At 46.4% G+C, this 44,090-nt stretch carries 33 protein-coding genes and 3 pseudogenes; 17 read left to right on the forward strand and 19 right to left on the reverse strand.

Annotation, left to right across the window (positions count from 1 at the left end; genetic code table 11):
- Nucleotides 1-79 precede the first annotated feature (79 nt).
- The 4 genes and pseudogenes from QUB61_RS19415 to QUB61_RS19430 all read right to left on the reverse strand — a co-directional run.
- A pseudogene (locus QUB61_RS19415) lies at nt 80-160 on the reverse strand (four helix bundle protein); the annotation flags it as partial.
- Between the two features lie 46 nt (nt 161-206).
- Complete coding sequence (locus tag QUB61_RS19420; RefSeq protein WP_333132738.1) at nt 207-1,241, reverse strand: RRXRR domain-containing protein; 1,035 nt, start codon at nt 1,239-1,241, stop codon at nt 207-209.
- A 211-nt stretch (nt 1,242-1,452) separates the two neighbouring features.
- Nucleotides 1,453-1,638 (reverse strand): four helix bundle protein, encoded by a 186-nt coding sequence (locus QUB61_RS19425; RefSeq protein ID WP_445300262.1) that lies wholly within the window; start codon nt 1,636-1,638, stop codon nt 1,453-1,455.
- 197 nt (nt 1,639-1,835) lie between these two features.
- Entirely contained in the window at nt 1,836-4,385 is a 2,550-nt protein-coding gene (locus QUB61_RS19430) for an ATP-binding protein (RefSeq protein WP_333132737.1), read from the reverse strand.
- A gap of 633 nt (nt 4,386-5,018) precedes the next feature.
- On the opposite strand from QUB61_RS19430, the gene QUB61_RS19435 reads away from it, so the two are divergent.
- The 5 genes from QUB61_RS19435 (at nt 5,019) to QUB61_RS19455 (ending at nt 12,950) form a co-directional block, all read left to right on the forward strand.
- A complete protein-coding gene (locus tag QUB61_RS19435) occupies nt 5,019-6,305 on the forward strand; it encodes a chemotaxis protein (protein WP_333132736.1) in 1,287 nt (428 codons plus the stop codon).
- Between the two features lie 198 nt (nt 6,306-6,503).
- Nucleotides 6,504-8,426 carry a response regulator gene (locus tag QUB61_RS19440; protein WP_333132735.1) on the forward strand — a complete coding sequence of 641 codons (1,923 nt, stop codon included), beginning with the start codon at nt 6,504-6,506 and terminating at the stop codon, nt 8,424-8,426.
- 270 nt (nt 8,427-8,696) lie between these two features.
- Nucleotides 8,697-12,137, forward strand: a complete 3,441-nt coding sequence (locus tag QUB61_RS19445; protein WP_333132734.1) for a PAS domain S-box protein — start codon at nt 8,697-8,699, stop codon at nt 12,135-12,137.
- Between the two features lie 142 nt (nt 12,138-12,279).
- Nucleotides 12,280-12,516, forward strand: coding sequence for a hypothetical protein (locus QUB61_RS19450; RefSeq protein WP_333132733.1), 237 nt, complete (start codon nt 12,280-12,282; stop codon nt 12,514-12,516).
- A gap of 47 nt (nt 12,517-12,563) precedes the next feature.
- Nucleotides 12,564-12,950: a response regulator gene (locus tag QUB61_RS19455; RefSeq protein WP_333132732.1), complete on the forward strand. Its 387-nt coding sequence runs from the start codon at nt 12,564-12,566 to the stop codon at nt 12,948-12,950.
- 736 nt (nt 12,951-13,686) lie between these two features.
- Here QUB61_RS19455 and QUB61_RS19460 read toward each other — a convergent pair.
- Entirely contained in the window at nt 13,687-13,848 is a 162-nt protein-coding gene (locus QUB61_RS19460) for a hypothetical protein (protein WP_333132731.1), read from the reverse strand.
- A 233-nt stretch (nt 13,849-14,081) separates the two neighbouring features.
- Between QUB61_RS19460 and QUB61_RS19465 the strand changes: the two genes are divergently transcribed.
- On the forward strand, nt 14,082-14,390 hold the full coding sequence (locus QUB61_RS19465; protein WP_333132730.1) for a DUF1830 domain-containing protein: 309 nt from the start codon (nt 14,082-14,084) through the stop codon (nt 14,388-14,390).
- Nucleotides 14,391-14,418: 28 nt separating this feature from the next.
- Nucleotides 14,419-14,814 (forward strand): late competence development ComFB family protein, encoded by a 396-nt coding sequence (locus tag QUB61_RS19470; protein WP_333132729.1) that lies wholly within the window; start codon nt 14,419-14,421, stop codon nt 14,812-14,814.
- 86 nt (nt 14,815-14,900) lie between these two features.
- Here the strand turns inward: QUB61_RS19470 and QUB61_RS19475 are convergent, their stop codons facing one another.
- On the reverse strand, nt 14,901-15,254 hold the full coding sequence (locus tag QUB61_RS19475) for a DUF6464 family protein (RefSeq protein WP_333132728.1): 354 nt from the start codon (nt 15,252-15,254) through the stop codon (nt 14,901-14,903).
- Between the two features lie 766 nt (nt 15,255-16,020).
- Nucleotides 16,021-16,752: a sucrose-phosphate phosphatase gene (locus QUB61_RS19480; RefSeq protein WP_333132727.1), complete on the reverse strand. Its 732-nt coding sequence runs from the start codon at nt 16,750-16,752 to the stop codon at nt 16,021-16,023.
- 171 nt (nt 16,753-16,923) lie between these two features.
- Between QUB61_RS19480 and QUB61_RS19485 the strand changes: the two genes are divergently transcribed.
- Nucleotides 16,924-19,209, forward strand: coding sequence for an iron uptake porin (locus QUB61_RS19485; protein ID WP_445300261.1), 2,286 nt, complete (start codon nt 16,924-16,926; stop codon nt 19,207-19,209).
- Between the two features lie 779 nt (nt 19,210-19,988).
- Here the strand turns inward: QUB61_RS19485 and QUB61_RS19490 are convergent.
- Together QUB61_RS19490 and QUB61_RS19495 are read right to left on the reverse strand one after the other, a co-directional pair.
- A complete protein-coding gene (locus QUB61_RS19490; protein ID WP_333132725.1) occupies nt 19,989-23,333 on the reverse strand; it encodes a PAS domain S-box protein in 3,345 nt (1,114 codons plus the stop codon).
- 410 nt (nt 23,334-23,743) lie between these two features.
- Entirely contained in the window at nt 23,744-24,403 is a 660-nt protein-coding gene (locus QUB61_RS19495; RefSeq protein ID WP_333132724.1) for an HAD family hydrolase, read from the reverse strand.
- A gap of 111 nt (nt 24,404-24,514) precedes the next feature.
- Here QUB61_RS19495 and QUB61_RS19500 point away from each other — a divergent pair, with 111 nt between their 5' ends.
- Together QUB61_RS19500 and QUB61_RS19505 are read left to right on the forward strand one after the other, a co-directional pair.
- Entirely contained in the window at nt 24,515-25,279 is a 765-nt protein-coding gene (locus tag QUB61_RS19500) for a Uma2 family endonuclease (protein WP_333132723.1), read from the forward strand.
- Nucleotides 25,280-25,568: 289 nt separating this feature from the next.
- Nucleotides 25,569-27,377 carry an aspartate kinase gene (locus tag QUB61_RS19505; RefSeq protein ID WP_333132722.1) on the forward strand — a complete coding sequence of 603 codons (1,809 nt, stop codon included), beginning with the start codon at nt 25,569-25,571 and terminating at the stop codon, nt 27,375-27,377.
- Between the two features lie 594 nt (nt 27,378-27,971).
- On the opposite strand, the gene QUB61_RS19510 is transcribed toward QUB61_RS19505, so the two are convergent.
- Together QUB61_RS19510 and dcm are read right to left on the reverse strand one after the other, a co-directional pair.
- Nucleotides 27,972-29,075, reverse strand: a complete 1,104-nt coding sequence (locus QUB61_RS19510) for a hypothetical protein (protein WP_333132721.1) — start codon at nt 29,073-29,075, stop codon at nt 27,972-27,974.
- Nucleotides 29,020-30,057 (reverse strand): DNA (cytosine-5-)-methyltransferase, encoded by a 1,038-nt coding sequence (gene dcm, locus QUB61_RS19515; RefSeq protein ID WP_333132720.1) that lies wholly within the window; start codon nt 30,055-30,057, stop codon nt 29,020-29,022. Before dcm ends, QUB61_RS19510 begins: the two co-directional genes overlap by 56 nt.
- Before the next feature lie 334 nt (nt 30,058-30,391).
- Between dcm and QUB61_RS19520 the strand changes: the two genes are divergently transcribed.
- Nucleotides 30,392-30,775, forward strand: a complete 384-nt coding sequence (locus tag QUB61_RS19520) for a DUF4346 domain-containing protein (RefSeq protein ID WP_333066492.1) — start codon at nt 30,392-30,394, stop codon at nt 30,773-30,775.
- Between the two features lie 59 nt (nt 30,776-30,834).
- Here the strand turns inward: QUB61_RS19520 and psb32 are convergent, their stop codons facing one another.
- A complete protein-coding gene (psb32, locus tag QUB61_RS19525) occupies nt 30,835-31,557 on the reverse strand; it encodes a photosystem II repair protein Psb32 (RefSeq protein WP_333132719.1) in 723 nt (240 codons plus the stop codon).
- Between the two features lie 132 nt (nt 31,558-31,689).
- On the opposite strand from psb32, the gene QUB61_RS19530 reads away from it, so the two are divergent.
- On the forward strand, nt 31,690-31,920 hold the full coding sequence (locus QUB61_RS19530) for a hypothetical protein (protein WP_333078017.1): 231 nt from the start codon (nt 31,690-31,692) through the stop codon (nt 31,918-31,920).
- A gap of 220 nt (nt 31,921-32,140) precedes the next feature.
- Here QUB61_RS19530 and QUB61_RS19535 read toward each other — a convergent pair whose 3' ends face one another.
- The 4 genes and pseudogenes from QUB61_RS19535 to QUB61_RS19550 all read right to left on the reverse strand — a co-directional run bounded on the left by QUB61_RS19535 (nt 32,141) and on the right by QUB61_RS19550 (nt 34,390).
- Complete coding sequence (locus QUB61_RS19535; RefSeq protein ID WP_333132739.1) at nt 32,141-32,686, reverse strand: NADPH-dependent FMN reductase; 546 nt, start codon at nt 32,684-32,686, stop codon at nt 32,141-32,143.
- A 307-nt stretch (nt 32,687-32,993) separates the two neighbouring features.
- Nucleotides 32,994-33,557 (reverse strand): annotated as a pseudogene (locus tag QUB61_RS19540) (RNA-guided endonuclease InsQ/TnpB family protein); the annotation flags it as partial.
- Nucleotides 33,558-33,688: 131 nt separating this feature from the next.
- The gene (locus QUB61_RS19545; protein ID WP_333132718.1) at nt 33,689-33,901 is read right to left on the reverse strand and encodes a hypothetical protein; all 213 of its coding nucleotides are present in this window, start codon (nt 33,899-33,901) and stop codon (nt 33,689-33,691) included.
- A gap of 273 nt (nt 33,902-34,174) precedes the next feature.
- A complete protein-coding gene (locus QUB61_RS19550) occupies nt 34,175-34,390 on the reverse strand; it encodes a helix-turn-helix domain-containing protein (protein WP_333132717.1) in 216 nt (71 codons plus the stop codon).
- A gap of 127 nt (nt 34,391-34,517) precedes the next feature.
- Here QUB61_RS19550 and tnpA point away from each other — a divergent pair.
- A pseudogene (tnpA, locus tag QUB61_RS19555) lies at nt 34,518-34,942 on the forward strand (IS200/IS605 family transposase).
- Between the two features lie 334 nt (nt 34,943-35,276).
- Nucleotides 35,277-37,214, forward strand: coding sequence for an ATP-dependent zinc metalloprotease FtsH (gene ftsH, locus QUB61_RS19560; protein WP_333136519.1), 1,938 nt, complete (start codon nt 35,277-35,279; stop codon nt 37,212-37,214).
- Between the two features lie 155 nt (nt 37,215-37,369).
- On the opposite strand, the gene QUB61_RS19565 is transcribed toward ftsH, so the two are convergent.
- The gene (locus tag QUB61_RS19565; RefSeq protein WP_333136521.1) at nt 37,370-37,924 is read right to left on the reverse strand and encodes a M23 family metallopeptidase; all 555 of its coding nucleotides are present in this window, start codon (nt 37,922-37,924) and stop codon (nt 37,370-37,372) included.
- 717 nt (nt 37,925-38,641) lie between these two features.
- Here QUB61_RS19565 and QUB61_RS19570 point away from each other — a divergent pair.
- Nucleotides 38,642-39,022, forward strand: coding sequence for a hypothetical protein (locus QUB61_RS19570; protein WP_333136265.1), 381 nt, complete (start codon nt 38,642-38,644; stop codon nt 39,020-39,022).
- A gap of 384 nt (nt 39,023-39,406) precedes the next feature.
- On the opposite strand, the gene QUB61_RS19575 is transcribed toward QUB61_RS19570, so the two are convergent.
- The gene (locus QUB61_RS19575; RefSeq protein ID WP_333136267.1) at nt 39,407-40,216 is read right to left on the reverse strand and encodes a phytanoyl-CoA dioxygenase family protein; all 810 of its coding nucleotides are present in this window, start codon (nt 40,214-40,216) and stop codon (nt 39,407-39,409) included.
- A 226-nt stretch (nt 40,217-40,442) separates the two neighbouring features.
- Here QUB61_RS19575 and QUB61_RS19580 point away from each other — a divergent pair, with 226 nt between their 5' ends.
- Together QUB61_RS19580 and QUB61_RS19585 are read left to right on the forward strand one after the other, a co-directional pair.
- On the forward strand, nt 40,443-41,891 hold the full coding sequence (locus tag QUB61_RS19580; protein ID WP_333136269.1) for a RecQ family ATP-dependent DNA helicase: 1,449 nt from the start codon (nt 40,443-40,445) through the stop codon (nt 41,889-41,891).
- A 179-nt stretch (nt 41,892-42,070) separates the two neighbouring features.
- Entirely contained in the window at nt 42,071-43,036 is a 966-nt protein-coding gene (locus tag QUB61_RS19585) for an RluA family pseudouridine synthase (protein ID WP_333136271.1), read from the forward strand.
- 248 nt (nt 43,037-43,284) lie between these two features.
- Here QUB61_RS19585 and QUB61_RS19590 read toward each other — a convergent pair whose 3' ends face one another.
- Nucleotides 43,285-43,959 (reverse strand): nuclease-related domain-containing protein, encoded by a 675-nt coding sequence (locus QUB61_RS19590; RefSeq protein ID WP_333136273.1) that lies wholly within the window; start codon nt 43,957-43,959, stop codon nt 43,285-43,287.
- Nucleotides 43,960-44,090: the final 131 nt, after the last annotated feature.

The raw sequence follows: 44,090 nt of genomic DNA on the forward strand, positions 1-44,090 counted from the left end.
AAAGGTTTCATCCTATTTTACCTTTTTTTGTCTACCCCCTTGACAATTTGCACTTTTTCTTAACTTGTCACAAATGAGGATAGGCTAATCTTAACCATTTTACTGTTTCGTACAAAGAGCCTCTCGCAATTTTTACAAAACGCCGATTATCTTGGTCATTAGAAAGATGGGTGAGAAACCCCGTCCTTCTAGGACGGCTTTACAATTTAATTTGCAATACGCCACGAGTTGTAGGACAAAAATTTACAATCTGCGGGCGATGCGTTTTGAGTTAGACGCTTGCCTGTTTTTAAATCGTGCAAGCTAATTGTTTTTCGGTATGGGTCTTTCTTTGTTGGCGACTCTTGCCACCCTCCAACGTAACAGAACCCATATTTAGGGTGTTTAACGATTGAACCGCGCTTAAACCCTGCACTTAAAGTTCCACCGTACCGAGAGCGGACATGACCAGTAGAATGCTGCAAGCGATGGAGTTGTCTGCGATGAAACTCAAGAGGGATTACTTCTATTAGCTTGGTGTTGTCAGGTTGAATATGCCCTCCCGTGTACCAATTAGCTAACACCCAAGAATCAACGCAATGCGCTTCAAACTTGTTTGATAGTTTCTGTTTGGACTTTTTGAGTCCTAAATTTTGACGCATTGAGTAAGTGTCGTTGCCAGATATAATCTCAAGATGGGCAATTTTTCTGACTTCGGAGTAAAACCAGTGTTTGCCCACTTCTAGGGGACTAAACGATACATTCCACTTGCGCCCGTTTTTCCTCTTTCGCGCTTTGATGTCCTCCACAACAAATGTTGATATCGGAAACATTAACGCCAACCAATTAACTATCCTTAACTTCCACTGCCATCTCGACTTAGTAGATGGGGGTATGCGATTTTTGTTAACCAACCTGTTAGCTCGGTTTTGACGGCACGGCGTGTTCCGAAATCGCCTTGCACGTCGCATATTTCGCCTTACTTCAACACGGTCTTTTACCCAATCAACGGCATGAGTTTGGATGTTTATGTAGGTATGCGATTTGGATTTAACTGTAAATCCTTCGCGCTTGCTACCTGGATCGATTCCTACCGCAATGGGCTGGCGATCGGTATTAGAAGGTTCTACGTTGAGTCGGACACAAAATACCCCTTTTTTAAAAAACGGCGTAGCCTTACCTGACTTAATCCAACGTTTGGCGCGGGCGTTGGTAGTCGGCATTAACGGTCTATTTTCACTGTTTACAACGGGTACAAACATTTACGGTAAGTCCTATTTCTAGGTATATATTTCCCTTCGCCACTGGCACATCCGAGCGGTTAAAAACTAGGGAGGCATTCTTAACGTCCGGTGGGATACCGCTCCCAGATGGCTCAGTTTGTCTTAAAGACGCAGGCTAGACACTGTTTTAGTCTTGAATTAAGAAGGTGGTGAATTTTCCTCTTTCAAGCCCCATGCCTTTAGGCTGGGGTTAGTGACTATAACGACCTCTTCCTTCAGCAAGATTAGCACAGACACTATCAGCAGACCGAACGATCTGTTTGCCCATCGTATCTTTGGTGAAGTAATCCCATTTTTTAACAATTTCCCAAATCTGATTCGCCAAACTTTCCGCCAACTTATAAACCTCTAATTCCTCAAAATCAGGTCTTCCCATAATTACCTAAAAAACTCAATTATATTAAATGCCCGATGCCCCATGCCCGATGCCCCATGCCCGATGCCCCATGCCCGATGCCCGATGCCCGATGCCCCATGCCCGATGCCCCATGCCCGATGCCCCATGCCCCATGCCCGATGCCCGATGCCCCATGCCCGATGCCCCATGCCCCATGCCCCATGCCCAATCCCCAATTACCCATTACCAATCCCGGCCATTAAAGAAATAACTTTGTCAAGCAATTGCTCAGGGTGAATCGGTTTAGCCAAACAATCGTTAGCTCCCGCCGTCACCGAAGATATCTCATCTGCGGGAATCTCCTTAGCGCTTAAAGCCAGAATTTTGATATTTTCCGTAACGGGTTTTTGACGCAGTTGGTGAATTATTTCGCAGCCATTCATACCGGGCAAACGCATATCGACAATCACAGCATTCGGCTGCAAAAGTTCAATTTGTTCCACGGCCGCCGAACCTTCAATCATCCACACCACTTGCAGTCCTGCGACTGTCAGGATCTCGCAAATCAGCATCGCAGTTTCTTCATCTTCTTCGACGAGCACGAGGCTGCCCCGCAAGGAGGAAGAATGCAGCGGTAAAGATGAATTAGATTTTTCATATGTAAATTTTGTGGATTCATCTTTGCTTTGAGTTTGGATGGGTATAAAAACGGTAAAAGTAGAGCCGACATCAACTGTAGAGTTGACTTCGATCGCGCCGCCGTGAAGCTCTACTAACTGTTTAGTTAAAGCTAATCCCAGACCGGTGCCGCCGTATTCGCGGCGGTAGGGGGAATCCAACTGCTGGAATTTTTGAAACAACAGCGATCGCTGATTTTCGGGAATTCCAATGCCGGTATCTTTGATTTGAAAAACAGCGGTGCTGCCAGCCGGTGCAGTACCGGGCTGCCGCAGGGCCGGCGTTCTATTTTTATCTTCTGTAACCCAAACTCGCAGGATGACTTGCCCGCCTTCGGGAGTAAATTTAATCGCATTTCCTAAAAGATTGAAGAGAATTTGTCTCAAGCGGCGCGGGTCAGCGGTGAAGCGATCGCACTCTTGTTTTATCCGCTGTTCTTGCAGCAGTTCCACGCCTTTAGCCAGAGCTTTTTCTTTGAGCGCGTGCAGGCTCTGAGAAGCTAATTTAGAAATTGAAAATTCACTAATTTTTAATACTGCTTTTCCCGCTTCTACTTGCGATAAATCTAAAATATCGTTAATTAATTCTAATAAGTGGTCGCCACTGTCCCGGATAGTTTGTAGGTACTGCCGCTGCTTTTGCACCGGCACTTCTTTGCTGCCCACTTTGCCGTAAGACCACCGCAGCAGGGTGTCGGAAATGCCGATGACGCAGGTGAGGGGAGTCCGCAATTCGTGGCTCATAGCTGCCAAAAATTCGCTCTTGGCGAGGCTGGCCGACTGGGCCGCGGCCAGTGCATCGCGCAGTTCTCGCGTGCGCTCTATTACGCGCTGTTCTGAGGTGCGCTTTTGCTGCTGGACTTGTGCATAAAGTTCGGCTTGATAAATGGCGATCGCCAAATGTTCTGCTATTTGCCGCAAAAATGTTTTTTTGCTTTCTTCCCACTCCCGACAAGTACACTGGTGGGCAATTAGCAGCCCCCACAATTCGTCTTGAACTACGATCGGCACTAGCAACTTCGCGCGCACCTTCGCCCGCCGCATCAACTCTAAAAAACAAGGTTGCGAAGAGTAAGTTGTTTCCACATCCGCGACGCACAAAGCCAAGCCTTTGCGATATTTCTCTCTGTCAATGACTCCATTGGTAAAACACTGCGCCCCATCACTAAAATTCAGTACAGACGAGATAGCATCGTTGGCTAAAGCTTCGTAGGTGACGCGACCTAAATACAAGTAAGACCCGAAATTTTCTTTGATTTCGCCAGACCCAGAAACCGCCGCAGGTATTTCTTTAGCTAACTCACCATTGTGCGGCGCTGGCACTTTTTCAAATTGATAGATTAACAGGCGATCGACCTCCAAAAACTCTCGCACTCGCTCCACTGCTTTTGACAAAATTACAGGCAATTCCAAACTCTGGCGGATTTGAGTTGTCACTTGATTCAAAAGTCGCTCTTGTTCGAGCTGCTGCTGCAAAGCATCTTCCACTGGCTGACAAAATGAAATGCAGGGACTGGCAAGTTGTAATTGATTGACGGCTTCGGTAATCTGGATATGTAGCGTTTCTGGAGCTATCACTTTGGGCGCGGAATTTGGCTCTATTTCTGTTTGGTAGTGTAGGGGCGGGTGACTGTTTTTTGTGGCATCTGAAGCGAGAATATCCAGCAAATTTAGGGTGAATTCGCTTTGAAAAACTGCCGAGTTTGGCTGTATATTTTTAATTGCTTGTTTGAGGGCGCGAATGTCAATTTGTCGCGAAGGTGCGGGCGTTATTTCTGCGAGTTTGTCTGCGAGGGGAGAGAGGAAATTGGCGATCGCCCCGGGATCGAAAGTCAACTGCACATTCAATTGCGAATTGAGATTTTTTTCGCTGTGTTTGCGTCCGTTTGTTGCGAACTCATCTAATAGCTTGCCCCGCAGCAGCGCGCTAAAATTATCTGATACCACTGCTGCAAACCTTTCCGACGAGTTTTCCTGATTTTGAGAATCAGCGATGGCATCGTCGGCCAGCCAAATCGCCCCGGGGAGTTCAGCCATTTGCTGTAACAACTGGTAAGCAGCCTCAAAGGTTGCTAGTGGCAAAGTCCGATTTAAGGTTTTTGGTTTCAATCTAGATATTTTCCCGGTTGTTTTAAAGAACAAAATATGAATGCCTCTGTTGTGGGGACGGCACCCGGGGCGCAGCAGGCGCGGCCGCTCCTTGAGACTTGAGAGGAAAGTAGTCACAAGGCAGGCTCAAGGAGCCGGCCAGGAGCCAGAAAGCTTATTTCTCCCTATATTTGTCATCTTTCTTCGCCGCGAGTGACCCCGCCATAGCTGTACGAGTGCGAAAGCGGTGGGAGGAAATGGGGGGCAGGGATACGGCTGAATAATCGTGAGCTTCAGGTCGTGTTTGGGTAGCGGGTTTTTTATGGAAACTCAGGAATTCCACTCGCATTGCTGGGGTCAAGTTACCACACGCCTTTGTTGTAGGTCGGTACTTTGCCAAAGACACTGCCTCCCAAATGGCTGTTTAATGCTTTCGTTACAGAGCTCTTAACTAGCTACGCATTCCGGGCGTGCGAACAACTTTTGCCCACAACTCCTGTCAGTTAAGATTTAGGCTGGTCAACTAGGACTCTTTCAAGCCCCACTAAATCGGTATTCCGATTAGTGGTGGGTTGTTGACCACTTTAAAAAATCTTATTCTAGTATAATATCAATATATAATTTGTTAACTTCTACTTAAAACTATCCGGGTAAATGAGCAATCCAACTCAACTCACCCCCGATTTGACGATCGGACATCTGCCTTGTCACCACTTTCAAGTGAGTGCTGCAACTCCAGGACAGGTAGTGGCTGAAAGATTCGAGCAAGAACCCGACCTGCCGGGAGTCATTATTACTCACGAATCACAGGTATTGGGCATGATTTCTCGCGTCAAGTTTCGAGAGCAAATGAGTCTTCCAGATCGCTTAGAAATTTACGGGCAGCACCCGATTCGAGCTTTGTTAGATTTTATTAGAATTCCGCCTTTGCTGCTTTCGGAAAACTGGAAAGTTGACGATGCGGTGCAAGCGTCTCTCAACAGGCACAAAGACTTGATTTATGAACCTATTGTTGTGGTAATGGAAAACGAGAGCCACCACCTTTTGGACGTTCAGACTCTGGTGATTGCCCAGTCGAAACTTTTAGCGCAAGCTAACAAAGTTATTCAAAAACACCGAGTAGAAAGACATAAATATCGGGCTATAATTCAACAAGAACAGGCGAAGTTTAAAGAATGTAATGAGCTTTTAAAATCCCAACAACGTCAAACAGAAAAATCGCCGACTCTTCCCAGTTTCGAGCAAGTAGCACTGGTAAAACAAGCTGAAGAAATAGCTCAAATGAATCAGCGATTTGTGAGGATTGCGAAACTGATTTCCTCGGAAGGTCGCCAAGCATTTCAAGCTACTTTTCAAGGTGCTAATTCTATTTGCAACAATACAGATAAAATTTTGGGCGTTGGCAAAGCAATAGCTAATGATTTAGAAACGGTTAACCGCACTTCCCGAACCATCCGGGAGGCGATAGAGCAAGTCAGGCACTTAGCAGTACAGGTGGCTGTAGTTACCAATCAAATGGGAAGTCAGCCCAGCGGTCTGAGCCAAGTGAGTCTGGAAATTGGCAGACTGGCGAGTAAAACTTTTGAATTGGGGAATCAAATGGAGCAAATTGCCAGCCGATTTAAACTTCGCGTTCACGAACTCACGCAGGCAGCAAGAGCGGGTGCTAATGTGGCTAAATCTGTGACCATCAAGATCGATCGCGCGGAAATGGCGCTGTTAGAGTTGGAGGAATTAATTGCGGAAAAAAATTTACCTTCACAGACGGCTATCAAAGAACCTTTGCCAGTCATAAAAAGTGTTACCGCTGATTCTTTAGTTAAAGATATAGAACACGCCGAAGTCGCGGTTTACGAGTTGGAACAGAGAGTTCAGCAACAAGATTCATCGCAATATCTGATTCAAAAAATTCAGCAGGCGCTGAAGTCCAAAAAGCCCTAAAAGCCCAGGTCAAATCCGATGAAACATTGGGAGAGGGAAAAAAAATAAAAATAAAAATTTACCATTTCAAAATTTTAAGAAAAGTATTTGTTAGACTTAGGGTGGGAAGATTTAAAATAAACTAGCATAAATGCAATTTAAATATCCCAATAATTCGATAATAAGTCACAAAAAAATCTTAAATAACAGGTTACGCTTATGAAAATTCTTCTGGTAGAAGATGACACACTTACAGTCAGTTTGCTGACCGAAGCACTGAACTCTCACAATTACAATGTGAATGCGGCAGCAGACGGTGAAACAGCCTTGCGCTTTGTGCAGACCTACGATTACGACCTGATTGTTTTGGATGTGCTGATTCCTAAACTAGACGGCATTAGTTTGTGTCGGAAATTGCGATCGTCCGGCTGCCAAATGCCGATTTTACTGCTGACAGCGCTAGATAGCAGCAACGATCGAGTCCAAGGTTTAGAAGCGGGTGCAGACGATTATGTGGTCAAACCCTTTAATCTCGAAGAATTAATCGCTCGAATTCGGGCTTTGCTGCGCCGGGGTAAGGCAACTTTGTCGAGTACAAATTTGACCTGGGAAAAACTGCAACTCAACCCGGACACTACGGAAGTAACTTATGCCGAAAAAGTGCTGCACTTGACTCCGAAAGAGTACAATTTGCTGGAACTTTTCCTGAGAAATCCCCGCCGCATTTTCAGCCGCAGCGCCATCCTCGATCGCATTTGGTCGGCCGGCGAATTTCCTCAGGAAGAAGCCGTTACCGCTCACATCAAGGGGCTGCGGCAGAAGCTGAAAGCAGCCGGGATGACTGTAGATTTAGTTGAAACCGTCTACGGACTGGGCTATCGGCTCAAAAATCTGCAAGAGGATATTGAGAGCCAAAAAGTGGCGCGGGAAACGGCAGAAACTGCTAAAAGTCAAGAGACTTTATCTGCTGAATCCAGCGGGTCGAGCCAGGAATTAAACAATGACGACCGCCGCCTCAAAGTCCTGAATCTGGTTGCCAAAATGCGGGAAAATTTAAAAGCCAATTTTATAGAAAAGGTAGCGATATTCGAGCGCGCGATCGCTCAATTGAAAAGCGGCACCTTGGAGGGCGAACTGCGCCAGGAAGCCCAGGCTCAAGCTCACAAATTAGTCGGTTCTTTGGGAACTTTAGGGCTGCCCAAAGGTTCGGAAGTTGCGCGCAAGATAGAACATTTGTTCAAGACTGAAAACATCTTGAAACCGGAGACGGCTCAGCAGATTGAGGAATTTCTGCATAACCTCAAACAGATATTCGATCGCCCGTCGCCCGAACCAGAAGGCGAGCCCGTTCCTGCGGTTTCCCAGAAGCGCCGAATGCTGATTGTTGATGATGATACTTTTGAGAGCGAGCAACTGAAAATAGTAGCATCCGCCAACGGCTTCCAGATAGAAGTCGCCAACTCTCCGCAAGCGGCAAGAAATGCGATTTCTCAACAGCCTCCCGACGCGATTTTGCTGGATTTGACATTTTCCAGAACTCAGGAAAACGGACTTTCTCTCCTAGCCGAACTCCTCCGTGAAAAACCAGAAATTCCGGTGATGATTTTTAGCGGGCACAATCAATTGAGCGATCGAATAGAAGTTGCTCGTTTGGGAGCTTCCGGCTTTTTACACAAATCTATCCCCCCAGCAGATATACTCAAAGCAGTCGCCCAAGTTCTCGACCAGGCCGGCCCTGCTGAAGCTAAAGTTATGGTGGTAGATGATGATGTGCATCTATTGGCTGCACTGCAAGTCATTCTACAACCTTGGGGATTTCAAGTAACAACCTTGGACGATCCCGAAAAGTTCTGGGAGGTACTCGAAACCACTTGTCCGGATTTGCTAATTTTAGATGTGGAGATGCCCGGTTACAGTGGTATTGAGCTGTGTTTGGCAGTGCGCAACGATTTGCGCTGGAGCAAGCTCCCCGTGCTATTTTTGACGGCTCATTCCGAGTCGGAAATAGTGCGCCAAATGTTTGTCGCAGGTGCTGACGACTACGTGAACAAGCCGATCGTGCAACCGGAATTGATTGCTCGCCTCCTAAATCGTTTGGAGCGGACTCAACTCAGGCACAGACTGGCTCAGGCACAACACTAATACCATTTTAGATTAAAAATTTAAAGAATTAAATAACTGAAGAATGGGGAATGAATGATGAAGCTCGAAACCACGAGCACGGGCCTACAGTTTAATTCTTTTTTAAAACTGGTATAACTAGGAGGAAATATGCAGCGCCTGTCCGAAACGAGTCAGGAAGCCTTAGCCAAGACTTGGGATTTTTTGATTGTGTGATTCGGCCGCGGCGGCGTTGATAGATGTTGGTCCGCTCATGAAGAACATAGACTAATTTAGAGAAGTATTAATCATATGAAAGCAAAGATATTGCCCTCAGACACAGGCACTCTCAATAACAGCGATTGCGAACTAATTTACGCTCCGGGTTCGATTCAACCTCACGGCATCCTTTTGGTGCTGGAATCTCCTGTGTTGAAAATTTTGCAAGTTAGCAACAATACTTTTGAGGCTCTCGGCATTTACCCCGAAGAACTTTTGGGCAAATTTTTACATGAATTTGTGGAGACTGAGGAAATTGAGGCTATTGAAAAAGCTTTATTTGAAAAAAGTCATCACTCTAATGGTATCAGATTATCATTCAAAAGTCAAAACCGCCAGTCTTTTTTTGAGGGGACGCTGCATCAATCTAGTTCAGCATTAATTGTTGAACTAGAGGCGGTTGTTTCCCCAAAAGCTAGCGATTGTTTCAATTTTTATCATTTAGTCCAAGAGCCGATCGACAAAATCCACAGAACACCAAACCTGCAAGTGCTGTGTCAGACAGCAGTTGAAGAAGTGCGGAGGATGATCGGTTTCGATCGAGCGATCGTCTATCAATTTGATGCCACTGGTGCGGGGGAAGTTGTCGCCGAAGACAAAGTAGAAAGTTTGGCTCCTTTATTGGGACTGCACTATCCGGCTACGGATATTCCCCCCCTGGCAAGAAACCTGTTCAAGATGAATTTAATTCGGTTTATTCCCGATATTAACGGTCAGCCTGTAGAACTAATTCCTCACTGCAATCCGTTGACCGGTCGCCCCCTGGATATGGCCTGTTCTTTGTTGAGAACAGTTTCCCCTTGCCACGTTCAATATCTCAAAAATATGAACGTTGCCGCTAGCATGACCCTGACATTAATCAAAGATAAAAAAGTCTGGGGATTGCTCGCCTGTCACCATCCAACACGAAAGTATGTCAACTACGAAACAAGAACCGCTTGCGAAATGCTAGCAAAGTTTGTGAATCTAGAACTCAGCTACAAACAAGATAGCGAAGACTGGGAATATGCAATTTATTTAAAAAATAATTGCCATAAATTTATCACAGAAATCTCTCGAAAAAACTGCTTTGTAGAAGGTTTGCTTACATTCGGAGATGAATTGCTGACCCTAGTGGGCGCTACCGGTGCAGTTGTGTGTGCCAAGGAAAATTTAACAACCATCGGCAAAACCCCGGAATGGGTAGAAATCGAAAAATTAATTGCTTGGATAAAAACTCAAATAAATAATGATGTTTTTCATACAGATTCTCTCTCAAAACTGTATCCGCCCTCCGAGAAATTTAAAGAATTTGCTAGCGGTTTGCTGGTGCTTGCCATGTCCGAGATGCAAAATTATTACATTTTGTGGTTCCGTCCCGAAGCAATTCAAACTGTCAACTGGGCCGGTCAACCAGACGGGTTAATTGAATTTAAACCGGATGACAGCCGGCCGAGGTCTCCTCGCACTTCCTTTGAGTTGTGGCAAGAAACTGTGAGGTTAAAATCTTTGCCTTGGCAGCGGTGCGAAATCGAAATAGCCCGAGAACTTCGAGTTGCTATTACTAGCATTGAGTTGCGGAAAACCAATCAGCAGCTTAGCTTAGCTTTGTCGGCTACCAAAATCGGATTTTGGGACTGGGACGTGCAGAAAAATAGCATTATTTGGTCGAGGGAACACGAAGAGTTGTATGGGTTGACCCCGGGAACTTTTGGCGGAACTTATCAAAGTTTTGCAGCTTGCGTTCACCCAGAAGATTTAAACAGTATTCAGAATGCTATAAATCAGGCGATTGCCCAGCGATCGGATTTCTGTAACGAAAACCGCGTGGTTTGGCCCGACGGCAGCATTCACTGGATTGAGGGGAAAGGTAAGTTTTTTTACAACGAAGCAGGCGATGCAGTGCGGATGGTGGGGACAGTTAGAGAAATTACCGATCGTAAAGCTAGAGAATTACAGTTGCGCCTGTTGGAATCAGCAGTCACCACCACTAACGACGCCGTGTTAATTACCGAAGCTGAACCGATTGACGAACCGGGCCCGCGAATTCTTTATGTCAACCCAGCTTTCACGCGGATGACCGGCTATACGCTAGAAGAAGTTTTAGGCAAAACGCCGCGCATCTTGCAAGGAGAAAAAACAGACCGCGCCAGTATCGAGCGAATTCGGACAGCTTTGGAAACCTGGCAGCCGGTGCGGGTTGACTCGATCAATTATCGCAAAGACGGGACAGAATTTTGGGTAGAAATGAGCATTGTGCCGATCGCTGACGAAACAGGTGGGTTTACCCATTGGGTATCAGTACACCGCGATATTAGTGACCGCAAACTTGCTGAAGCCGCCCTCCAACAGCTCAACGAACGGTTAGAAATGCGAGTTTTGCAGCGAACCCGAGAACTAGAAAGCTCTCAAGCAGAACTCCGGGAAAGCGAAGCTTTATTTCGCTCTCTGAGCGAAAGTTCGCCCGTCGGCATTTTCAAAATCGATACTGAGGGGAAATGTACCTATACAAATCCCCGCTGTCAAGCAATTGGCGGCTTCGCACCGGCAGCAGCTTTAGGAAACCGCTGGATGCGGTTTGTTCACCGCGAAGACATCAAACTAATTCTGTCTAAGTGGTCGGAATCGCAATCGCTAGATGGGGAATTTTACTGCGAATTCCGCCACATCCAGCGAGACGGAACAATCCGGTTTTGTCGGCTTAAAACAGCTCCGATTTTTTCCGACAGAGAGCAACTAATCGGTCACGTCGGCACAATCACAGATATCACAGAAAGTCGGGCAATTGAAAAAATGAAAAATGAGTTTATTTCCATTGTCAGCCACGAACTGCGAACGCCGCTTGCCTCAATTCGCGGTTCTTTAGGTTTGCTGGCGGCTGGGGTACTGAAACATCAACCGGAAACTGCCAAACAGATGTTAGAAATCGCGTCTAGCGATACCGAACGGTTAGTGCGTTTGGTCAACGATATTCTAGACTTAGAGCGGCTCGATTCGAGCCAAATTATCCTCGTCAAGCAGTGGTGCGATGCGGCTGTTTTGATGCGGAAGTCTGCGGAATCTGTGCTGTCTGTGGCTGCTGAGAATAACATTAGTTTGTCGATTTTGCCCGAAACGGCCAAAATTTGGGCTGACCCGGACAGGATCGTTCAACTGCTGGTAAATTTGTTGAGCAATGCGATTAAATTCTCGGCTGCCGAGAGTACAGTAACTGTCAGGGTGGAAGATTTGGGCTATCGGGTTTTATTTGAAGTCAAAGATCGAGGGCGGGGGATTCCTGCGGATAAACTAGAAACAATCTTTGGACGGTTTCAACAGGTGGATGCTTCTGACTCCCGCCAAAAAGGAGGTACGGGTTTGGGTTTGGCTATCTGTCGCAGCATCGTGCAGCAGCACGGCGGCAGAATTTGGGCCGAAAGTGTTGTCTCAGAAGGAAGCAGTTTCTATTTCACAGTGCCCGCACCGTTGGAAGGCGAAGGGGGAAAAAGTTTTTAGTTTTGAGATTGCTTTCATAAGAGATGGGGAAAGCTAAGGTTCCTCGCAACGCACGCGGCGAGAATGAGTTTGGCAGGGCTATCTGTCGATTTTTCTGTTCTCGGTTTAATATCAATTCCGGTTACACCGTTCGGGATAGGGAGTGGTCCGTTGGGAGTGGGGAGTCGGGGAATGTGGAATTATTTACCTTGACTTTATCGTGTCCGTGCAACCGGAAACGATAGAAGTAGGTGAGCGGCACAATATAGGAACCGCCAAGACTATTAGGACGTTCTTAATTGCTGAAACAGTTAACTTTATTGCTAATTGCTTCTTCCGTCTTGCTTCTTCCTTCTGGTATATCTGCGAAGAAACCGGGTTGATGAGGCAGCGTGCGTAAGTTTTTTTTGGGTTTACCATGATTAATCTAAAATTTGAGTTTTAATTATGTCAGCAAAGCGCATTCTGGTAATCGATGATGAAAAAAACCTCTGCAGCGTGATTCAGGCCTGTCTGGAACATTTAGGCGGCTGGACGGTACTGAGCGCGCTCAGCAGCAGCGAAGGAAGGCTTTTAGCTGAAACTCAACTCCCTGACGCTATTCTGCTAGATGTGATGATGCCGGATATGGACGGAGTTGCTTTGTTTAGTTTGCTGCAAAACAATGCGGCTACTCGGGGGATTCCGGTGATTTTCCTGACTGCTAAGGTGCAGGCGATGGATTTGAGCGAATTTGCTGATTTGGGGGTAGCGGGGGTGATTGCCAAGCCTTTCGATCCTTTGAGTTTGGCACAGCAAGTTGCGGAAATTCTGGGTTGGGAACCGTTGTCTTAAACTGGGGGAAAATGCGATCGCACATAGCAAATAGCAGATCGAACTCGGCGTTTGAAACCGCTAATAGACAAACAAAGTCTGCCCAGGCAGATAGCAGATCGAACTCGGCGGTTGAAACGGCTACTAGACAAACAAAGTCTGCCCAGCCCGACTGAAGAATCCAGGGGCATTAAAGCCGGATGAGGATCTCAAACCCGCTTTCTCGTTCCCAATCTCTTGCAAAAATCACGCAATTATGTTTTAAACCGGGTTTCTGCGTCCAGGAAAGTCCTAGTTTTTCCTGCTGTTTTCAGAATTTCCTCATTTTTTTGATTTAGGTTTGAGATGGATCGGTGATTGGTTAATTTAAACTCTGATTCCCTAGAAGTTCGAGAGACGATCTCAGGGAGTCGGGGTTTTTTGTTGCGCGCAAAGCCGATCGGCTATTACCGTATTTACAGGCAGAATAACTCCTCCAGAAGTTACACAGACTTGCCTCAAGAACTGTTTTTTTAACCCGGGATCAAAGATGCAGCGAAGTTTTTTGGTAAAAAACCCCGTTTGGGCCTGCTAATCCAAGAGTTAGGCAGACTTCCCTCAGAAACCGGGTTTTTTTAACCCGGGATCGCAGATCTAGCCAAGTTTTATGGTAAAAAACCCGGTTTTTGCCTAAGTGCTGTAATCCCAGCTTCGGCAAAAGTATATTTATCAAAAAAATGATGGTCTTCATAATTTCCTCATATTTTTTAGATAAATTTTACTCTACGCTCTGGATCAGAAGCCCGATCGCAATCTCAGCACCATTCCGCTGCCAAAAAACGAACCTGTTGTCAGGGCAGTTCGGGTCGGTGACGGTACTTTCGATTAACTGGTGCCACAGCACAACCAGCCTGAATAAGTCAGGATTGAGGTTCTGCATACCACAAAAACCGGGTTTTTTAACCTGGAAAAACGGGGTTTCTGCGCCAGTCCTCTAAGTGTTGGCATGAGAACTGAATGGTAAAAAAATTAATAACTGAGGAAGTGATTCGCGCTCTCGAATAACACCCCAAAAATAAATCTGTCGTTTTGTCAAGAGCCAAACTCGCAATTGCCACTAACAGGCAAAGCCAAGTCCCAGTAAGTTTTTGAAAGAGTGGGGAGATTTTTAAAATGTCAGATCAGCTATCTTCTAAAGATAACAACCCGATTCTGTGCTATTACGCAAATGCTACCCAGCTAGTTCAGGTGGTTCGGATTGGGAACATTCCTAATTGGTACATGGAAAGAGTGATATTTCCGGGACAGCGACTGATGTTTGAAGCACCAGCAGAAGCAGTCTTAGAAATTCACACGGGTATGGTGGCAAGTGCTATTTTATCGGACAAGATTCCCTGCTACGTGCTGCGGGTTATAGAAGAGGTAAGTTTCGAGAGCGAGCTGGTGATTCCCCAAGAACGATGTGCGGTATTAGCCGGCTAAGATTCCGCAGAAATCACACGATATCGAGATGGCAACAAAAATATTAGTTAACGAGTGTTTGGGGATGGGGAGAATGCAGAAAAATCTTGTCAATATTACCTTGGCAGTAGTTACAGAAGAAGTAGAAATTATCTTGGAGTCTTATCCGACGCATCCGTACCAACAAGCTTTTTCGCCTTCTGGCTTGCGACAGGATTTAATTGCTTACGTGCTCAGCCGAGTTCCTAATAGATATACTGCGATCGACTCCGGCGAGTCTGTGTCAAACCACACATTCCAGGTTCGCTGTTCTTCAGAGCAGTTGCTGCACATAGAAAATTTGATTCATGCTGGCATTCGCGACCTGCTGCACAGCTATCAGAAGATCGATTACGGCTTTCGGGAACAAGTTAAATCCGCTTCGAGAGTTGCTAGTTGGTTTTGATAGTTTGTCGTAAATGAGGGAGACGCCCATATCCTCGGCACTCTGGCTTGAGCGAGCGAGGTGGAATTGTGCACTGGCTCGACGGTTCAAGACTTTTGGTAATCGCAGCAGCGCGAGCACGGGCCATTGGGATTGACAGCACAGCGCAGAATTTCCGATCGAGCATTAAAGCGACAGCTAGCATCTCCGATAACCCAGATGCCGCTTACACAAGTTCTTTCCGTCGGCGTTGTGGCAGACTGCACGTACAGGGCAATTTTTTGCAGTCGGTAGCGGCCGGATTTGAGTTGATAGCGGTGGTGGCGTTCCAAAACAGCGTAGGTTTCTCCCTCTAAATCTAGATAGTTCCCCGGTTGTGGCGTCCAATCCAGCCGAATGTTGCCTAAGGATTGGCGGGGGTGAGAGAGAATCACCTCTACGGGTAAAGTATTTTGTTCCATGTGGCGGTGGGTTGGCGAGCTGAACTAAACGGGCAAATAGTAGACTAAACCTACATCTTCTTCATCTAGAAAGATAACATCTTCTAGAGAGAGTAATTTAGGTTGAGGCCCTAAGCTTAACTATTTGACACTCCCGGGCCTTAAGGCGTGGGGATTCTTAATTCATCGACAGACCTTTAAGCGCTATGTCATGAAGGCACTTCTTAAACCTTTCAACCGTACAAAATACCAATTGACGAGTTCAACTCACAGCAACCCGCCTAGGGTCTATCTCCAAAAGCGTACGCTTGATATGAACAAGCGAGTTCGGGTATGCCCTACCCTACTTAACAAATGAACCAATTTTTTTTTGCTGGTAAAAAGAATGCGTTGATTCTCTAGCTGTTTTAAGAGTATTCGCGGCTAGGTGTCCAACAATTTGTGCCTAAAAGTGTGTCTTAACTGTTTCACTTGAGGCACAGGAGTTTAACCTTGACTACGGTAGTATACTACAAATACCAGCAATTCCCTGATTTTTAGGAATAGATTTAAGAAATTAAAGCCGGCCACTGAAGAAGGGGTTTTAAACCCAATTTCCCGATAAAGCAGTACAGGCGAATGGTATCGCAACTCGCAGGTTTGAGCGATACGCGGTTGAGATTCTGAACAGATTTTAAGGGTTTGCGGGACTTGGGGTGCTTGAAGTGTGTTTGTAGTGAGCACTTCAGCCCTCTGATTTTTATGAGGACTTTAGTCCTCACTACAAACCAAACCGGATTTTCGGCAATCAAAATTCCCAAAAATATCCCATTCCTTCCATGATTCCCCAAGCGCAAGCAGAACCAGCTAAATAATGATTTTCAGTGCCGCATTGGCGATGCCATTCTAAGAGTTCTGACAGAGCATTAGCGACGATTACTCCCCGGACATCCTGTTCAAACATACTGATATCATTGCCAGAATCACCGCAAACTAATGTTCCCTCAGATGGAATTTGCAGGCGCTTTTGTAAATAAGTAAGGGCATTGCCTTTATTGCTAGTTTGCGGTAAAAGATCCACATAGGTATTGCTGCTAAAAATGATTTGAGCTAGCAGTCCCGATTCCGTTAACTTTTGCTGCAAAGCCTGGACAGTCGAGCTGTTTTCTGCTGCTGGTTCCAGACTATAACTGATTTTCCAAGGATTTTGTTCTTTTGGGGATTGGGGTTTAAGCTTGGAAAACTGCTGAGCTAAAGAGGCGATCGCTATTTTATCCCAGCTTTGAGAAAGATATTCCGCCCAATCTAAATCGAGGGTTCCGTCTTGGTAAATTTCGCTGCCTACACCTGCGATCAAATAGTCTGGTTCTAGCAGTTGCTTTTGGGCAATTAATTCGCAAGTTGAAGCATAAGAACGCCCGGTTGCGTAAACCCAACAAATTTGCGATCGCTTTGATTGCAAGCGCTGGTTTAAAACTTGAGTTGCTTCGTCATCTCCGACTAGCGTGTTGTCTAAATCTGTAACTAATAAAAATTTCATTTTGGGAATTAATCAGTACTCTGTTGTCATCAGTCATTAGTAATTAGGAATCGATCGCTTCCTAAAATAATTTTAACTATTTATAAGAATTTGTTAAACAAAATACATTTATAAGCAAGCCGATCGGTTAACATTGGCCAGATTTAATTTTTAACAAGTGGTGTGAGTGTTGTGGTGAAGAATTCAACCTCCGTTAAAGCTTTTTGGCTGTCTTTCTTGATTTCTGGTGTGACGGTGCCTTTAGGGGCGATCGCCGCAACAGCTCAAATTAAGGATACCTCAACTCCAGAAGTTGCGCTAGAAGGTAGTACCCTTCATGTGGCTAACCCAGCCTCCGCGCTGGCAGCAGTTAAGATTGAGATTCCGCAGTTAGCGGGGATAACCGCAGAGACTAACTCAGCAGTCTCACGCCCGGAACCCGAAACTGATACAGCAACAGTCTCATCCCCCGAACCCGAAACAGATACAGCAACTGTCGATCGAACTTTACCCGCAACTGATACAGCAACAGTCGATCGAACTTTACCCGCAACTGATACAGCAACAGTCGATCGAACTTTACCCGAAACTGATACAGCAACAGTCGATCGAACTTTACCCGAAACTGATACAGCAACAGTCGATCGAACTTTACCCGAAACAGATACAGCAACTGTCGATCGAACTTTACCCGAAACAGATACAGCAACTGTCGATCGTGCAGCAACAGCCCCAGAAATAACGGGGGCTATTGGCGAATCGCCCCCAGAGGAGTTAGAAATTGCCAACTCTCCTCAGTCTCAAAACGTTGCTGAAGCCAGCAAAGTTGCCGAGATCGGCAGCGAGACGGGCACCGCTGATGAGCTCAGCATACAAGAAGACGCAGCACAAGTCACCTCAGTTTCCCAACTGTCCGACGTGCGGCCGACAGATTGGGCTTTTGGCGCCTTGCAATCCCTAGTAGAAAGATACGGCTGCATTGCGGGATATCCAGACGGCACATTCCGAGGCAATCGGGCAATGACTCGCTACGAATTTGCCGCCGGATTAAATGCTTGCTTGGATCAAATTACCAAACAAATTAGCGGTTCTACTGGTAATCTAGTCAGCCGAGAAGATTTAGCATCTCTGCAAAAACTGCAAGAAGAATTTGCGGCAGAATTAGCTACATTGCGCGGTAGAGTAGATGCTTTAGAAGCTCGAACGGCCGAATTGGAAGCCAACCAATTTTCAACTACGACTAAACTAAACGGATTTGCTTGGTTTAACCTGACTGGAGCTTTTGCCGGCGATCGAGTCCGAATTGAAGCAACAAATGGAAAAGCTGCTCCGCTCGATCGAGTAGCCGGACGCGATCCTGTCACCAACAGACCCATCGTGCAGAAAGTTGACGACCCAGAAATCACTTTCAGCCAGTTAGTTTGGTTGACTCTCACTACTTCGTTTACAGGGAAAGACGAATTGATTACACAGCTAGCTGTAGGTAACGGCAATTCCCCAGCCAATCAGTATACTTCAACAGGTCTGTTCAATACCTTTGGCACTCCTTTTCTCGATCAAACTGCGGGAGCAAATCCCAATGAAGTTGTCCTGAGGGAACTTTCCTATCGGTTCCCGCTTAGCAACAGCTTGCAAGTAGTAGTCGGGCCGAGGATTAATTTCTACCGCTACTTTGACAACAATAGGTTTAACTTTTTTGTAGATGGTGCCAGCAGCTTTAATTCTAACAACAGCCCCTTGTTAAGCGCTACCAGACGCGGTGCCGGTGCTTTGGCTTTGTGGGATATCGGCCGCGCATTGAGACTGCGTTTTGGCTATTTGGGCGAGAGTACGGAATTTTTGCCCACTTCCGTGTTTAATTCCGCATCCAATCCGTCTCAAGGCTTGTTTGGGGGCACGAATACGACTACAGCAGAATTAACATTCAGTCCGAGCGATCGGGCTAATTTGCGCTTTCTGTACAGCCGTTCCAACATCCAGCAAATAGGCGGCTTAATTGGATCTCCTAACAGCAAGCCGTTAAACGGTGTGGCAGATGACGGTTTCGGCGGCCGCCTGGGCAATGCGACTGCGAATACTTATAGTTTCAATTTCGATTGGTTAGTCACTCGCCGCTTTGGTCTTTTCGGCCGCTACGGCTACGCCGAAACCAATATATTTCCCAAGACTAACCGACCTGACGGCACGATCAAAAATCAATCTTATCAGTTAGGACTTGCATTTCCCGATTTGTTCAAAGAAGGAGCTTTGCTTACGGTGTCATTTTTAGTACCTTTTGACTTTACTGGCGGTCGGAGGTTTCTGGTTTCTGGCGGAGGGAATGGCGGCACGCAGTACGAAATGGAGGCAACTTATTATTTGCCTCTCACCGACCATATTTCGATCGTGCCCGCATTTTATGCGATCGGCAACGCCAATAATTTCGATAACAACCCGACAATTTTTGTGGGCAATTTGCGGACGCAGTTTAGTTTTTAACTAAATTAGGGCTGACTCGAACATAATTATATAGCAATCCTCAATGAGTCATAAATTTTTTACCCCATCCCAACCCTCCCCGAACCCGCGGGGAGGGAGTAAGAAATTCACAAATGATTTAGGATTGCTATAGTATTTTTCAGTTGAGTCAGGTACACATTAATAATGGGTAAAGGGGTGCTGAGTGTAGATTACCTGACTCAGTTGAAAACTGCTATATGTAAGGTACGCCTGAAAAACCTTACCGCGTTAGGGTAGGGTGTCATAAGCTGTGTTGCATCTAGATTGCCTATGGTATTAGAGAGGGAGAGGGGGTGAAGGGGAGAGGGGGAGAGGATTTGACGATTTTTGATCGGGACTCGAAATATACAATTTAAATGCACAACAGCTTATCAATTCCGGTTGCATCGTCGGGCGTCAAATCCAGTCAACAGTCAACAATCACGGATAGTGGAACCGAAATTGATAGAATTCATCTGCGTTAATTTGTGTTTATCTGCCTGTATCTGCGGTTAAAAAAAGAGCAGTTATTAACCGCAGATGACAATGGATTGACGCTGATGCACGCAGATGAATAGAAGAGACATAGGAATAATTCCGATGCTAACAGAATAGATAGTGCCACCAAAATTGATAGAATTCATCTGCGTTAATCTGTGTTTATCTGCCCTCATCTGCGGTAAAAAAAAAAAAGAATTTCTCGGATCGCAGATGACAAGGGATTGACGCTGATTCACGCCCTTGTCGAGAAGAGAGACCTGATTAGCGCCGTCCTGACGTCAACGAATTGGAATTTCGATGATAAATTCAGTGCCTTGACCGGGTTCCGAGAGGCACTGCAATTTGCCGTTGTGTTTTTCAACGACAATTTGGTGCGAAATTGATAAACCCAAACCTGTGCCTTTGCCTACGGGTTTCGTGGTAAAAAACGGGTCAAACAAACGCACGATCTGATCTTGGGAAATGCCCGAACCGTTGTCTTTAATCCGAATGCAAATGCGCTTGTCATCAATCGTTTCTGTGTGAATCGTAATAGTAGGACAGGTAGAATTTTCGGTGTCTTGTGCTTGGCTGCTGCTTTCTTCCAAGGCGTCGATCGCATTTGCCAATACATTCATAAATACCTGGTTTAACAGTCCGGGATGACAGTTTATTTCCGGCAGATCTCCGTATTCTTTAATCACTTTAATGCCCTGCCAGTTGGCCTTGGCTTTCAGCCTGCTGTTCAACATTAACAAGGTACTTTCTAAACCTTCGTGAATGTCGGCAGTCTTGATTTTCGCTTCGTCAGCCCGCGAGAAATTGCGCAGAGTTTGAATAATTTCTACAATTCGCTCGCATCCTGTATGCATCGAATTGAGCAATTTTGGCAGGTCTTCTGCTAGAAATTCTAAGTCTATATCATCGGCTTGTTGCTGAATTTTTGCTGGGGAATTTGGGTACTCTTCTCGATAGGCTTGCACGATTTCTAACAAGTCGAGAACGTAGCCTCGGACGTGGCAGAGGTTGCCAGCGACAAAGCCAACTGGGTTGTTAATTTCGTGGGCAATTCCTGCTAGCACCTGTCCGAGGGAAGACATTTTTTCGGTTTGTACTAACTGCATTTGAGTTTGCTGCAATTCGTGCAAAGCTGTTTGCAGTTCTTGGGATTTTTGGTGGTCGCGAGCGGCGGCGGCGGCCCGTTCTTCCTCGACTCCGATCGCCCCAGCAATAATTCCGATCAGCTTGCAGTCGGCTTCTGTGGGCGCGATCGGGTCGGTGTAGAGAACGCACATCGCACCCACGTAATTGTCGCCCTGGCGCACTGCTTGTCCCAGATAGCTTCGCAGTTGGTAGCGGATGACAGCGGGATCGATTTGGCCGTAGATCGTGTTGTGCAAGTCAGGAATGGCGACAGCCCGATCGCTTCCTTTCCTGCATACGTCGGTGCAGATGTGGCCCTCGGCGCCATCGACCAGCGGGTAGTCCGGCGGCACTTGCCAAGTCCCGATCGCGCGCAGCAGCCCGTCACCGACGCGGCTGTAGATGGCGCAGCTTCCCTCCAAAAGCTCGCCTGCTAAAGATGTCAGGCGCTGGATGTTGTCAGCGGCCTCGGTGGTGAATCCCAAAAAGCACTCGTTGATTTTGCTGAGGCGGTACTCTGCTTGCCTGCGCGCCGTCATGTCGCGGGAGTTGAGCACAATTCCGTTCACAGCGGGGTCTGCTAGCAAGTTGATGCCGACGCCTTCGAGAAAAGACCAAGAACCGTCAGCGCGCCGGAACCGACCTTCTACGGCGATCGGAGCGCCTGGATTTGCGATCAGTTTTTCGAGGTAGGATATCACCGAGGCAAGGTCGTCAGGGTGGATGAAATCGAGGACCATTTGACTAGCGAGTTCCTCGGGTTCGTAGCCCAAAACTCTTTTTACAGAAGGGCTTTCGTAAACAATGCCACCGCTTTCGTCGAGAATAGTAATGATGTCGGAACTGTTGAGAATCAGCGATCGCCACTTAGCCTCATTTTGCAATAAAGCTAACTGGGCTTGTTTGCGGTCGGTAATATCCTCTACCATTTCCAAAATAAACTGTGGCGTTCCCTGACTGCTGTCGATGACAGAGGCGCTGAGGCGTGCCCACCTGATGCTGCCGTCTTGGCGGAGGTAGCGCTTCTCGATTTGGTAAGCTTCGCACGATCCCGCGGCCAACTGTTGGCGCAACTCGCGATCGGCTTGTACGTCTTCCGGGTGCGCGCATTCCTCGAGGTCCATACCCCGCAGTTGGGCTTGCGAGAGCCCCAGCATAGCTTGAAATGCCGGATTAGTGGCGATCGCCATACCTTCGAGGGTAGCGACTACCATGCCGATCGCAGCGCGTTCAAAAATTGCCCGAAACCGCTGTTCGCTGTCTCGCAAAGCTGCATCCGCTTCCACTTCCTGGGTGATGTCCCGCCCCGCGACTGCCAAACCTTTGCGCGAACCGTCGGGGTTGAACAGCGGCACTTTCCGCACTTCAAACAAATTGCTGCCGCCTGTGGGCAAGGGGACACTTTGGCGGCTGGAGGTGAGAGTGCCTTCTTGCCAGGTTGTTTCGTCGGTTTCCTGCCAAGTTAGCAGGATTTTTCTGACTCTCGGATCCGCGGCGGCAGCGAGTTCGGCAGTAGTTTTGCCCTGGTAGTCTGCTGTTTCCCAGCCCAAAAGTTTGAGGGCGTAGTCGTTGGCAATCAGCCAGCGCCCCTCGCTGTCTGTGAGGTTGATCGCGTCGGGCACGGCGTCGATCGCGGTTTTCAGCCAGTATTCTTGATTTCGCAGGGCTGCTTCGGCTTCTTTGCGGGCGGCGATTTCGGCGACAGTTCCTTCGTAGTAAAGGAGTTCGCCGCCTTCGCCGCGGACTTCGCGCACGTTTTCCGAGATCCAGGTAGTGCTGCCGTCTTTGCGGCGGACGCAGGACTCAAACTCTTTCAGGGAGCCACTTTTGCTGATTTCTGCAATGAAGCAAGCGCGGCGGGCGCGATCGGCGTAAAGGTTTTTTGCCGAACATTTTGCGATCAGTTCTGATGGGGAATCGTAGCCGTACATTCGGGCGAGTGCCTGGTTGGCGCTGAGGTAGCGCCCGTCTGGGGTGGTTTGAAATATGCCTTCGGTGGCGTTTTCAAAGATGCTGCGGTATTTTGCCTCGGCTTGTTTGAGGGCTTCTTCTGCTTGGAAGCGATCCGTGATATCAGATTGGACGCCGATGAAGTGGGTGACTATCCCGCTGCTGTCGCGCACGGGCGAGATGGCGAGTTCGTTCCAGAAGGCGGTGCCGTCTTTGCGGTAGTTTTTCAGAACTACTTTGCAGTCCTGTTGTTCTTTCATGGCCGCGCGGATTTGCTCGACGGCAGCGCCATCGGTATCCGGGCCTTGCAGGAAGCGGCAGTTCTGCCCGATTATTTCGCTCCGATCGTAGCCTGTAATCCGCTCGAAAGCCAGGTTGCAGTAGACTATGGGCTTGTCCGGCCGGGTAGCGTCCGCGATCGCGATGCCGTTGGTGATAGCTGCCAGCGCGCGATCGTACAGCCGGAATACTTCTTCTATTAAATTCGGTGCATTGCCACCAGTGCGAGTCGGCGATAGCGTTTCAGAAGGAATGCTTATATCGATCTGCATGAGTTTCTATAGATTGAGTTTATTTTCGATCCAGACTGGCAGCAGACCCTAGATTTTAACAGAATTGCCCTGTTTTGCCAAGGCAGAAGTTAGAAGGCTATCATGCAGAATTTTTGCTGTAAATTCTACCTAAAAAAAATCTGACCTCCATCATTTTTTTTTCCTTCTGCCTTGTGCCTTGTGCCTTGTGCCTTCAAATGAATCCTAACTGTTAATTTATAATAGTTGTAGTCGCAATAACTCTATCTTTGGTATGGTTTACTTTGCCGGGTTTAGGCGGCTTACAGGTTCGCGCATTTATTTTTTCACTTAAATCAAAATTATAGAGCGTCCGGCTCTCTTGAAAAAATTTTAATTAAAGACTTTTGAGTTAAATGATTCAAACTTTTCTAAAAAAAAGCGATAAAAAATTAATTTTTAACGAGCGCAGCAAGTTCGGAAATATCGTCGATCGCGAAAGTCGGTTCTAGGGCGAGACACTGAGCGCGATCGCCATATCCGTAAGCCGCCCAACAAACATCTATCCCAGCATTTTTAGCAAACAGCAAATCAACCGCTGTATCGCCAACCATTAAAACTTGACTGTTATCCAATTCCGGGAACAGCGGTTTAATAATCGAGTGAAAAACAGCCGGATTTGGTTTCGGGATTATTTGTCCGTTATCTCCTAAAATTAAATCAAAAAAACTGTGAATTTTCAATTTTATTAGTAACAAATTAACAAAACTAACCTGTTTGTTGCTGAAAACTCCCAGGCTCAATCCCGACTTGCTCGCCAACTGCAAGATTTGCTTTGTCCCGGGAAATAAATCTACCTGCTTTTCACCTTCAGTCCGATAATAAGAGCGGTAAGTTTCAACCCATTCGGGAATGGCGCTTTCCTCGATCGCCGGATGCAGGATTTTAAAAGTATTTGGTAAATTGATGCCGATCGTACCTATAATAGTATCAGCAGCCGGCGGGATAATATTGAAATTTTCAAAAGTTTTGGTAAAGCAATATATAATAGCTTTGTGAGTAATGGCCAAAGTGCCGTCGAAGTCAAAAATAATTAACTTGTACTGACTCATATTCCTGAAAATTTTCTAGATAGCAACCCGAGGTTTTCCATGACATAATAGCATTATTAATCTGTAAATCACCAATAATAAGTATAATTTTTCAACATTCAAGAGGTCAACATGAGTGTCACCGAAAAACCAGAAATTCTAGCAACAGATTTCCCAGACCACACTCAATTACCAGACTCCGACGGTACTTTTGTGAAAAACTTTCAAGAACATCCTCAAAGCATCCTGTTAACAACATCAATTAGACCGATTTTAGACCAAGTTCATCCCGACGGGCAATACTGCATCGGTCAAGATTCCGGTATTTATTGGCGAGTGGCCGGGCCCCCGGAACCCCCAGAAAGAGGAGCCGAAGCACCTGATTGGTTTTACGTGCCCGACGTACCGCCAACTCTTGACGGCAATCTTCGCCGATCCTATGTAATGTGGCGGGAATTAATACCGCCTCTGATTGTACTTGAATTTGTTTCTGGCGATGGCAGTGAAGAAAGAGATAGGACTCCTCGCCAGGGCAAATTCTGGATTTACGAGCGCATAATTAGACCTGCTTTTTACGGCATTTATGAAGTCAAAAAGGCACAAGTTGAAGTGTATCATTTGGTAGAGGACCGCTTCGAGTTAGTCCCACACAATCAGCGCGGACATTACCCGATCGCACAAATAGGAGTGGAATTAGGCATTTGGCAAGGGGTTTATCAGGGCGTAGAGCTGCCTTGGCTGCGCTGGTGGGATGCTTCCGGGAATTTGCTGCTGGCGGCCGAGGAACGGGCAGAACAAGCCGAATTGGCGGCAGAAAGAGAACGACAAAGGCGCATAGAAGCTGAGTTGCGAATTCAAGCTTTAGAAGCGCGTTTGCGAGAGTTAGAAGGCGAGTAATTCGATTTTAGATTTTAGATTTTAGATTTTAGATTGGGGATGACTGATGATTATCGGGGTTGGGATATTTATAAGTCATTGGCAATTATTCAATTCTTCAATCAAAAATCTAAATTCCCCTCAGTTGCAGGTTCCGGTAGGGACACGGCTATTCACTGTCCCTAGGACATGTGCTGTAAAAACCCGATCGGCTAGCAGCCTCCTCAGAAACGATATAAACATTCATCGGTTCTCAGCGAAAATTTGCGTATATTAGCTTAAGTATTGCATTACTTTTTGTGTAAGTCCTATGGCACTAATTGTTCAGAAATATGGCGGAACTTCGGTTGGTACAGTCTCGCGCATTTTGGAAGTAGCCCGACGAGTTGTAAAAACAGCACAGCTCGGCAACTCTCTCGTTGTCGTACTTTCGGCGATGGGGAAAACCACCGACGGTTTAGTTAAACTCGCCAAGGAAATTTCCCCAAATCCCAACAAGCGGGAAATGGATATGTTGCTTTCCACTGGGGAACAAGTCTCGATCGCACTTTTGAGCATGGCATTGCAGGAAATGGGACAGCCCGCAATTTCCCTCACCGGCGCCCAAGTTGGCATTGTCACCGAAGCCGCCCACACCCGCGCCCGGATTTTGCGAATCGACCCTTTGAGGCTCGAAACCCAGTTAAAAAGCGGTAAAGTCGTTGTGGTTGCGGGTTTCCAAGGTATCGCCGATGCCGGAGAATTGGAAATTACCACCTTGGGGCGTGGCGGTTCCGACACAACAGCAGTTGCCCTCGCCGCAGCGCTGCGGGCCGACAGGTGCGAAATTTATACCGACGTGCCCGGAATTTTGACTACAGATCCGCGCTTGGTTGCCGACGCCCAATTGATGGACGAAATCACTTGCGACGAAATGCTGGAATTGGCTAGTTTGGGCGCAAAAGTCCTGCACCCGCGCGCGGTAGAAATTGCCAAGAATTACGGCGTGCCGCTGGTAGTGCTTTCTAGCTGGAGTGACGCCCCCGGTACGCGGGTAGTGTCCCCACCCCCGCAACCTCGGCCTTTGGAGGGCTTGGAGCTCGCAAAAGCGGTGGATGCGGTGGAATTTGACTTAGATCAGGCGGGGGTGTCGCTACTGCGTTTGCCCGATCGCCCGGGAGTAGCAGCGCGGTTATTCGGTGCGATCGCCCAACAAAACCTCGATGTAGACTTAATTATCCAGTCAATTCACGAAGGAAATACTAACGATATTGCCTTCACCGTCACGCGAAAATCTCTCCAACAAGCCACCGCCGTTGCAGATGCAATTATTCCCACCCTCGGCAAAAATTCTCGCCCAGAATTGGGAGAACCAGAAGTGAAAGCAGAAGAGCGGCCCATAGCTAAAGTTAGCATTGCGGGTGCGGGAATGATCGGTCGTCCGAGGGTAGCGGCGCAGATGTTTAAGACTTTAGCGGATGCGGGAATTAACATTCAAATGATTTCTACATCCGAGGTGAAAGTTAGTTGTGCGATCGATGCCGAAGATTGCGATCGGGCCGTTGCCGAACTCTGCAAAGCATTTAATGTCGCCAACTCCCCTATACGGCTGCATTCATCATCCCAAAAACCCCCCACCGTCCGCGCCGTTGCGTTGGATCTCAATCAAGCGCGTCTAGCAATTCGCCAATTGCCCGATCGACCCGGAGTAGCAGCAAAACTGTTCGGACTTTTAGCCGAAGAAAATATCAGCGTAGACACGATCATTCAGTCGCAGCGCTGCCACAATATCGACGGCATATTAACTCGCGACATTGCATTTACCGTAGCACAAATTGACGCCGAAGCTGCTAAAAATACCCTCCAAAAAGCCGCCCCAGAATTCGGATGGGGCGAAGTAGCAGTCGATACAGAAGTTGCCAAAGTTAGCGTTGTCGGTTCCGGGATGGTAGCCAATCCGGGAGTAGCCGCAAGGATGTTTGAAGCGCTTGCCCGGCAGCAAATTAACATTCAAATGATTGCAACTTCCGAGATTAAAATTAGCTGCGTTGTGGATGAGGAACAAGGCGTAACTGCTTTGAAGGCAATTCATGCAGCCTTTGAACTTGCCGGCACTGAAAAAATCCAAGTTCCCGCCTAATACTTGTTGGTAGTAAGGATGAAGAGTCCTAATAATGTAGGGTGGGCAAGCCCCACCTTACCGAATTGCACAGCATTAGGCTGTGTTAGCCTAAAATGAGCGATCGACTTAAGGAATTTAATCTTATGACTGTAGCAAAGGAACAGATTACTGATAGCAGTAGCAATAGCGGTTTATTGAATTTCCGAATCACGGTCGAACGTCCGATCCAACTTTTAGATTTAGAAGAAGAGGATGAGTAGGGAATTTTAAGACCAACTGAGTATGCTTTTAGGACAGCGATGAAATTTGTTCTTGAGGTCTACGATAGCATGGGAAACAGTTTTTCAAAATCTCTACGGGTACAGATGACCGAGGCAGTATTAAACTTGCTTGGCAAAATATAAATGGCGATCGGAAAGTACGCTTATTCTGCCCGCACTCTTCTGATGAGAAAGCTTACATTTATCATATGAGTGGGGAATATGGCTCGAAAGAATTACTTCAGCGGTAATATTAGTCGATCGGCTAAAGTGGTTTAATGAAGGATGAACGATAAATACTCTCGGAGTGTATCAGAGTTTGATAAATTACCGGACCATACTATAGCACCATCTACTCAACACCCAGTTTTTCAATTAATTCATTCCACTTGAGCTTGTGAACAAGCTGCAATTCTGTATCAATACCGACCAGAGTAGAGTAATTACTCACAAATATTTCTAAGGAAATCAATCTTAAGTAATATTGAATGGTGGGAATTACTCCATTAATTATTATTTGACAGCCATGCTCTTCTCTAACTTGAGATATTATGTTGTTTATTTCTTGAAGTTCAGAGACTTTAATATCCTTACACGAAAGTATATAGTATCTTTTCGGATTAAACCTGATAATTTTTTCATAAGCTACTCGCACAATTGTTAAGTCAATTTCCCGATCGAGCTTTACTTCAATAGCTTCACAGATTTGCCCTTGTTCGTCAAATATTTCTATGTCGCCTGAACTTCTTGAAGTCAAGTCAGATGCTGTGTGACTGCCTAAAGGTGCTAAAATACAGTTTTCATATCTTTTAACTTCGTCCAAGAGAGACTTATACATGGCATAGATAGCTAGAACAGGCAACTTTGAGCCACCGCGAACTTTGTATTTAGTAGAAAAATGCTCCTCCAGGCAAGAAACTATACTCAGTATGTTCAGAGTGTCAGGATTAACTAATTTGGCTACGTTTACAATATTTTTAGCTTGTACTTCAATAACTTTATTCAATATCAATCGCAGCACCTTATCTACCTGTTCAGGTCTGCTTTGAATATAATCAATTATACTTAAAAATGCTTTTTTTACTGCCTTGTTGCTTATTTTGCCCTGGTAGTCTAAATTGTACGGGTACGGTTGTTCTAAAGACCTGGTGAGCCAACCGCTTTCAGCCATAGATGGAAGTCCCAGTTCTTTTAATGTAGGTGTAATATATAGAGTGTCAATAGTTCTTCCCGAAAAACCACCCTCCATACTACTCTGATGTTTTCTGATGTCCTGTTCAGGGGATAAAGACTTGTGAGTTAGAAGAGTAACCAACACGGTATAAACGCCCTTTTGTTTGTATGCTTGTTCACCAATTAGTAAAATATATCCAAGGTATTGTTGAGGAATATCCTTGATATCAGCAATTGAAAAGGACAAGCTGTATATATTCTTCAGTTTTTCTTTGTGGTTCATTTGGCTCATTTGACAATAAATTTTGACTTAATATTTCTTTGGCGATCGCCTCCACCACCGGTACACAAACCGAATTCCCAATTTGCTTGTAACTTTCCCCCGCACTCGGATAACTTTTAAAATCCTCAGGAAAACCCATAAGACGGTAACATTCCTTCAGCGTCAACTTTCTCACCATATCTTGCTCAGGAATGTAGATAAAAAACCTGCCAGATGTTTCTTGCGAAGGAATTGTTGGATGCACTCCATCTACCGAATAAATGCGATTAGGCTGTCTGTGAACTCTCGATAAATGTTCTGTATTCGGCCTCACGCCAGTTTTCCAAGTACCTTTATTTCTGTAACCTACAAACAAAAGTCCCGAATCTTGCTTTCTCGGAGACTCAATTAAAGTATACTCGGATTTATCCAATATTTCAAAATCCCCTGTCTTGTCTAGAAATTCCCTGAGTTTTGGAGTCAACTGGGTTTTAAGCCGAGAAAACTTGAAGGGTTTACCTTTAGTTGCAATAATAAATATTCTTTCACGATGTTGAGGAATTCCAAAGTCTTTAGCATTCAGCATTTTGTAACTCACGCTGTATCCCAAATCTTCAAGACTGGCAATAATTACTTTTAAGGTATTTCCCTTATCGTGATGGATTAAGTGCTTAACATTTTCGAGAACGATAACTTTAGGCTGCTTGATTTTGATAATTTTACAAATATCGAAAAATAGCGTGCCTCTAGTATCTTCAAAACCGAGCTTTTTGCCGCAGATGCTAAAAGGTTGGCACGGAAACCCGGCCACTAAAATATCAAAGTCTGCTAAATCGGCGGGATTGATGTTACTGATGTCGGCAAAAGGAACCTCACCGAAATTTACTGTGTAAACTTCTCGGCATTTGCTGTTAATTTCGCAGGAAAAAACGCATTCAAAGCCAATTTTTTCAAAACCTTGTCTGAAACCTCCTATTCCCGAAAACAAATCTATAAATCTCATCTACAACTTAATCCCAAATATTCTTCAACCCCATGATAACATATTTTGTTTCTCTCTCTTCTTTGACTCTGCGTTCTCTGCGTTCTCTGCGGTTCATTCTATCAATTTCAACAAGTGTTGCTACAGTCCTCAATCTTATACCAATCATTAAAAGTCGCAGAAGCCCTCGCCGGACTTAGCCTGGGCCGTGTCCCCACAGAGATCGCGTAGAATGTCGATCGCCCGAAACTTTCCCCCGCATTCAACCAACCAACCTGCCAAACTTGTCCCGCAGCCGACTAAACTAGAAATAGCAGAACAAAATACAGCTATTGTTTACTTCGTTTTACCAACCATGAGTCAAACCTTGGAAAACCTCACCGCAATCGATGACAAGCTATCCAAACGCCACATCGACCTCGATCCGGGCGGCTACTTCATCATCTATCTCGATCGCGAAACCAGCTTAATCTGTGCCAAACATTTTACCAACATCATCGACGATCGAGGCCTCGCCGTCGATCCCGAAACTGGTAAACCCATCCCCGCCCGCGGCAAAGTAGAACGCACCCAATCCACACTTTTTACCGGCAGAACCGCCAAAGAACTTTGTGTCAAAATCCTAGAAGAAACCCGCCCCAGCCCGGTGACAATGTTAGATCACGCGGCTTATCTGGGACGGGAATTTGTACGGGCAGAGATTGCATTGTTGAGCGATCGAGAATACGTTCAAGATTAGTGCAGCCCTGCCCTATTTTCTTGACAAAACGGCAACCGATCGGATGCAAGCAGCACCGATTACGAAAAACCTTGATACCAGAAATAAGTCACCATCGGAATCACTGTCGCCAATACCAACAGCACAACCACAACAACTGTGGCATTGCCTTGGTCTGTTTCTTCAGCTTTTTTAAACGTGCCTTCAACTTGAATGTTGTCAACAACTTCAGGAGCACCCGGATCCGGTTCGCCCGACAAAACAGTTGCAATGCGCGTACTTGCAGCCGCAAATGCCTCGTTGTATTTATTGCCTTCCCGCAGCGGCACTTGCACGGTTTCCCCAGCCACACTCTGGGCAATTTCATCGGTTAGCAGGGATTTCACCCCTTCCCCGGTCCGAATTGCCGCACTGTTGGTAACAGTGTCGAGAACGAGTAAAATTTGGTTAGCCTGGTCTTCTTTTGCGGGAAACCACTGTTCAAACAGTTGGTCGGTGAAAGTGGCAGTCGTTTCGCCGTAGTCTAAGCGGTGGAAGGTGACAAACCTGACTTGTTTCCCTGTTTGGTTTTCCAGGTTGTCGAGCACGCTGCTGATATTGCTTTCGCTGCTGCGGCTGAGCACGTCGCCTTTGTCGAACACCCAAGTTCGATCGCCCGCCGACAACACCGGCATTTCGTACACGCCAGTCGCCAATGCCGGCAATACCGCCATCTGGGATGCGATTAGGGCGATCGCGATCGCCGCCGCCAAAGGTTGGAGATATTTTCTCCAGCTAAGTAATTGCTTCGGGAGTCTAGTCATGAGGTTAACCGTAAAACTGACTTTTTTCCAAAAATACTATAGAAACCCCCGTAAAATTCATTTTATGCAGGGCAATATTTACAATTAGCCCGCCCGTGGAACTCCCCGCCCGATTATTTTAGGATTCTAACTATGGAACCAGCAGACACTTATAAAGGTTGGATTATTCAATCTCAGAAAGTCTTCTACGTCGAGGTTTGGGATAGCCGCGGCAACCGCCACGTCGCCGTCCAAAATGCCAAGACAGAGGAGGAAGCTTTGGAATTGGCCAAAAAGTGGATTGACAAATATGAGTCAAAACCCGGAAGAATGTCGATCGACGTACCCCATCCTTTCGGAGACATGATCGATATGCCATTTTAACTCACTTGACTGTTAACTGTTAACTGTTGACTGTTGACTGTTAACTGTTGACTGTTAACTGTTGACTAATGACTAATGACTAATGACTAATGACTAATGACTGTTAACATTACAGCTTTTAGGGTGCTCTGCTAGAGACAAAACACGAGAAATGAGGGGAAGGGACGCACCCAAAGACTGTGCCTGTTGCGTCCCGGAGTACATTTGTCATGAGATACAATTACGAAATTCCTCGCAATTTCCGCGTATTTTCTACCAAACTCCGAGCAAATTCGTCGAACCTTTCAGACAGTTTTTCATCCAACAATTTACCATCAGGACTAAAAGCTTTCCAAGCTTGTCCGATCGCAATTTGTTCGGGAATTACCCAAGCGTGCACCCATCTCAAAATCACGCGCAAATCGTTGAGTGCGTTGCTGTTAACTTGCCCTCCCAAAACGCTAATCGCACCCGCAACCTTCCCGTCCAAATGCTCAAAACTCATCAAATCCAGGGCATTCTTGAGAGCACCGCTGACGCTACCGTGATACTCCGGCGTTGCCAAAATCAAGCCGTCGGCTTGCTTAACCGCATTCTGCAGCTTGTCCACATCCGGGTAATCGATATAATTATCCTCGCCGTCGCAGAAGGGCAGCTTGAGCGATCGCAAATCGAATATTTCCACTTCCGCGCCTAGGGCCTCGGCCCGTTCTGCTACCACCTTCAACGCTAACTGGCTGTAAGACCCAGCCCGCAAACTTCCACCAATGCCGACAATTTTTACCATAAAACTTAAAAACAATAACTGCTCGACTAAAACGTACTCATTACGACTATGATTAAGATAGCAAGTTCGATCGGCACCTGTCAAGTAAACTACTCCACGCATAGAAGGCGCGGGCTTTCAGTAGTCCCGCGGGTCTGCAATGCTGCAAAACAATACCGAACCTCCGAGCGAATTTAGTGCCCCTCCAAGAACAGAAATATTCATCGCACCATTCAAATCTGAATCACCAGGGCAGCCCCAATGCCCACTTTTAAAGCTCTTACTACTTCTGTAGGATTTACCGCTAACAGGGTGACAACTCCCACCGTCAACCGCTAAAAGCGGTCTGACGGGGCCTTCTCAAATTCACAAATGAGAGTTCTTGTCTCACAGGCTGTCTGCTGACTAAGCCTCCACAAGCAGCAAACGGTTGTCCTACCGTCCGTTTAAGTATGTTCAGTGAAGCGTTTAAATCTCTGTCCAAACAAACCGAACAATTGGGGCAATTATGAATACGAACAGACAGGTCTTTAACAACTATTTCTTCACAATTAAAACAATCACTACTAGTGCCTTTAGCATCTACTTCTTGGGTATGCTTACCGCGTCTTACCGCTACTGCTTGCAATATATTCAAGAACGTCCGCCATGCAACATCGAGTATTGATTTAGCTAATCTGGTTCTAGCTAGACCCTTGATATTCAATTTCTCGAATCCAATCAGATCGTAAGTTGTACATAAATAATGAGCTACAGAATAATGAAAATCTTTGCGTTGACGGGCAACATGCAGATGCAACCTAGCAACTTTATTCGCTTGTTTTTGATAGTTGTTAGACCCCTTGGACTGTCTGGCTAACTTGCGTTGTCTCCGTGCTAGAACAGCTTGAGCCTTGCGGTAAGCTGTGTTGCATCTAGATTGCCTATGGTATTAGAGAGGGAGAGGGGGTGAAGGGGAGAGGGGGAGAGGATTTGACGATTTTTGATCGGGACTCGAAATATACAATTTAAATGCACAACAGCTTAGAACTGAGGAACGGCAATTGCTTCAGCGTCACTAGTAGTTAGAAACTTTTCTAATCCAACATCAATTCCCACCGCCGATTTAATTTTATCAACAGGTAAGGAAGTCGGTACTGTGTTATCTTCAAGTGCGAAACTTACATACCAACCATCAGCTTTGCTAACGATTGTTGCTTGTTTAATATCGAAACCGTCGGGTATCGGACGGTGCAAGATTACGGGGATTTCACCAATTTTAGATAGCTTTAAAGTGCTACTAGTTAAGTGCGCTCCGGCTTTGGCAGAATTGACTCTGGTCCATGTAATCGAACAAATATCACCCTATTTCTTAAACCTGGGTTGACCGCCTCTCTTACCGCTTTTATCGGGGACTAACCATTGTTTCCAAGCCTTATCCAACCGCATTAAATTTTGCTGTTTGCAGTCAGCACAAATATCTTTATAGTCAGGAAATAATGATTTTATTTCCTTTAAATTGGCAGCTTGTCAATAGTAATCAACTCGTGCAGTCATCTCACCAATTGGCTCACTTATCAGACTGCATCTATCGATTGAAGAGCGGGTGCGACGAAGGTAATCTAATCTTTGTCCAAGAGGATAGTTCCAATGCCGACGCAACAATTCACCCGAGTGGCTCAAAGTCGCCGCCTGTTCTTGGTTTGGTTGCAATCGGTACTGATAAGTGAGTAAGCTGTGTTGCATCTAGATTGCCTATGGTATTAGAGAGGGAGAGGGGGTGAAGGGGAGAGGGGGAGAGGATTTGACGATTTTTGATCGGGACTCGAAATATACAATTTAAATGCACAACAGCTTAGCATAGGATTATATCATGCTTAGTGCTATGAGCTATAACAAAGGCTACCGTTGCGTATATTCGCTTAATATTCACAAGCGTGCTAGTGACAAAGTACCGAAAAAAGGTCATCAACCAAGAAATTCTTTCATAGGCTGCATGAAATCCTTGCCAGCAATGCGTGAAAAGTGGGCTAGCAAGTTAACAGATTTCAACGGTGAACCAGACCGCGTTCACAAGCGTCATTGACTTCCCGCCAGATGTCGAGAAAAGCGACGCTTGTCAACAACCTTAAAACCATTTCAAGTCTATTAATTCGCAAGGAATTTGCTGATATTGTTAACCTGATTTACAGTAAACCAGCGTTCTGGACGGGTGCCTATTTCGTTGCCAGTTGTGGCGGCGTTACGGTTGAACAAGTTAGAAAATATGTCGAAAACCGGAGTGAGATCGCAGAGTAATTGTCGGTTCGTCACCCACTCCACTCACTCTTTGAGCTGTCAAAGTTGTTCGGGGGTGGGATTCCTCACCGACCTGCTATCCCCCTCGCCACCAACCGCGTCTAGCGGTCTGGTGGGAGTACCCCGCAGTTTAGATGGGTAGGGACGGGTGAGAGCTCCCGGGCCCGCTCAGCGAAAACAGGCTCGGATCGTTGACGACCGGCTATTTTGAGGAGTCTTTTGAGATGCCAGCCAGAGATCGACCCATTCAACACCCGCCCTCTTGTTAAAATAAATAAAGGTAGCAAACCAAAAGCGGTCAATCTTGGCACTCTTCAACCTTGGGCAAAGCAATATGAAAAATTCTTGGAAACAGGCATGGCTGGGGCATCTAGCTGTAAACAAAGACAAATCGATCCCGCAGAATCCTAAAAAATCAATTCCAGGACGGAATCTTTGGCGCATCCTGGGCAGTTTGGTGATTTCTCAAGGAATATTGCTCTCGACCCCGGTTTTTGCCGAGAGCACGCCAAAGACCATGAGTTACAGCCAACTGATCGAGAACATAGAAAAAGGGCAAGTCACTAAAATCGAAGTAGACGAAATCCAAAGAACTGCCAAAGTTACCCTAAAAAATCAAAAAAGCGCTCCCGCCCAATCAGTTACTCTCTTCGACTACAACAACCGAGAACTGTACTCGCAAATCCGCGCCAAAAAGATTGACTTTGAAGTCAAACAAACAGCCGACAACGCCGCCGCAGTCAGTTTAGTAGTAAACTTGCTAGTGATTTTTGCTGTGTTGGCAGTGTTGATGGCAATCCTGCGCCGATCGACCCAATCTCAAGGAAATGCCATGAACTTCGGCAAATCCAGAGCCCGTTTCCAAATGGAAGCCAAAACCGGCGTGATGTTCGACGACGTAGCAGGCATCGAAGAAGCTAAGGAAGAACTTCAAGAAGTCGTAACCTTCCTCAAAAAGCCCGAACGCTTCAACGCCATCGGCGCCAAAATTCCCCGAGGAGTTCTGTTAATCGGGCCTCCGGGAACCGGCAAAACAATGCTGGCAAAAGCCATCGCAGGCGAAGCAGCCGTCCCCTTCTTCAGTATCTCCGGTTCGGAATTTGTCGAAATGTTTGTCGGAGTCGGCGCCTCCCGCGTCCGCGACTTGTTCCGCAAAGCTAAAGAAAATTCGCCCTGCATCGTCTTCATCGACGAAATAGACGCCGTAGGAAGGCAGCGCGGCGCTGGTATCGGCGGCGGCAACGACGAACGCGAACAAACTCTCAACCAGTTGCTGACAGAAATGGACGGCTTTGAGGGTAACAGCGGCGTGATTGTGATTGCAGCTACCAACCGCCCCGACGTGCTCGATACCGCCCTGCTGCGGCCCGGCAGGTTCGATCGGCAAGTAACGGTAGATTTGCCCAGTTACAAAGGGCGTTTAGGGATTTTGCAAGTTCACGCGCGCAACAAAAAACTCGACCCAGAAGTTGCCCTCGACACGATCGCCCGCCGCACTCCCGGCTTTTCCGGCGCCGACTTGGCAAACTTGCTCAACGAAGCAGCTATTCTCACCGCGAGGCGTCGCAAAGACACGATTACTAACTTAGAAGTTCACGACGCGATCGACCGGATCACGATCGGGCTTACGCTCAACCCGCTGCTCGACAGTAAGAAAAAGTGGATGACAGCATACCACGAAATTGGACACGCCCTAGTCGCGACAATGCTCAAAAATGCCGACCCGGTTGAAAAAGTAACGATTATTCCCCGTTCCGGCGGCATCGAAGGCTTTACTAGCTTTGTGCTTGACGACGAAATGCTCGACAGCGAAGGTTTGAGGAGTCGGGCTTTGCTGTTAAACCGAATTAAAGTAGCTTTGGGGGGACGGGCGGCGGAGGCAGAAATTTATGGCGATGCTGAAATCGACACCGGTGCCGGTAGCGATCTCAAAAAAGTTAGCAGTCTCGCGAGGGAGATGGTAACGCTTTATGGAATGTCGGATTTGGGGCCTGTGGCTTTGGAAAGTCCGAACAATGAGGTGTTTTTGGGTCAGAACTGGAATTCGCGATCGGAGTATTCCGAAGAAATGGCAATCAAGATCGATCGGCAAGTCCGGGAAATTGCCTTTGACTGCTACGAAGAAGCTCGCCGGATTATCCGCGAAAACCGCGCTTTGGTAGACAAACTTGTCGAAGCGCTGTTGGATGAAGAAACGATCGACGGCGACGAATTCCGCCAAATTGTCGAGCGGTACACCGAGTTGAGCAAAAAAGAGTTGGCCCCAACGTAAAGAGTCATTAGTCATTGGTCATGAGTTATTAGTTATTCAAGTTTGTAGTGAGGACTTTATTCCTCATTATCGAAAAAATAAGGACTTTAGTCCTTACTACAAACCAATAAAAATGACTCCTAACTAATGACTAATGACTGCTAACTAATGACCAATTAAGATTGTTGGGAGTACATTTCCCGCAATACCAAAGCCGGGTCTACCCAGCGACCCTCGTACTTCAATCCCCAGTGCAGGTGAGGACCGGTCGTGCGCCCGGTCATCCCAACTCTGGCAATTCTCGCACCGGCCGGCACAGCTTGACCCTGCCAAATTTGCAGCCCGCCTGCGCGATCGATATAATAACGCCCGCCGTTAGCTGTTTCCACCCGACCTCTGAGGTGACAGTAGATGTGTTCCCAATTTCCCGATCGCACCACCATACCAGTGCCGCACCGGCCATCTTCCCAAACTTCGACAATTTGCCCGCCCCACCAATTGCGGATATAGCTGCCTTCCGGGGCGGCCAAGTCCAAACCGTAATGAAAATCTCCGCCACGGGGGCCGAAGGCGGAACTGTAGGCTTCAAAATTTTCGACGGGAAAAGAAGCTTCTTGCCACAAATTACCCGTCGCTACTCTTCTTGGTAAGCCTGACTGAGCTTGGACCAACTGCTGCTGCAAATAAGGGCCGATCAAAACAATGCCGATCGAAAGTGCCAGCAGCAGCATCTGTCTAAGACGAAAAAAGCGTTTTCCCGTCAGCGGGCCTCTAGAGTCTTGCACGATTTTTTTCACGGCAGAAAGTTGAATGTATTTGCGGGTGTGCGTTGTCGGCCCAATTCGCTGCAAGATTGCCTTCGTCAGCTCTACGGGCCAAACGAATCAGTTGACCAACGTGTATCTTACTGCATACACAGCCGGTGTCAAGGCTTCGGGTTAAATGCTACGGGTATGCGAATGTCATTGGGTCCAGGAATTTCTGCAGCCCTTGAATTCGATCGAGCTTTTTCTTGACACTATAGTTAGTTCGGGGATTTTGGAGGCCGTCTGAAATCTCAAATTCATCAGAAAATTGGGTAGAAACCTCGTCCTTTTAGGACGGCTTTAGATTACAATATAATTGGTCAACGACCCACCCGAGACGATGGATCACACAGCCTATACGAGCGAAGTTCAGCCTTGTGCTGGCGGCGAAGCAAAATCGGTAGACCGGGAAAAGAGGATAGGGCAATGGTAAACATCCCTAGAATCAAAACTACGAAGAATTCCGTTTGGTATTCGACACGTAAAAACCGCTTTCTCTTGCGGGGTTAGTCTGTGGAGCGAACATAAGACCAAATCTCTTTTAGGGTGGAGGCAGTTGCGAAGAAGCAGAAATTCAAATCGTGAGGTTTGGGAATCCCCCTACCTTCAGGTCGGGGTGGATGTCAACACAAACATCAAGCAATGCTTACTGAAATTTTTCCTTTTAGTTTTGCCATAGACGCAACTGCGATCGCCGGTGCGTCTTTGTGGTCTTTGGCCCTCTATTGGGGCCTGTCGCCCCTCACTGAATGGGTAATCCTGCAACTCAACCGCTGGATGAATTTTGCTGAGAGATCCCTCTACACCTCGGAAGCCGAGTTTGAAAGAACCCGCGAAGCCAGAGAAGCTCAAAATGCCTTTTACGCTTCGCTGTTGAGCATTGTGCCCTTTTTGATTGCGGGCGGATTGTGCAATTGGGGCGTTGAATTTTCTCTGGGTACTGGTTGGGCGGTATCTATGGGTACGATCGCCTGTATTGGCGGCGGCGTTTACGAACTCGGCCGCCGAGACGGTCAATCTTAGGCGATTTTAGATTTTGGATTTTGGATTTTGGATTGGGATTGCTCAAGAGATTCGGGGATTTGCCAGCCTCTAAAATGGATGATAATCTCAAATCCAAAACTCCAAGTCTCAAATAAATTTGACTTTATAATGTTAATAGATTTGTGAGAGATATTTTTTTTATGAACCGCAGAGGGCGCAGAGGACACAGAGAAAGAGAAGAAAAGAGAAAGGAATAGAAGAGAATAGATGGTGTTCATATTTCTTCTAAGGCTTGCTAGACTGGTCAATCGATTTGAGATTTGAGATTTGAGATTTGAGATTTGAAGAAAGCGACCCCACTGATAAATCCGGGGGCTTGTACCCTGGCTGCTTTGGGTCATCAAACAATCTTCATAATATATTTCAACCGTAATTTGACTCAGGATGTTTGCCTAAAAGCCGCAGTTGCCGTTCAGTAGCGGTAGCGATAATTTCGGGGTTAAACTGCCACGGCCAAGGCGAAAATTTCTGCGCGATGTTGCGGTGGGAATAATGCACTTGCAGTAAGTAGCGAGTTCCATCTGTTGTCGTATTTTTGCCGCCGGAATGCCAAATTTCACTGCGGAAAAATAACACATCTCCTGCTTTGCACAAAACTGGTTCTGCGGAGTGTCCGTTCCAAGTTTCTTCCCCGCGCTGTGGTTTTCGACCAGATTTGTGACTACCAGGAATAATGTAGGTAGGACAGAGGTCTTCTGGGATGTCGCTGAGATAGAAATGGGCTGTACAAATCCATACTGGCAGTTGAAAAGTGCGATCTGCAAACACGCTTTCGGGCATGGGTACAAACACCTGATCGACGTGGACGCGCCAACCATCATAACCGGGCCCGCTTTTCCACGCAGTCATGCCGATAATATGGCACTGGCTGCCCATTAATGCTTCGGCTAACTCAATTATACCCGGTCGATCGGCATAGGAAAGCCACAGCCGATCGCGATTAAAAACGCACTTAAAATGCTGGTTCAATTCACTCCAACTGCTACCATCGAGTCCGAAGGGTTCCAGGCGATCGAGGGCTTCCCTGGTTCGGGCCACTTCGGACCGACTGAGTACACCGGGAATCAGCGCAAAACCATCTTCGCGCACCGCTTCTACCGCCCCTGCTGTGTCGAAAATATCATATGTCTTTTGCCGATAGCTGAAAACTTCGCTTAACGTGCTTGCGTTCATAATTCAAATTTGAGTAAAATTATTCACTGTTATTAAATTAACACTTCGCACAGTTTAAGAGGTGGCGCGCATGGGCGAGAAACCCGGTTTCTACGAAAATTTTGCGATTACTAACGAGAAATCTACGAATAAACCCGGTTTCATCAGTCAGCGTGCGACTGTAATAGTCATTGATGTGTAAGTCCTGTCTGGTATAATTGACACTTCTCATTTGGGGATAAATCAAATGAAATACCAACCAGAACCAACATCATTAAATCAAGCCCGCGCCGCCTTCCAAAAAATATGGGGATACGACGACTTTCGACCACCGCAAGGAGAAATAGTTAGCAGTTTATTAGCGGGAAAAGATACAATTATAATTATGCCGACAGGTGGTGGCAAATCAATCTGCTTTCAACTGCCAGCTTTGTTACAAACAGGCTTAACTTTGGTAGTTTCGCCGTTAGTCGCCTTGATGGAAAATCAAGTGCAAGAATTGCGAGCTCGCCATCTTCCCGCTTCCCTCCTCCACAGTCAATTGCCAACACCGCAGCGCCGACAAACTATGCAAGCGCTGCAACAAAACAAATTAAGATTGCTGTACCTGTCTCCTGAAACATTACTCAGTAAACCAGTTTGGGAAATTATCAGTCAGCCACACATCCAAATCAACGGTTTAATATTAGATGAAGCTCACTGCTTAGTGCAGTGGGGTGATACTTTTCGACCAGCTTACCGCCGTTTGGGAACAGTGCGGCCGGCTTTGTTGAAAGCTAAACCAGCAAATAGTAAAATTGCGATCGCAGCTTTCACCGCTACCGCCAACCCGAAAGCACAGCAGACAATTAAAAATGTCTTGCAACTGCAAAAACCCGAAGCCTTTCTGCTAAGTCCCTACCGTTCTAACCTGCACCTGCAAGTGCAGACAGTCTGGACGCCGAGAGGACGCAAGCAGCAATTATTAAATTTTATCAAAGACAGACGAAAACAAGCAGGTTTAGTCTATGTCCGCACTAGAAAAGATAGCGAAAGCTTGGCGGATTTGTTGGAATCAGCAGGTTATGAAACAGCAGCATATCATGCAGGTTTAAGTCCAGAATCACGACGAAAAATAGAAAAAGCTTGGCTGAACAATGAGCTTAAATTTGTGACTTGTACCTCAGCATTCGGTATGGGAATTAATAAGCCCGACGTTCGGTGGGTTGTTCATTTTCAAGCACCTTTGCTATTATCGGAATACATTCAGGAAATTGGTAGAGGCGGACGCGACGGCAAATCGGCGATCGCCCTGACATTGATTAGCGAACCGACGGGTTTGCTTTATCCCGAAGATAAACAAAGAGGGCAATTTTTTCAAGATAAATTGCGATCGCAATACCGAGAAGCTCAGCAATTAGCCAAAAAATTACCAGTTAAAGGTCATATAGAAGCAGTTTCCCGCGAATTTCCCGAAAGTGCGATCGCCCTTTCAATCTTGCACAGCAACGGACAATTAACATGGCAAGATCCTTTTAATTATGCGATGGACAAATCCGCACAGCAAAAAGCGGAAAAATCCAATTTTACCGCCGCTGAGGAAATGGTAAAATATTTGAAACATCGGCAGTGCAGGTGGCAATTTTTGCTGCAAGCTTTTGGGTTTGCAAATGAGGCGAAATCTATGCAGTGCGGCCACTGCGATAATTGTCGGTGAAACCAGTATCTTATATCTTGAAAGATGTAGATTGCGATTTACCGCGTTCGTGGGGGCGGGTTTACGAGATTATTGGTTTTAAGGCAATTATTATGGGTGAAACCCGCCCCTACAGGATATGTACTGCATACAAATCGATCGATTTTAAATTAGCGATTACCGATTACCATAGAAAGTAAATGATAGAAACAGACACTGCGGCACAAATTTACACAGTAGAAAATACAGAGGAATTCGATCGCAGTAATGTCAATCAGCGATTAGATATTTGGCTGTCAAACCAGATACCGGACTTATCCCGATCGCGAATCCAAACCCTCATATCACAAGGTAACGTCAAAGTCAACGACGAAACCTGCACCTCGAAAAAAATATCCGTAAAAACGGGCGATCGCATCCACCTCACTTTACCCGAAACCCAGCCCACTTCCTTGCAGCCGGAATCAATTCCCCTGGACATCCTCTACGAAGACGACAGCCTAATTATTATCAACAAACCAGCCGGATTAGTCGTCCATCCAGCCGCCGGACACCAAGACGGTACATTAGTCAACGCTCTGTTAGCGCACTGTCCCCTAGCAGAAATAGGCGGAGTTCAGCGGCCGGGAATCGTACACAGATTAGACAAAGATACAACAGGTGCGATCGCGATCGCCAAAACCGACATAGCCCACCAACACCTGCAAGCCCAACTCAAAGCCAAAACCGCCCGCCGCGAATATTTAGGCATAGTTTACGGCGTTCCCAACACCGAAACAGGCACAATAGACCTACCCATCGGCCGCCATCCCACAGACCGCAAAAAAATGGCGGTAGTACCAGTAGAAAAAGGCGGTCGCCCCGCAGTTACTCACTGGACAATGAAAGAAAGAATCGGCAACTATTGCTTAATGCACTATCAATTAGAAACCGGCCGCACCCATCAAATTCGCGTGCATACAGCGGAAATAAAACATCCGATTGTTGGCGACCCGATGTACAGTTCCAACCGTTCTATCGGCGTCAATTTAACCGGACAAGCCCTCCACGCATGGCGGCTGACATTGCAGCATCCCGTAACTGGAGAATTAATAGAGGCGATCGCACCTTTGCCCGATCAATTCAACACCCTGCTAAAAATATTGCGGTTGCGGGCTAATATTTGATAATTGGTATAGCAGTCGCCAAAGCTGTTATGACAAGTCGCCATCAGGCGTTGAGAATTTTATCTACCTTGATGGCTTTGTTCAACATTCCCTCCAGGATATTGTTTCTACCTTAACTTTTTTTAATAGCACAAGTATCCCTTAGATGCTAGTGCAAGTCGGGGATGGTACTGCTGTGTGCAAATTTGTTGATGTCCAACATATCACTGTAGCCGTTTATCTCATTTCTCCCACTTTTATCTACTCCTCTAGATGCGATCGAGTTCTTGCAACCCTGACACCAGATTGCCCAGTTCCATGACGTAAGCACCCCTAATCTTCTGTTTGTTGCTAAAACTCACCTTGCCATCGCTAAATACAACTACTGGAATGACCTTGGTTAACTTCTTAGCTTTTTTGATAGCCGTAACTTGTTTGGTAATCTGTGCCAGAAAATCTTTCTCAAAATCTCTCAATTTCCCGTCGTAAGATTGACGCTTGAGCACATCCCCCTCCAACAGAACTACGGTTGAGTGAGACTTCACATCAATGATAAAATTGACTCCTTTAGGCGATCGCAGCCACACATCGATATCGCCTACTTGCGGCAATCTTAAATTGTACTCAGCTATCCATCCAGATTCGATTAGGGACTCCAAAACTTCCTGAATCTTTTCTTCACCACAGGCCCCTTGGTCAAATCTCTGAGACGACTTCCAAAACGTTTTCCCGTCCTCAATCAACGGAAGGGCGATTAATGCCCCTATCACAAGAGCTGCAACCAGAAATAAAAATAAAGGAGCAAAAGGTGCTACCGCGTATACCAGCAGTGGCAACAACACCAACCCTGTTGCCGCACCGTACCTGTATAAGGCTTTGGTACGAAGCTGTTGAGCATGGCGACGCAATGGTTTTCCAGCACCTTCGTTATATTGCGGCTGCATAAATGCACCTATGCACTTATAGTTGACAATGAGAAAAGGTCGAATTATTTTTCTTCCTAATGACTAATGACTAATGACTAATGACTAATGACTAATGACTAATGACTAATGACTAATGACTAATGACTAAT

The organism is Microcoleus sp. C2D2, assembly GCF_036702495.1.
Taxonomy (GTDB): domain Bacteria; phylum Cyanobacteriota; class Cyanobacteriia; order Cyanobacteriales; family Microcoleaceae; genus Microcoleus.

Excerpts from the sequence above, each read along its gene's own strand:
- QUB61_RS19475 (WP_333132728.1), bottom strand. The coding sequence starts at position 15,254 with ATGGAACAAAATACTTTACCCGTAGAGGTGATTCTCTCTCACCCCCGC.
- QUB61_RS19535 (WP_333132739.1), bottom strand. The coding sequence starts at position 32,686 with ATGGTAAAAATTGTCGGCATTGGTGGAAGTTTGCGGGCTGGGTCTTAC.
- QUB61_RS19530 (WP_333078017.1), top strand. The coding sequence starts at position 31,690 with ATGGAACCAGCAGACACTTATAAAGGTTGGATTATTCAATCTCAGAAA.
- QUB61_RS19520 (WP_333066492.1), top strand. The coding sequence starts at position 30,392 with ATGAGTCAAACCTTGGAAAACCTCACCGCAATCGATGACAAGCTATCC.
- QUB61_RS19500 (WP_333132723.1), top strand. The coding sequence starts at position 24,515 with ATGAGTGTCACCGAAAAACCAGAAATTCTAGCAACAGATTTCCCAGAC.
- QUB61_RS19495 (WP_333132724.1), bottom strand. The coding sequence starts at position 24,403 with ATGAGTCAGTACAAGTTAATTATTTTTGACTTCGACGGCACTTTGGCC.
- QUB61_RS19435 (WP_333132736.1), top strand. The coding sequence starts at position 5,019 with ATGAGCAATCCAACTCAACTCACCCCCGATTTGACGATCGGACATCTG.
- QUB61_RS19465 (WP_333132730.1), top strand. The coding sequence starts at position 14,082 with ATGTCAGATCAGCTATCTTCTAAAGATAACAACCCGATTCTGTGCTAT.
- QUB61_RS19580 (WP_333136269.1), top strand. The coding sequence starts at position 40,443 with ATGAAATACCAACCAGAACCAACATCATTAAATCAAGCCCGCGCCGCC.
- QUB61_RS19470 (WP_333132729.1), top strand. The coding sequence starts at position 14,419 with ATGGCAACAAAAATATTAGTTAACGAGTGTTTGGGGATGGGGAGAATG.
- QUB61_RS19570 (WP_333136265.1), top strand. The coding sequence starts at position 38,642 with ATGCTTACTGAAATTTTTCCTTTTAGTTTTGCCATAGACGCAACTGCG.
- dcm (WP_333132720.1), bottom strand. The coding sequence starts at position 30,057 with ATGAGATTTATAGATTTGTTTTCGGGAATAGGAGGTTTCAGACAAGGT.
- QUB61_RS19445 (WP_333132734.1), top strand. The coding sequence starts at position 8,697 with ATGAAAGCAAAGATATTGCCCTCAGACACAGGCACTCTCAATAACAGC.
- QUB61_RS19490 (WP_333132725.1), bottom strand. The coding sequence starts at position 23,333 with ATGCAGATCGATATAAGCATTCCTTCTGAAACGCTATCGCCGACTCGC.
- ftsH (WP_333136519.1), top strand. The coding sequence starts at position 35,277 with ATGAAAAATTCTTGGAAACAGGCATGGCTGGGGCATCTAGCTGTAAAC.
- QUB61_RS19590 (WP_333136273.1), bottom strand. The coding sequence starts at position 43,959 with ATGCAGCCGCAATATAACGAAGGTGCTGGAAAACCATTGCGTCGCCAT.
- QUB61_RS19585 (WP_333136271.1), top strand. The coding sequence starts at position 42,071 with ATGATAGAAACAGACACTGCGGCACAAATTTACACAGTAGAAAATACA.
- QUB61_RS19425 (WP_445300262.1), bottom strand. The coding sequence starts at position 1,638 with ATGGGAAGACCTGATTTTGAGGAATTAGAGGTTTATAAGTTGGCGGAA.
- QUB61_RS19550 (WP_333132717.1), bottom strand. The coding sequence starts at position 34,390 with ATGCAACACAGCTTACTCACTTATCAGTACCGATTGCAACCAAACCAA.
- QUB61_RS19505 (WP_333132722.1), top strand. The coding sequence starts at position 25,569 with ATGGCACTAATTGTTCAGAAATATGGCGGAACTTCGGTTGGTACAGTC.
- QUB61_RS19565 (WP_333136521.1), bottom strand. The coding sequence starts at position 37,924 with ATGCTGCTGCTGGCACTTTCGATCGGCATTGTTTTGATCGGCCCTTAT.
- QUB61_RS19480 (WP_333132727.1), bottom strand. The coding sequence starts at position 16,752 with ATGAAATTTTTATTAGTTACAGATTTAGACAACACGCTAGTCGGAGAT.
- psb32 (WP_333132719.1), bottom strand. The coding sequence starts at position 31,557 with ATGACTAGACTCCCGAAGCAATTACTTAGCTGGAGAAAATATCTCCAA.
- QUB61_RS19510 (WP_333132721.1), bottom strand. The coding sequence starts at position 29,075 with ATGAACCACAAAGAAAAACTGAAGAATATATACAGCTTGTCCTTTTCA.
- QUB61_RS19455 (WP_333132732.1), top strand. The coding sequence starts at position 12,564 with ATGTCAGCAAAGCGCATTCTGGTAATCGATGATGAAAAAAACCTCTGC.
- QUB61_RS19575 (WP_333136267.1), bottom strand. The coding sequence starts at position 40,216 with ATGAACGCAAGCACGTTAAGCGAAGTTTTCAGCTATCGGCAAAAGACA.
- QUB61_RS19460 (WP_333132731.1), bottom strand. The coding sequence starts at position 13,848 with ATGCAGAACCTCAATCCTGACTTATTCAGGCTGGTTGTGCTGTGGCAC.
- QUB61_RS19420 (WP_333132738.1), bottom strand. The coding sequence starts at position 1,241 with ATGTTTGTACCCGTTGTAAACAGTGAAAATAGACCGTTAATGCCGACT.
- QUB61_RS19440 (WP_333132735.1), top strand. The coding sequence starts at position 6,504 with ATGAAAATTCTTCTGGTAGAAGATGACACACTTACAGTCAGTTTGCTG.